Raw genomic sequence first — 57671 nt, forward strand, 5'->3', positions numbered from 1 at the left:
ATTAAACTTCGTAATGAATTACGTATGTTCACTCAGAGACTTGGTATTCATTTTTCGTCCGAGGACGTTAAGAATCCATGTCACTTTGAGTGCCCACACAGATTGTCTGATAAATTGTTAAAGAGCAATGGCGACGCGCTTTAGCGCTCTGTCGCGAGGTCCCGTATATTACGTTTTCCTCATTCAGAGTCAAGCGTTTATTTTGCTTTTCTCCGTCGGCTTTCGCGGCTGATATTCAGCGTTTAAGCCTGCTGACCCGGCGGCGTGTTGGCCGTTGTTCCGTGTCAGTGGAGGCGCATTATAGGCGGTAATTCTGAGGTGACAAGTATAAATTCAAAAAAATGATGCGTTCGATTACTTTTCACACAAAACCACGCTCGGACTTTAATTCTTGCCTGGTTTTTAAACAAAAACGAGCCCATTGGGCCCGTTTTTGTCGTTTTGTGATTTACTGCACTGCCACAATCCGATCATCTTTCACCACCAGTTGCACTTCTTTACCGGGAATAAGTTCACCGGAAAGGATTTGCTGCGCCAGCGGGTTTTCGATCTGCTGCTGGATGGCTCTTTTTAACGGCCGCGCGCCATACACCGGATCGTAACCGTTCGCACTCAGCAGCTTCAGCGCCTCATCGGACATGCGCACTTCATAGCCGCGCTCTTCCAGACGCTTGTACAGACGCTGCAGCTGGATCTGAGCAATAGAGGCAATGTGTTTTTCACCCAGCGGGTGGAATACCACGACCTCATCTATACGGTTGATGAATTCCGGACGGAAGCTTTGGCTGACAACGCCCATAATCACATCTTTCATATGACTATAATCCAGCTCACCAAACCGTTCCTGAATCAGGTCGGAGCCAAGGTTAGAGGTCATAATGACGACCGTATTACGGAAATCGACCGTTCTCCCCTGCCCGTCCGTCAAACGCCCGTCATCCAGCACCTGCAGCAGAATGTTGAACACATCAGGATGCGCTTTTTCGACCTCATCCAGCAAAATCACCGAATAAGGACGACGGCGCACGGCTTCCGTCAGATAGCCGCCCTCTTCATAACCGACGTATCCTGGAGGCGCACCCACCAGCCGCGAGACGGAGTGTTTCTCCATAAACTCGGACATATCGATACGCACCATCGCGTCATCGCTATCGAACATAAAATTCGCCAGCGTTTTACACAGCTCGGTTTTACCGACACCGGTCGGCCCAAGGAACAGGAACGAGCCGATAGGACGGTTAGGGTCGGACAAGCCGGCACGGCTACGGCGAATCGCGTTCGATACCGCTTCAACCGCCTCGTTCTGACCAATCACCCGGCTATGCAGCTCCTGCTCCATACGCAGCAGTTTTTCACGCTCGCCTTCCATCATTCGCGCTACCGGAATACCGGTCCAGCGCGCCAGCACTTCCGCAATTTCCGCATCCGTCACTTTATTACGCAACAGACGCATCGTTTTACCTTCAGACTGCGTAGCCGCTGCCAGCTGTTTTTCCAGCTCCGGGATTTTGCCGTACTGCAGTTCAGACATCCGGGCCAGGTCGCCGACGCGTCGCGCCTGCTCGATGGCAATTTTTGCCTGTTCCAGCTCAGCTTTAATCGTCTGGGTTCCGGAGAGCGACGCTTTTTCCGCCTTCCACTCTTCTTCTAATACGGAATACTGACGCTCTTTATCCGCCAGCTCTTCATTCAGCATATCCAGACGCTTCAGGCTTGCCTCGTCGGCTTCTTTCTTCAGCGCCTGCTGCTCCAGCTTGAGCTGAATAATACGTCTGTCGAGTCGGTCGAGCTCTTCCGGCTTCGAGTCAATCTGCATACGAATACTTGAAGCGGCTTCATCAATCAGGTCAATCGCTTTGTCCGGCAGCTGTCGGTCGGCAATGTAGCGATGCGACAAGGTTGCGGCCGCGACGATAGCCGGATCGGTGATCTGCACATGGTGATGCAGCTCATAGCGCTCTTTTAAGCCGCGCAGAATCGCAATGGTGTCTTCCACCGAAGGTTCGGCCACGAAGACTTTCTGGAAGCGCCGCTCCAGGGCTGCATCTTTTTCAATATATTGCCGATACTCATCAAGAGTGGTCGCGCCGACGCAGTGCAGTTCACCGCGCGCCAGCGCGGGCTTCAGCATATTGCCTGCATCCATCGCGCCGTCCGCTTTCCCCGCCCCGACCATAGTGTGCAGCTCATCGATAAACAGAATGACGTTGCCTTCCTGCTTCGAGAGATCGTTCAGCACGCCTTTCAGACGCTCTTCAAACTCGCCGCGATACTTGGCTCCAGCCACCAGCGCGCCCATATCCAGCGCCAGTACCCGGCGGCCTTTTAGCCCTTCCGGCACTTCGCCATTGACGATGCGCTGCGCCAGACCTTCAACAATGGCCGTTTTACCGACGCCAGGCTCACCGATAAGCACCGGGTTATTTTTAGTTCGCCGCTGCAGTACCTGAATAGTACGGCGAATCTCTTCATCACGACCAATGACCGGATCCAGCTTGCCCTGTTCAGCACGCTCGGTCAGATCGACTGTAAATTTTTTCAATGCCTGACGTTGGTCTTCGGCACCCTGATCGTTCACGCTTTCACCTCCACGCATTTGTTCAATCGCCTGAGTCACATTGGCGGTTGTTGCACCGGCGGATTTCAAAAGATCGGTTAGCGTACCGCGTGATTCAAGCGCCGCCAGAACGAACAGTTCCGACGAAATAAAGTTGTCCTTCCGCTTTTGCGCCAGCTTGTCGCAAAGGTTCAGAATACGCACCAAATCCTGGGACGGCTGCACGTCGCCGCCGGTGCCTTCCACCTGTGGTAAACGGCTCAAGGCCTGAGTAATACTGGTGCTTAACTCGCCGGCGTTAATGCCCGCAGAAGTTAATAAAGGACGTACCGATCCCCCTTCCTGATTAAGCAAGGCGCTCATTAGATGAAGAGGTTCGATGAATTGGTTGTCGTGCCCTAACGCGAGCGACTGGGCATCGGCAAGAGCAAGCTGGAATTTATTGGTAAGACGGTCCAGACGCATAACTCCTCCCATAACAGGTCAAATTTGCTACTGGAGATTAAATGAGGTCATCCCTCAATTATTCAAGGTTAAAGACCTGAACTATGCGAAAAATAAGTCTGCCTTCCGGACCGTCTTGATACACCAGGTTATATCAGCCAGATAAAACTAGCCATACGACCCGTCGTCCTGTCGCGACGATAAGAGAAAAAATCATCCTTTTCGCTTAGCGTGCAGCGATCGCCGCCGAAGATTTGCTCCACGCCGACGTTAGCCAGGCGCTGGCGAGCCAGCTGATAGATATTGGCAAAGTATTTCTCACCAGCCGGACGAAAAGCGCTGTCGGCCTTCGCGTCTTTGCTCATAAAGGCTTCACGAACTTCCGCGCCGACTTCAAAAGCGTCGGGGCCGATAGCCGGACCGAGCCACGCCAGGATATTCTCCGGCTTATCAGCGAAGCAGGCGACCGTTTCCTCCAGCACGCCGTCGCATAATCCGCGCCAGCCAGCGTGAGCCGCCGCCACTTCGGTACCGGCACGGTTGCAAAAAAGCACCGGCAGGCAGTCAGCGGTCATCACGGCGCAAACGGTGCCCGGCGTATTACAGTATGACGCATCCGCGCGTTTTGACGCATACGGCCCGCCGTCGAGTTTCAGCACCGCAGTACCGTGAACCTGTTCGAGCCACACCGGATACGCGGGGAGCCCGCCTGCGGCAAACATCCGCCGGCGGTTTTCCTCAACGTCCGGCAGATTGTCTCCGCAATGGGCGCCCAGATTGAGCGAGCCATACGGAGGCAGGCTCACGCCGCCAACGCGCGTGGAGCTACAGGCCGCCACGCTTTCCGGCATTGGCCACTGCGGTACAATCAGTTTAGTCATAGCCAGTCAATACGATCCTTATGCTCTTCATAATCGGCGCGCATGGCATCGATCAGCTCAACCATATCCTGAGGGATCGGCGCATGCCATTCCATCTCAATACCGCTAACCGGGTGATACAGACGCAGCATGGTGGCGTGCAGAGCCTGACGATCGAACTGGCGCAGTGCGGTAATGAACTCCTCTGACGCCCCTTTCGGCGGACGTGGACGGCCGCCGTATACCTGATCGCCGACCAGCGGATGGGTGATATGCGCCATGTGTACGCGGATCTGGTGAGTACGACCGGTTTCCAGACGCAGGCGCAGGCGCGTATGAATACGGAAATGCTCCATAATGCGGTAATGCGTTACCGCCGGTTTACCCATCGGGTGCACCGCCATATGCGTACGCTTGGTCGGGTGACGACTAATCGGTTCTTCTACCGTACCGCCAGACGTCATGTGACCAATCGCTACCGCTTCGTATTCGCGGGTAATTTCGCGCAGCTGCAGTGATTCCACCAGACGCGTTTGCGCCGGGATAGTTTTCGCCACAACCATCAGGCCGGTGGTGTCCTTATCCAGTCTGTGGACAATGCCCGCACGCGGAACATCGGCAATCGCCGGATAGTAGTGCAGCAGCGCATTCAGCACAGTACCGTCAGGATTGCCCGCTCCTGGATGGACGACCAGGCCGCGCGGTTTATTGATCACGAGGATGTCGTCATCCTCGTAGACGATATTGAGCGGAATATCCTGCGGTTCGAAGCGCACATCTTCTTCGATTTCAACATCGATAGAGACGCTTTCTCCCCCTAAAACTTTTTCTTTCGGCTTGTCGCTGACAGTGCCGTTTACCAGCACTCGCTGGTCAAGGATCCATTCTTTTATGCGCGAACGCGAATAATCCGGGAACATTTCGGCCAAAGCCTGATCTAAGCGTTGCCCGAGTTGATTTTCGGACACCGTTGCGGTGAGTTGTACTCGTTGTGCCATATACAGCTTCTTCGTTTAACGTTGGGTTTTACGGCTTTGCCGTATAATATAGTGTGCTATTGTAGCTGGTCTTAATCGGGAGCAGGAACAGAGATTCTCCCGCATAAACATTTTGAGGAAGTCAAAACGTCATGACGCGCATGAAATACCTGGTGGCAGCTGCCACACTGAGCCTGGCTTTGGTGGGTTGCTCCGGCTCAAAGGAAGAGGTGCCTGATAATCCGCCGAATGAAATCTACGCGACTGCCCAGCAAAAACTGCAGGACGGTAACTGGAAACAGGCGATAACGCAACTGGAAGCGTTGGATAATCGCTATCCGTTCGGCCCTTATTCCCAACAGGTACAGCTGGACCTGATTTATGCGTACTACAAAAATGCCGATCTGCCGTTAGCTCAGGCGGCCATCGACCGCTTTGTTCGTCTGAACCCGACCCATCCTAACATTGATTACGTCATTTATATGCGTGGTCTGACAAATATGGCTCTGGATGATAGTGCGCTGCAAGGATTCTTCGGTGTCGATCGCTCCGATCGCGACCCCCAGCACGCACGCGATGCCTTCAATGACTTCTCGAAGCTGGTGCGCGGCTATCCGAACAGCCAGTATTCGACCGACGCCTACAAACGTATGGTGTTCCTGAAGGATCGTCTGGCGAAGTACGAACTGTCGGTGGTTGATTACTATACCGACCGCGGCGCGTGGGTTGCCGTCGTAAACCGCGTTGATGGCATGCTGCGCAGCTATCCTGATGCGCAGGCTACCCGCGATGCATTGCCGAAAATGGAAAACGCCTATCGCCAGATGCAAATGAATGCGCAGGCAGATAAGGTGGCCAAAATTATCGCGGCTAACAGTAAAAATACCTGATCGCTTTTGATGTAAGCAAAACGGCAGCTCCAGGGCTGCCGTTTTTTTATTCATCTGACTTATAAGCTGAAGCGTTTTAGCGTCAGGTCATCCCATCAAATATGACTCTCTTTCCGCGGTTCGACAAGTAAAATCTCCCCCGTTCCTGCCCTGCCTCACAAATTGCATTTGTTGACAAAAAGTGACATTAAAATGTGATTTAAATCACGCATTTTGACATTGGGCGAGGTATGCTGAGTTCACCAAGACGGGAAAGACAAGAGGTAAAATTTATGACAATGAACATTACCAGTAAACAAATGGAAATTACTCCGGCTATTCGCCAGCATGTCGCAGACCGTCTCGCCAAATTGGATAAATGGCAAACCCACTTAATCAACCCGCACATCATTCTCTCCAAGGAGCCGCAAGGTTTTGTCGCTGACGCAACCATCAATACGCCAAATGGTCATCTGGTTGCCAGCGCGAGAAGTGAAGATATGTACGCCGCGATCAACGAATTAATCAACAAGCTGGAACGGCAGCTGAACAAAGTGCAACACAAAGGGGAAGCCCGCCGCGCCGCAACATCGGTGAAAGAGGCAGGCTTTGTGGAAGAAGAAGAGTAATCCTGAACTTTACTGTCCTTAACTTAATATTGTGTAACGCCACGCGCCTTCGGGCGCGTTTTTTATTGACAGGATGAAAACAGTCCGGGTACTGTAATCCCAGCCGATTAAAGGAATTTATCTTGAAACTACTGCCGTTCTTCTTCGCATTCTTTTTTACCTTCCCCTAACCGGGAGGCAATTCGTCGTGTGATAAAGAATGCGAAGACGAACTACAAGGCCTCCCACCAGGGAGGCCTTTTTTATTTATGCCCGCTATTTTTCAGGTTGCACGCGCGCCGTCGGTAGCTCGAACGATTTAGGGTATCTACACCAATAACAAGAAAGGCAACACATATGACCGAGGAAAACCCATTACTGGCCCTGCGCGATAAGATAAGCGCCCTGGATGAAAAGCTGCTCGCGCTGCTGGCAGAACGCCGTGGGCTGGCTGTCGAAGTCGGGAAGGCAAAGCTGGCGTCGCATCGCCCGGTACGCGATATCGACCGTGAGCGTGACCTGCTGGACCGCCTGATGACGCTGGGTAAAGCCCACCATCTGGATGCGCACTACATCACCCGGCTGTTCCAGCTGATCATCGAGGATTCCGTTCTCACCCAGCAAACCCTGCTGCAGCAGCATCTGAATAAGATCAACCCACATTCAGCACGCGTGGCTTTTCTGGGGCCAAAAGGGTCATACTCTCACCTTGCCGCACGACAATACGCGGCCCGCCATTTTGAACAGTTCATCGAAAGCGGCTGCGCCAGGTTTGCCGATATCTTCAACCAGGTTGAGACCGGTCAGGCTGACTACGCGGTAGTGCCAATCGAAAATACCAGCTCTGGCGGGATCAACGACGTCTACGATCTGCTGCAGCACACCAGTCTGTCGATCGTTGGCGAACTAACGATCCCTATCGATCACTGCGTTCTGGTTGCCGCCTCTACCGATCCGCAGCAAATTACCACCGTCTACAGCCATCCGCAGCCGTTCCAGCAGTGTAGCCAGTATCTAAGCCGCTACCCGCACTGGAAAATCGAATATACCGAAAGTACCTCGGCGGCGATGGAGAAGGTCGCGCAGGCCAAATCGCCAACCATCGCGGCGCTGGGCAGCGAAGCCGGCGGTGCGCTGTACGGACTGCAGGTGCTTGAACACTGCGAGGCAAACCAAACGCAAAATATCACCCGCTTCCTGGTACTGGCGCGCAAAGCGGTGAATGTTTCCGATCAGGTTCCGGCAAAAACCACCCTGCTCATTGCGACCGGCCAGCAGGCGGGTGCGCTGGTCGAAGCGCTGCTGGTACTGCGCAACCACAACCTGATCATGACCAAGCTGGAGTCGCGCCCAATCTACGGCAATCCGTGGGAAGAGATGTTTTATCTGGATATCCAGGCGAACCTGGAATCAATCCCCATGCGCAAGGCGCTCAAGGAGCTGGCGGAGATCACCCGGTCAATGAAAGTTCTGGGCTGCTATCCTGGCGAAAACGTGGTTCCCGTTGAGCCAATCTAACGCTCGATAAAGGCCCGCTTCTTCATCCCTGCCACCGCAACCGGCAGGGTGAAGATAGCCCCGGAGAGCGGGTATTTCTCAACTTCATCCGCAGCCATATTTTCCCGGGTAGTGGTGATAAACAGCGTACGCATATCCGCACCGCCAAAACAGACCATCGTCGGGCAGCGTACCGGCAGACGATACTCGGCCAGCTGTTCACCGGTTGGCGAGAAGCGCGCTATACGCCAGCCGTCAAACATCGCGCTCCAGTAGCACCCTTCCACATCGATAGCCGCGCCGTCAGGAATGCCTTCCCCCGGCTGAAAGCGACGGAAAACCTCGCGCGTGCCCGGCTCGCCCTGATTATCCAGCGGCGTACGGTAGATAACGGCGTTCGGCGTATCCGAGGTATACATCCAGCGCCGATCCTCGCTAAAGGCCAGGCCGTTAGCGCCGTGGATATCGCACTGGATGACCCGCGGGGTAAGATCGCTATCGATACGCACCAGCAGCGCACCGTTATAATCTCCCGGCGCCCAGAAGGTTCCGGCGTAAAAGCGTCCGTCGCGATCCGTCCCGCCGTCATTAAAACGAGCCAACTGCGGGTTGCTTGGGTTATCGCAGATTTTACGCCGCAGCAGGCCGTGCGCATCGGTTAACCAGATAGCGCTACGCAGCGCCACGATAAAGCCGCCCTTCTCGCGCAGAGCAAAGCAGCCGACCTCTTCAGGAAATTGCAGGACCTGATGCTCCCCGCTGCGGACGTCGTAGCGGTGAATTTCGCACTCCATAATATCGGCCCAGTACAAGGCTTGCTCAGCGTCGTTCCAGGTCGGGCATTCCGGCAGGTGTCCGGCGTAATCAAACAGCGGTTGCGGTTCAGCCATCGTTTTCATCCCTATAAAAAAAGCCAGCGGGTTGCCCCTCTGGCTTTGATTATATACGGTTTTCAGCTACTGCCGATTATCATTCGCCTGGCGGAGCAGCGTGCGGCTTTCGCTCTGGAAGCGCTGGGCATAATCGCCAAACCAGTGCTCAACTTTGCGGAAGCTCTCGATAAACGCCTGTTTATCCCCCTGCTCCAGCAGGCCAATCGCCTCACCAAAACGCTGGTAGTAGCGCTTAATCAGCGCCAGGTTACTCTCCGACGACATAATAATGTCGGCGTAAAGCTGCGGATCCTGGGCAAACAGCCGACCCACCATCGCCAGCTCAAGCCGGTAGATCGGTGATGACAGCGCCAGCAGCTGCTCCAGGCGAACGTTCTCCTCCGCCAGGTGCAGGCCGTAGGCAAAGGTCGCAAAGTGGCGCAGAGCCTGAATAAACGCCATATTCTGATCGTGCTCGACGGCGCTGATACGGTGCAGACGAGCGCCCCAAACCTGAATTTGCTCAAGGAACCACTGATAGGCTTCCGGCTGACGGCCGTCGCAGTAGACTACCACCTGCTTAGCGAGGCTGCCGCTGTCCGGGCCGAACATCGGATGCAGGCCCAGCACCGGGCCATTATGCGCCGCCAGCATCGCCTGCAGCGGTTCCGCTTTAACTGACGCCAGGTCAACCAAAATGCAGTCTGCCGGCAGCGAAGGAAGCCGGGCAATCGTTTCAACCGTTGCGTGAATGGGTACGCTGACGATCACCATCCCGGCGTCGGCGACAATCTCCGTCGCCCGCGGCCAGTCTTCTTTCTCCAGAATACGTACCTGGTAGCCAGAAAGCGTCAGCATTTTCTCGAACAGGCGCCCCATCTGCCCGCCGCCGCCGACAATCACCACCGGGCGCAGGTTCGGGCAGAGCGTTTTAAAGCCTTTGTCGTTTTCGCTGGAATAGGACTCGCGCATCACTCGGCGCAGCACGTCTTCAATCAGATCCGGCGGCACGCCAAGCGCGGCCGCCTCTTCGCGACGGGAGGCCAGCATCGCCGCCTCCCGTTCCGGGACGTAAATAGGCAGGCCGTATTTGCTCTTGACCTCGCCAACTTCCGCCACCAGCTCCAGGCGCCTGGCCAGCAGGCCCAGCAGCGCCTTATCAACTTCATCAATTTGATCGCGCAACGCGGTCAGTTCAGCAACCATACAATCCTCTTACGCCAGACGAGCCGCCAGATGGCCGCGCAGATCCTTATCAAGTTCGCGGAGCAACGCATCGGTGGTTTCCCAACTGATGCAAGCATCGGTGACGGATACGCCGTATTTCATATCACAACGCGGCTGCTCAGAGGACTGGTTACCTTCGTGGATATTACTCTCAATCATCAGACCAATAATGGAACGGTTGCCATCCTTGATCTGCGCGACGACGGATTCTGCCACCGCTGGCTGACGGCGGTAGTCTTTATTGGAATTACCATGACTGCAATCTACCATCAGCGACGGTTTCAGTCCCGCCTGAGTCATCTCTTTTTCGCATTGCTCAACATCTTCCGGGCCGTAGTTTGGCGCTTTACCGCCGCGCAGAATGACGTGACCATCCGGGTTGCCCTGGGTTTGCAGCAGGCAGACCTGACCCGCCTGGTTAATCCCAACAAAGCGGTGCGGCATCGCTGCGGCACGCATGGCGTTAATCGCCGTCGCCAGGCTACCGTCGGTACCATTTTTAAAGCCGACCGGCATCGACAGGCCGGATGCCATTTCGCGGTGCGTCTGGGATTCGGTGGTACGTGCGCCGATCGCGGACCAGCTGAACAGATCGCCAAGGTACTGCGGGCTGTTTGGGTCCAGCGCTTCGGTCGCCAGCGGCAGCCCCATATTTACCAGCTCAACCAGCAGTCGACGCGCAATCTTCAGACCGCCTTCAACATCAAACGAGCCATCCATGTGCGGATCGTTAATCAGCCCTTTCCAACCGACGGTGGTACGGGGTTTTTCAAAATAGACGCGCATTACCAGGTAGAGGCTATCGCTGACCTCAGCGGCAAGTGCTTTAAAACGATGAGCGTACTCAATTGCCGCTTCCGGATCGTGAATTGAGCAAGGACCGCAGACGACCAGCAGACGCGGATCGCGGCCGGCAATGATCTCAGAAATTGTCTGGCGAGACTGCGCGATTTGCGCTTCCTGCTCGATATTCAGGGGAAACTCAGCTTTCAGCTGGTCCGGGGTCAGTAAAACCTGTTCATCGGTAATATGTACGTTATTCAGCGCGTCTTTTTGCATGATTGCGATCCTGTGTAGCTCGTTTGCGATAGTGTTTTCCTCACAGAGGAGGACGTAACGATACCACACAAAGTAAATATTTCAATCCATATTCCGTAAATTTTACGTTACACTAGCAAAATAAATGGCCTTTAACCCACCACTAATCGTAAAGTTAAATTAACACCACCCACATTAGCCGCCAAAAAATTATCCACCGGGCCGCCTTTTCTTTACGAAAAATCCTGGCCAAAATTAACGCATTGCACGGGCGACGGCTAATGACGGTTTTCACCAACAATGCTATCCTTCGGCCAGGCATCAGCGCACTGCAATTCACGTACTATGACGAACCAGACGGATCCGTTAATGAAACAGTTGCACCGTCTTTTTTTGATTTCTTTGTTATTCATCGTGAGCTATCCCGCTTTTGCCGCCGGGCAGTCGACAAATGTGCGAGCCATTGTTTCGGGGATCGTGACGTATACCCGCTGGCCAGAACTATCCGCCCCGCCCAGACTGTGTATTTTCTCTACGTCACGCTATACCCACAGCCTGACCCAGCAATCGCCTGAGGCTTTACCCTACCAGCCGGTGGTTGTTCACAGTACAGAAGAAGCGTTGAATACGGTTTGTGATGGTTTTTATTTTGGCAGCGAATCGCCGTTACAGCAGTCCGAATTCACCTCTAAATACCGGCCAAGGCCCCTATTACTTATTGCGGAACAGAATACCGATTGCGCTATTGGCAGTGCTTTTTGCCTGATCATCAATGACGACAGGGTCAAATTCTCCGTTAATCTTGATGTCCTGACGCACAGCGGTGTGCGGGTCAATCCAGATGTACTGATGCTTGCCCGGAAAAACGCACATGAATAAGGATTATCCTCAGGGCCCGCGCCCCACCTTCAAAAGAGCGTTACGCCGTATCAGCATGATAAGCGTAATCATATCGATGACTCTGGTCTGGCTGCTGCTCAGCACCGCCTCCGTATTCACGCTGAAACAATACGCGCAGAAGAATCTGGAGCTGACTGCCGCGACGATGAGCCGCAGTCTTGAAGCAGCGCTGGTGTTTGGCGATAGCGCGGCGGCAGAAGATACGCTGGCGACGCTGGGGAAGCAGGGACAGTTTTCCGAAGCGCTGGTGCTTGATAGCCAGAAAAAGCATTTTGCCCTCTGGCATAACCACGATCTGGTAAGCCAGGAAAAACTCAGCGGCCTTATCAGCAGGTGGCTTTTCCCACTGCCGACCACGCAGCCCATCTGGCATGAAGGGAAAATTATCGGCGAGCTTCGCCTGACGGCGCTGGACCGGTTGATAAGCCACTTCCTCGGCATTTCGATTATCGTCCTGACCAGCAGCATCCTGCTGGCGTCCTTTATCGCCCTGCTGCTGACCCACTCTCTGCACCGCGGCATCGTCACCGCGCTGCAGAGCATTACCGAAGTGGTGCACGATATCCGGGAAAACCGTCACTTCTCGCGTCGCGTTCCCGAAGAGCACATTGAAGAGTTTCATCTTTTCGCCCAGGACTTTAATAGCCTGCTCGGCGAGATGGAGGACTGGCAGCGGCAGCTACAGGCCAAAAACGCCCAGCTCCTGCGCAGCTCTCTGCACGATCCGCTGACCGGGCTTGCCAACCGCGCGGCGTTTCGCAACGTCATCAACAAACTCATGAACGACGACGTTACCCACCGTAGCTCCGCGCTCCTGTTCCTTGATGGCGACAACTTCAAGCTCATCAACGATAACTGGGGGCACGCGACGGGCGATAAGGTCTTAATCGAAGTAGCCAGCCGGCTGATGACGTTTGCCGGCACCGAGCATCAGGCGTGGCGACTAGGCGGCGACGAATTTGCGATTCTGCTGCGCAACGTTCACACAGAGGCCGAAGTCCAGGCGCAGTGCGCTTTACTCTCGGCACAGTTTCTCCAGCCGTTCAATCTGCACAACGGCCATACCGCTACCCTGTCGCTCAGTATTGGTTACGCGCTGGCGTGGGAGCATACTTCTGCCGAAAATCTGCAAGAGTTTGCCGATCAAAATATGTATCGGATGAAAAATCAACGTTTGCAGCAAGTACAAAAATAAAAGGAATCATCATGCTCAGGAAATATTTTGCTCCCGCCCTGCTGGCCGCGGTTTTTCTCACCGGCTGTCAGGCTCCGCAAGGAAAATTCTCTCAGCAGCAGGTTGCGGCGATGAAATCCTATGGCTTTACGGAAAGTAACGGCGACTGGTCCCTCGGCCTATCTGACTCCATCCTGTTTGATAAAAACGACTACCACCTGCGCGCTGATAGCCGGCAGCAAATTCACAGCATGGCTTCCCGCCTCGCCTCAACCGGGATTATGCACAGTCGTTTAGATGGTCATACGGATAACTATGGCGAAGATGGCTACAACGAGATGCTGTCGCTGAAACGAGCAAACAGCGTCGCGGACGCCTGGGCGGAAGGCGCCGGCATCCCGCGCGGCAATTTAACGACCCGCGGACTGGGCAAAAAATATCCTATTGTCAGTAACGATACGGCAAAAGGACGTGCCGAAAACCGCCGGGTTACGGTTGTTATCAGCACGCCTTAGTTCCCTTAGTCTACTGAACTGGCGAGCGTCACGGCCGTGGCCGCACGCCAGCGCAGATAGTCAACGGTAATACACAGCAGCAGGCTGGCGCCCATCAGCGGCAGCCCCAGCCCCAGCAGGACGGCAGCCACCAGCGTAAGCGTACGGGCCGGCCATGCCAGATTAAGCCATGCCTGCACCAGCGTACTTGCCGGGTTAAACGCCGCCTTCGGCGGACGGCGAATCCACCATAAGCGATACCCAACGACAATCATCACGCACAGCGCCGAGCCAAAGGCGATCAGCAGCAGCTGATTAGCCAGGCCAAAGAGGATCCCCATGTGGAAATCAACGCCCCAGCGGGTGAGTTTCGCCATCAGCGGGAAATCGGCAAAGCGCGTACGGTCAACAACCTGCATTCGTTCGCCATCAATCGCCACCGCGTCAACCTGGGTCGGCCAGCTTCGGTCTATTTCGTTCACCGTCCAGGCGAACTCCGCCCCCTTCGGTGGACGAATCTCAAGCTTGCTGGCATCGAGACCTGCGCTACGCGCGAGCGTCAGCACCCGGTCAAACTGCTCGCCCTTCAGAGGCGGCATAGTTTCGGGCATCGCCATATTCCCCATATGATGCTCAGCATGGGCATCATGAGCCATCGGCAGCGTGGCATGCAGGCGGGCGTTGACCTGCGGCGTCAGCCAGCCGAAAGCGGCGCGCATCTTATCGACATTATCCCCGGCCCACTGCGACCAGGTTAAGCCGGTCGCGGAGAACAGCAGCATTCCCGCCAGCAGCACCCAGCCGAGAGAAGCATGCAGCCGGCGCGTATTTTGCTGGCGGTTATTGATACGCCGCCGGGGCCGGGTCATTGCCCACAGCGCAATGCCCCCCAGCGCGGCAACCCACATCCAGGACGCCGCCAGCTCGCTATACAGCCGGCCGATATTACCTGCCAGCAGCGACCTGTGCGCGTAATCAATCCACTGGCGCAGGGGCAAAATACCGCTGGTGCCATAGACCGTCATATCGCCTTTAACCCGTAAGGTCACCGGATCGATAAACAGCGCCCGGGATTCAGATTCTCCCAGCTGCGGGTCGGCGAACATCACCCGCGTCGTCTCGCCGTCGGCAATGGCCGGTCGCACCGCCTGCAGGCGAAGACTCCCCTGAGTCAGCCCCTCCGCGACCGCTATTTGGGCGCTCAGCGGCTGCTTCTCGCCACCGGCTGTCGCGCTCAGCGCGTCGTGATACAGCCAGTTCTCCAGCTGCGGCGTGGCGACATACAGCGTACCGGTTAGCGCAGCCACGAAGATAAACGGCCCGATAAACAGACCAATATAAAAATGAAGACGTCGCAGCAGGTTCAGCCATGCCGCGCGCGAGGTGCAGGTTGTCATACTTTTCCTTTCCGAAAGCAAAAAGAGAACGTTGCGCGGTGCGCACATTATTTTTTATCAACAGGAAACAGCAGACTGGCGCGGCGGCGCGCGGGTATCGGGATAGAGCCAGGGGAAGTAGTGCCAATGCTTCTGCACCGGGCGAGCCGTAAAGATACGCAGCCGACGCAGGATGAACGTGATAAGCAGCGCCAGCGCCAGCAGCAGGCCCGGCACGTGGGCTAACAGCACGCAGTAGCCGCAGGCCTCGGCGTGGTCAGCCGGCATGGTATGCGAAGGCGCAGACGCCTGTGGAGCAGAATGGGACATCGTCATGGCGTGAGACGTTTCCGCCATCATCATCGCGTGGTGCATCCCGGGCATCGCGCCCATCGGATCTTTTTGCAATGAGATAGAGATCAGCGGCGCGACGACGATCAGCAGGATCGAAAACAGCGCCAGCCACGCGGCCCGCCGTTGATGTGCTGACTGTCGATAAATATTGCCGGCCACCGCCCCTCCATCGTGAGGGCGATATTGTAAATGATTTACATCAAGATAGTTAAAACAAAGATAAAAAAAGGGCCAGCCTATCAGGCCAGCCCTTTTTATCAGGATGTCGCGAAAGCGAATCTTAGTTAAGACGCTCTTTGATACGAGCAGACTTACCGGTACGCTCACGCAGATAGTACAGTTTAGCTTTACGTACAGCACCACGACGTTTAACAGCAATGCTGTCAACTACCGGAGAGTGAGTCTGGAAGACACGCTCAACGCCTTCGCCGTTGGAAATTTTGCGAACAGTGAATGCAGAGTGCAGACCGCGGTTACGAATAGCGATAACCACGCCCTCGAATGCCTGCAGACGTTTTTTGGAACCTTCAACAACCCATACTTTCACTTCCACGGTATCACCCGGACGGAAGGAAGGTACGTCCTGCTTCATCTGTTCTTGTTCAATTTGCTTAATAATGTTGCTCATAATTTAATCTCTTATCCTGGGTAAACTGATATCGGGGGCTTACGCCATCCCATCATGTTTATGCTGCTGTTTTGCGTGTTCAGTTTTGAACTGCGCCAGCAACTTTGCTTGCTCTTCAGTCAGAGCCAGGTTTTCCAAAAGTTCAGGTCTTCTAAGCCAGGTGCGGCCCAGCGACTGTTTCAAACGCCAGCGACGTATCTCAGCATGGTTTCCCGACAGCAATACCGGCGGTACTTCCATCTCTTCTAACACTTCAGGGCGGGTATAGTGCGGGCAGTCCAGCAAACCGTCGGCAAAGGAATCTTCCGTTGCCGAAGCTTCATGACCCAGAACCCCCGGAATGAACCGGGAAACGGAATCAATCAGCGTCATTGCTGGTAACTCACCACCGCTGAGAACGTAATCGCCGATTGACCATTCTTCATCAATTTCGGTCTGAATTACGCGCTCGTCTATCCCTTCGTAGCGACCGCACACCAAAATCAGCTTCTGATTTGTTGCCAGTTCGCTGACGCCCGCTTGATCAAGCTTGCGTCCCTGAGGCGACAGATATATCACCTTAGCGCCTTCACCTGCCGCGGCTTTTGCTGTATGGATGGCGTCCCGCAAGGGTTGCACCATCATTAACATCCCCGGTCCGCCGCCGTAAGGACGATCGTCCACGGTACGGTGCCGGTCATGCGCGAAGTCACGAGGACTCCAGCTCTGGATGCTCAGCAGGCCATTTTTTACTGCCCGGCCAGTTACCCCGTAATCGGTAATTGCGCGGAACATTTCAGGAAACAGGCTAATTATGCCAATCCACATAGCGCCGTCTTTTACCGTTTATCCGGAGAATTTAAAAACCAGGATCCCAATCTACTTCGATTGTACGAGTAGCGAGATCGACTTTCTTGATAACCTGCCCATCGAGGAACGGAACCAGCCGCTCCTTGATGCCAAACGCATCTTTCAGGTTTGCCTTGATGACGAGAACGTCATTTGACCCGGTTTCCATCATATCGATGACTTTACCCAGGCCATAGCCTTCAGTGGTGACTACCTGGCAGCCCATCAGGTCTTTCCAGTAATAGTCGCCCTCTCCCAGCTTCGGCAGCTGCGAAGAATCCACGATAATTTCGCAATTAGTCAGCAGATTCGCAGCATCGCGATCGTCAATACCCTTCAGCTTGATGACGATATCCTGATTATGGTGGCGCCAGCTTTCCAGCTCAACGGCCTGCCACTGACCCGCCTTCTGGATTAACCAGGGCTGATAGTCAAAAATGCTTTCGGCGTCTTCGGTGGAGGAAAACACTCTGAGCCAACCACGGATACCGTAGGAAGAACCCATTTTGCCCAATACGATCGGATCAACAGGTGCTTGTGCGGTGTGTTGCTTGCTCATCATGACCACCGTGACAGATTAAGCTGCTTTGTTCGCTGCTTTGATCAGCGTAGCTACGCGATCGGAAACGGTAGCGCCCTGGCCAACCCAGTGAGCGATACGATCCAGATCCAGACGAGTTTCTTCTTCTTTCGCGGAAGCGATCGGGTTGAAGAAACCAACGCGCTCGATGAAGCGACCGTTGCGTGCATTACGGCTGTCGGTGACAACAACCTGGTAGAACGGACGCTTTTTAGCGCCGTGACGAGCTAAACGAATAGTTACCATAACATCCTCTTGTGTGAATAGAACACCCGGGCCCCATCGAGGAACGGGGCCCGGGTGTCATATTAAAAGCCCGAAAATTTTACTCATTTTTGGGGAAATTGCAATCAGCAGTTGATAAGTCTGCTATAAAAGGCCGTCGGCGGTGCGGTCAGTTCGGTGCCGACGTGCGCGCAGCCACCGGAACGTACACGTAGTACGTGAGGATGGCGAGCACACCCCGGTGCCGAAATGGCAAACAAGCCAGGCCGATTAGCGACCAGGGAAGCCCGGCGGCATCATCCCTTTCATGCCGCGCATCATCTTCATCATGCCGCCTTTCGACTTCATCTTCTTCATCATGCGCTGCATATCGTCGAACTGCTTGAGAAGACGGTTAACGTCCTGCACCTGCAGCCCGCAGCCCGCGGCGATGCGGCGCTTGCGCGAACCTTTGATGATCTCAGGCTTGGCGCGCTCTTTCAGCGTCATCGAGTTGATGATGGCTTCCATCCGCACCAGCACTTTATCGTCCATCTGCGACTTAACGTTGTCCGGGATCTGCCCCATGCCCGGCAGCTTGCCCATCAGGCTAGCCATGCCGCCCATGTTCTTCATCTGGCGCAGCTGCTCGAGGAAGTCGGTGAGGTCAAAGCCGTCGCCCTTCTTCAGCTTGGAGGCCAGCTTTTCAGCCTGCGCGCGGTCAACCTTGCTCTCGATATCTTCGATCAGCGACAGCACGTCGCCCATGCCGAGGATACGGGAGGCAATACGATCCGGGTGGAACGGTTCAAGGGCTTCGGTTTTTTCGCCGACGCCGAGGAATTTAATCGGTTTACCGGTGATATGACGAATCGACAGCGCCGCGCCGCCGCGGGCGTCGCCGTCCACTTTGGTCAGCACAACGCCGGTCAGCGGCAGCGCTTCGTTAAACGCTTTCGCCGTGTTCGCCGCATCCTGGCCGGTCATCGCATCGACGACAAACAGGGTCTCTACCGGGTTAAGGGCAGCGTGAACCTGCTTGATTTCGTCCATCATCGCTTCGTCGACGTGCAGACGGCCGGCGGTATCCACCAGCAGCACGTCGTAAAACTTCAGCTTCGCTTCTTTCAGCGCGGCATTAACGATATCGATCGGTTTCTGGCCGACGTCGGACGGGAAGAAATCAACGCTCACCTGCTCGGCCAGCGTTTCCAGCTGTTTAATCGCCGCCGGGCGATAAACGTCCGCGGAGACAACCAGCACCTTCTTCTTGTGCTTCTCGCGCAGGAATTTACCCAGCTTCGCGACGCTGGTGGTTTTACCCGCACCCTGCAGGCCCGCCATCAGCACAACGGCCGGCGGCTGAGCGGCTAAATCCAGAGCCTGGTTCTCTTCGCCCATCGCCGCAACCAGCTCGTTGCGCACAATCTTGACGAATTCCTGGCCCGGGGTCAGGCTTTTGTTAACTTCATGACCCACCGCGCTCTCTTTTACGCGGCTGATGAAATCACGCACGACGGGCAGAGCAACGTCCGCCTCCAGCAGCGCCATGCGCACTTCGCGCAGGGTTTCTTTAATGTTGTCTTCGGTAAGGCGTCCGCGGCCGCTGATGTTGCGCAGCGAACGCGACAAACGATCGGTTAAATTATCAAACATTGTCTCTCGCCTGAGGTGGAAACTGTCGGTCGCCGCAGCGACACCACAAATACAAATTTGCGGCAGTATAACACGACATGTACCGGGATGTGATGCAACGGTTGGAGCAGACGTCGCGTAACGCTATACTGCTTCTCTTTCTTGTTTAGTCAACAGTCGACGCCCATATGCCTGTTTTTGCTCTACTCTCGCTTGTCGCCTATTCCGTCAGCCTGGCGCTGATCGTCCCCGGCCTGCTGCAAAAGAACAGCAGCTGGCGGCGGATGGCGATACTTTCCGCAACTATTGCGTTGATTTGTCATGCTTTTGCGCTGGAGTCACGCATTTTCCCCGGCGGCGGTAGCGGGCAAAATCTCAGCTTACTCAACGTCGGCTCGCTGGTCAGCCTGATGATCTGTACGGTGATGACCATCGTCGCCTCACGCAACCGAGGCTGGCTGCTGCTGCCCATCGTCTACGCTTTTGCGCTGATTAATCTGGCCTTCGCCACCTTCGTTCCAAACGAATACATCACGCACCTGGAAACAACCCCGGGCATGCTGGTGCACATTGGCCTGTCGCTCTTCTCTTACGCAACGCTGATCATTGCCGCCCTGTATGCCCTGCAGCTGGCCTGGATTGACTACCAGCTGAAAAACAAAAAGCTGGCTTTTAGTCACGAAATGCCGCCGCTGATGAGCATTGAGCGTAAAATGTTTCATATCACCCAGGTCGGCGTGGTGCTGCTGACGCTGACGCTGTGCACCGGGCTGTTCTACATGCACAACCTGTTTAGTACGGAAAATATTGATAAAGCCGTGCTGTCGATCGTGGCGTGGTTCGTTTATATCGTTCTGCTATGGGGACACTACCATGAAGGCTGGCGCGGTCGCCGGGTCGTCTGGTTTAACGTCACCGGCGCAGGGCTACTGACGCTGGCTTATTTTGGCAGCCGCGTCCTTCAGCAGTTTATTAGCTAAATCCAGACTACGAGCAACCACACCGGGCAGCATTACGACAGGTCATCTGAACGCCGGCAGCGCTGAGCAACCGCCGCGTACTCTGAGTACGCGAAGGTTCCGGGCTCTGCCGGATCGGGCCGGTAATCGCCCGGTGGGACAGGCTTTAAGGAGTCCCTCCTGGAACACATTTCTACCACCACGCTAATCGTGACCTTGATTATCATGGTGATCATTTCAGCCTATTTCTCCGGCTCTGAGACCGGCATGATGACGCTAAACCGCTACCGTCTGCGCCATATGGCGAAGCAGGGCAATCGTCAGGCCAGGCGCGTCGAAAAGCTGCTGCGCAAACCCGATCGCCTAATCAGCCTGGTGCTGATCGGCAACAACCTGGTCAATATCCTCGCCTCTGCTCTGGGGACTATCGTGGGTATGCGCCTGTACGGCGATGCCGGGGTGGCGATCGCCACCGGCGTTCTGACCTTCGTGGTGCTGGTATTTGCCGAGGTCCTACCCAAAACTATCGCCGCGCTGTATCCGGAGAAAGTCGCCTACCCGAGCAGCTTCTTACTGGCGCCGCTGCAGGTGCTGATGATGCCGCTGGTGTGGCTGCTGAACACCATCACCCGCCTTCTGATGCGAATGATGGGCATCAAAACCGATATCATTATCAGCGGAGCGCTGAGCAAAGATGAGCTGCGCACCATCGTAAATGAATCGCGCACGCAAATCTCCCGCCGCAATCAGGACATGCTGCTCTCGGTGCTGGACCTCGAGAAGGTCAGCGTGGACGATATTATGGTTCCACGTAATGAGATCATCGGTATCGATATTAACGATGACTGGAAATCCATCGTCCGCCAGCTCACCCACTCGCCGCACGGCCGCATTGTGCTCTACCGCGGTTCGCTGGATGACTCCATCAGCATGCTGCGCGTCAGGGAAGCCTATCGCCTGATGACCGAGAAAAAAGAGTTCACCAAAGAGGTGATGCTCCGCGCCGCGGACGAGATTTACTTCGTGCCGGAAGGCACGCCGCTGAGCACGCAGCTGGTGAAGTTCCAGCGCAATAAGAAGAAGGTGGGACTGGTGGTCGATGAGTATGGCGATATCCAGGGCCTGGTGACGGTTGAAGATATTCTGGAAGAGATTGTCGGCGACTTCACCACCTCGATGTCGCCCACCCTGGCGGAGGAAGTGACCCCGCTAAACGACGGCTCGGTGATTATTGACGGCAGCGCCAACGTTCGCGAAATCAATAAGGCGTTTAACTGGCATCTGCCGGAAGACGAAGCCCGAACGATTAACGGCATTATTCTCGAAGCGCTGGAAGAGATCCCGGCTCCCGGCACCCGCGTGCGCATCGAGCAGTACGACATCGATATTCTCGACGTTCAGGACAATATGATTAAGCAGGTGAAGGTGATGCCGGTGAAACCTATTCGTGAAAGCGCGGCGGAATAATCGCCCGCCCGATGGAGCGGTGAAACTCGGTTCGCCGTTTTTTGCTGCCGAACTGGCGGCAAAGCAGATAAGCAGAGAGTAAAAAAACGGCCACCCGCAGGCGGCCGTTTTCAAGCGAATTACTTCGCCTTCGCCACGGTCACCATCGCTGCGCGAATAGTACGACCGTTCAGGGTGTAGCCTTTTTGCATTACGCCCAGCACGTTGCCCGCCGCCACGTCTTCAGACTCAACCATCGCGATAGCCTGATGAACGTTAGGATCCAGCGGCACGTTGGTATCGGCAATCACTTCCACGCCGAATTTATGGACAACGTCCAGCATCGACTTCAGCGTCAGCTCAATACCTTCAACCATTGAAGCCATGTCCGGGTTGGCTTTATCGGCCACTTCCAGCGCGCGGTCCAGGCTATCGATCACCGGCAGCAGTTCGTTTACGAACTTCTCCAGAGCGAATTTATGCGCCTTTTCCACGTCGAGCTCGGTGCGACGACGCAGGTTTTCCATTTCCGCTTTTACGCGCAGGACACCTTCGCGTTCACGAGTCTGGGCTTCAACCAACTGCGCTTCCAGATTCGCAATTTTTTCATCGCGCGGATCCACCTGGTCAGCAGAAACCTCAGGCTCAACCGCCTCAACGTTCTCGTGCTGTTCCGTGATAATTTCTTCCGGGGCTTGCCCGTCAGGCGTTTTCTGTTCTTTACTACTCATGAATTTCTCCGCGTTTTTTTCGCATTCATCTCGCTAACTTCGCTTATTATGGGGATCAGTTTCCGGGTTTCAAGGGAAGCAGTCAGATTGTCATCATTCATTTAACGCAAGGACATCCAGAACATGAAGAACCATTTCAAGTGTATAGGCATTGTGGGGCACCCTCGTCACCCGACCGCGCTGACCACACATGAAATGCTCTGGCGCTGGCTGTGCAGTAAAGGCTACGAAGTTCTGGTCGAACAACAGATCGCCCATGAGCTACAGCTTAGCAACGTCAAAACGGGAACGCTGGCGGAAATTGGCCAACAGGCGGATCTGGCGGTCGTCGTTGGCGGTGATGGCAACATGCTCGGCGCCGCGCGCACCCTGGCGCGGTATGATATTCAGGTCATCGGCATCAACCGCGGCAATCTCGGTTTTCTGACCGACCTCGACCCGGATAACGCGCTGCAGCAGCTTGCCGACGTGCTTGAAGGCCACTATATCGCCGAAAAACGCTTTCTTCTGGAAGCCCAGGTATGCCAGCAGGATTGTCAGAAACGCATTAGCACGGCAATTAACGAAGTGGTTCTGCATCCGGGCAAGGTCGCGCACATGATCGAGTTCGAGGTCTATATCGACGAGGTTTTTGCCTTCTCCCAGCGCTCCGACGGCCTGATTATCTCCACCCCGACGGGCTCAACAGCCTACTCGCTGTCCGCCGGAGGCCCCATTCTGACGCCTTCGCTCGATGCCATCACCCTGGTGCCGATGTTCCCGCATACGCTCTCGGCCCGCCCGCTGGTCATTAACGGCGACAGCACCATTCGCCTGCGCTTTTCCCAGCGCTGCAGCGACCTTGAGATCAGCTGCGACAGCCAGATAGCCCTGCCGATTCAGGACGGTGAAGATGTCTTAATCCATCGCTGCGACTACCACCTGAATCTTATTCACCCGAAAGATTACAGCTATTTCAATACATTGAGCACCAAGCTCGGATGGTCGAAAAAATTATTCTGATTTTATAAGCTGCCTCTTTACTGGATAAAAAACCAGTCTATACTGTACGAAAACACAGTAATGGTTTTTCATACAGGAAGGCAGCTATGTTGGCGCAACTCACCATCAGTAATTTTGCTATCGTTCGTGAACTGGAGATCGATTTTCACAGCGGCATGACCGCCATCACCGGGGAAACCGGTGCGGGGAAATCGATAGCCATCGATGCGCTTGGGCTGTGCCTTGGCGGCAGAGCGGAAGCTGATATGGTGCGAAGAGGCGCCAGCCGCGCAGACCTGTGCGCGCGCTTCGCGTTAAAAGATACGCCCGCGGCGCAGCGCTGGCTGGAAGAGAACCAGCTGGAAAGCGGACGTGAGTGTTTACTTCGCCGCGTCATCAGCACCGACGGCCGTTCGCGCGGCTTCATTAACGGTACCGCCGTTCCCCTCTCCCAGCTTCGCGAGCTCGGTCAGTTGCTTATCCAGATCCACGGCCAGCACGCGCACCAGCTGCTAACCAAGCCAGAACATCAAAAAACGCTGCTCGATGGTTATACCAGTGAGTATGCGCTTACTCAGCTCATGGCCGGGCATTATCGCCAGTGGCACCAGAGCTGCCGCGAGCTGGCGCAGCATCAGCAGCAGAGCCAGGAACGCGCCGCTCGCGCCGACCTGCTGCAGTATCAGCTAAAAGAGCTAAACGAGTTCTGCCCGCAGCAGGGTGAATTCGAACAAATCGACGAAGAGTACAGGCGTCTTGCCAACAGCGGCCAGCTGCTGAGCACCTGTCAGCATGCGCTGACGGTGATGGCGGACGGCGAAGAGGCGAACCTGCAAAGCCAGCTCTACGCCGCTAAGCAGCTGGTGGGCGAGCTGGTCGGCATGGACAGCAAGCTATCCAGCGTGCTGGATATGCTGGAAGAAGCGTCAATTCAGCTAAGCGAGGCAACCGACGAGCTGCGCCATTATAACGACCGTCTGGATCTCGACCCAAACCGCCTGTTCGAACTGGAGCAGCGTATCTCGCGGCAGATTTCCCTTGCCCGCAAGCATCAAATTACGCCGGAAGAGCTGCCTGCGTTCTATCAGGCGCTGTTAGAAGAACAGCGCCTGCTGGACGACAGCGCAGGCTCGCTGGAGTCGCTCAGCCAGACGGTGGTTGAACATCACCAGCTGGCGCTGGAAACGGCCCGGCAGCTGCACGCCGCGCGGCAGCGCAGCGCCGATGAGCTGACCCGGCTGATCACTGAGAGTATGCACTCACTTTCCATGCCTCACGGGGTGTTTGCCATCGACATCGTCTTTGATGAGCGTCATCTGACTGCCGAAGGCGCGGATCGCATCGAGTTTCGCGTGACCACCAACCCCGGCCAGCCGCTGCAACCTATTGCTAAAGTGGCCTCCGGCGGCGAGCTATCCCGTATTGCGCTGGCGATTCAGGTCATTACCGCACGGAAGATGGAAACGCCGGCCCTGATTTTCGATGAAGTCGATGTCGGCATCAGCGGCCCGACGGCCGCCGTGGTCGGCAAGCTGCTACGCCAGCTGGGGGAATCGACCCAGGTAATGTGCGTCACCCACCTGCCGCAGGTAGCTGGCTGCGGTCATCACCACTTCATCGTCTGCAAAGAGACCGATGGTGAGATGACCGAAACCCACATGCATCCGCTGGATAAACGCGCGCGTCTGCAGGAGCTGGCCCGCCTGCTGGGCGGTAGCGAAGTCACGCGCAACACGCTGGCGAACGCGAAAGAGTTGCTCGCGGCGTAAACTTTTTGATTTCCGCAGAGTCATAGTGAACAGCAAATTGCCGTAAGACCTGCAGTCGAAGGTTTCCAACTGGGCAAAGGTCTATTATTATCGGCATATTACAGATGAGCCACGTACTGCTCGGGCCCGAAAAGGAATCAAATCACTATGCGCTGTAAAACGCTGACTGCTGCCGCAGCGGTTCTTCTTATGTTGACCGCAGGCTGTTCCACTCTGGAACGAGTGGTTTACCGTCCTGACATCAACCAGGGTAACTATCTGGCACCTAACGATGTAGCAAAAATTCGTGTCGGCATGACGCAACAGCAGGTTGCTTATGCTCTGGGTACTCCAATGATGTCGGATCCGTTTGGCACTAACACCTGGTTCTACGTTTTCCGTCAGCAGCCTGGGCATGAAAACATTACCCAGCAGACCCTCACTCTGACCTTTAACAACAGCGGTGTGTTAACCAACATTGATAACAAACCGGCGCTGACCAAAGAGTAATGCACAGGCGGCGGTAGCCATACCGCTCCGGAAACGCAAAAAGCGCTCAATGAGCGCTTTTTTTATGCCAGCCGGCCCTACTTCTCGTCGTTCTTTTTCTCTGCCCTCTGGCGCCGTAGCTCTTTCGGGTCTGCAATGAGCGGCCGGTAAATCTCCACCCGGTCGCCATCATGGACTTCATCGTGCAGTTTGGCCGGGCGGCTATAAATTCCCACCTTGTTTTTCGCCAGATTTATATCGTCGCGTAGCGCCAGAAGCCCGCTGGCAATAATCGCCTGTTCGACCGTCGCCCCCTCCTCCAGCCTTACGCTTTGCAAATACTGCTTTTCAGGCAAAGCATAGGCGACTTCAACGACGATTTTAGCCGACACGATAAACCTCTTTCGCCCGGGTGGTAAACGCCTGCACCATATTGAGCGCCAGCTCTTTAAAAATGCGGCCAAACGCCATTTCAATCAGCTTGTTGGTGAATTCAAAATCGAGGTGGAATTCGATTTTGCACGCATCCGGACTCAGCGGAATAAACCGCCAGCCGCCAATAAGCGATTTAAACGGACCATCGACCAGACTCATCAGGATGCTCTGGTTGCTGGTTAACGTATTCCGCGTTGTGAAAGTCTTGCTGATGCCTGCCTTGGACACATCAACCGCCGCCATCATCTGCGTCGGTCCGGACTCCAGCACGCGGCTACCGGTGCAGCCTGGCAAAAAATCAGGGTAGGACTTCACATCGTTTACGAGTTGATACATCTGCTCCACGCTGAACGGCACCAGCGCGGTACGGCTAATCTGAGGCATAGCAAGTTCCACATTTAAACACGGCGCAAATAATATCATTTATCTGCTGCTAAAAAAAACGCTGTGCCACAACTCGTGCTAAGATAACGCGTTACACCTCGCAGGATGGATTGAGGTAACTATGTATAAGATAAGCGATGACTTCAGGACACTATGACTAAGAAAAAAGCACACAAACCTGGATCAGCCACCATTGCGCTGAATAAACGCGCCCGTCATGAATACTTTATCGAAGATGAATACGAGGCGGGTCTCGCCCTGCAAGGGTGGGAAGTCAAATCTCTGCGCGCAGGTAAAGCCAACATCGGCGATAGCTACGTGATCCTGAAAGACGGCGAAGCCTATCTGTTTGGTGCCAACTTTACGCCAATGGCCGTGGCTTCAACCCACTACGTCTGCGACCCGACTCGCACCCGCAAGCTGCTGCTGAATCAGCGCGAGCTCGATGCGCTGTACGGCCGTATTAACCGGGAAGGTTATACCGTCGTTGCCCTGTCGCTGTACTGGAAAAACGCCTGGTGCAAAGTGAAAATTGGCGTGGCGAAAGGTAAGAAACAGCACGACAAGCGTACCGATCTGAAAGACCGCGAATGGGCGGTGGATAAAGCGCGCATTATGAAACACGCCGGACGTTAACCTCCTTCTCCAAGGGCCAGCTAAGCTGGCCCTTGTGCTATATCGTTGTTGATGCTGATTTTTTACCCAATCAGGCGCTATAAACCACCGAACGAGGGCTGGTAAGCCTGTTCATAAATCTGTTATACTTGTTCTAACACATTGGGGCTGATTCTGGATTCGACGGGATTCGCGAAACCCAAGGTGCATGCCGAGGGGCGGTTGGCCTCGTAAAAAGCCGCAAAAAAATAGTCGCAAACGACGAAAACTACGCTTTAGCAGCTTAATAACCTGCTCTGAGCCCTCTCTCCCTAGCTTCCGCTCTTAAGACGGGGATCAAAGAGAGGTCAAACCCAAAAGAGATCGCGTGAATACCCTGCCTGGGGTTGAAGCGTTAAAACTAATCAGGCTAGTCTGGTAGTGGCGTGTCTGTCCGCAGGTGCCAGGCGAATGTAAAGACTGACTAAGCATGTAGTGCCGAGGATGTAGGAATTTCGGACGCGGGTTCAACTCCCGCCAGCTCCACCAAAATTCTCCATCGGTGATTACCAGAGTCATCCGATGAAGTCCTAAGAGCCCGCACGGCGCAAGCCCTGTGGGCTTTTTTGTGCCCTCAATTTGTCTTGCGAAGTCCGAAGAGAACTAATTAAATCCGAACCTTTTAGGCCCATTGATAGGCCCAACGAAAAGCTCAATTGTTTTCGTTGGGCCTAAATGCATGGAGACTCCCCATGGCAAGAAAAACCAAGCCGTTAACCGATACGGAAATCAAAGCCGCCAAACCTAAAGATGCCGATTACCAGCTGTATGATGGTGACGGAGTGACAGCCTCAGAGATGCAAATAGCCAGGCAGTAATTTGCCAAGAAATCTGCCATTAGACCTTGAACGCCGCTTCTGGCGTTCAAGGTCTAATGTCTTGCGAACCATGAGTTAGATGCTACGCCCTTCAATGACAGAGCATTTTTCTCTTACCCTAACAATTAACACATCCATGCAGACAGGCCGCACTTCTTACCGGAATTGCGGCCTGTCTGTATTTATGCCGTAAACCACAAAGGAGTATTCATAATGAAATTAGCCAGCCCCTGCGGGCGGATTAACCAAATTCGCCGCGACCGTCCACTGACAAACAAAGAGCTGATGACCCATGTACCCAGTGTATTAAACTAGTCAAATATGGTTCAAAAATTACCTGTAGATATTTGTATGGGTAATCATAAAAACTCATCGGCACTCAGCACGTCTGGCAAAAAAAGAGGAGGCATCGGCCTCCTCCTGATCAAGCCAGCGCGAACCGCAGGCCTGTATCTGTATGATATTATTTAGTAACTATGTATTGAGCGACTGTGTTTTTCGCCCCGTTTTCCAGTAACGATAAATAGGCCTGGGTGATTTTCCCGACAAACTCTGCTACATGCGGCAATTCTTTGCCAAAAATAGCCTCAATGCCAAGGAGTGCTTTCACGCGAGCTTCGCCTTGCTCACTGCGGGATACCGCCTCTCTAAGCACAGGAAGCAGTGGGTCGCTAACGTCAATACTGTTTCCTCGTTCATCTACGCCGCCGACATAGCGCATCCAGCCCGCAATGCCCATCGCCAGCAGATCGAAACGACTGTGGTGCGCCAGGTGCCAGCGAACGGAATCCAGCATACGCTGCGGAAGTTTCTGGCTACCATCCATCGCGATCTGCCAGGTACGGTGACGCAGCCCCGTGTTGCTGTAGCGCTCAATCAGCAGATCAGCATAGCGTGTCAAATCGACGCCTTTGACGTTCAGCGTTGGAGCCTGCTCGTTCAACATCAGCGCGTGTGCGGCAAGGCGGAAGTTCTCATCATCCATACATTCATTGATGTGCTGATAGCCCGCCAGATAGCCCAGGTATGCCAGGAAAGAGTGGCTACCGTTCAGCATGCGCAGCTTCATCTCTTCAAATGGAAGCACGTTGGAAACCAGTTCGGCGCCTGCTTTTTCCCACTCCGGGTGGCCTGCCACAAAGTTATCTTCAATTACCCACTGGCGGAAAGGTTCACAGGCTACGCCTGCCGGATCGCGCACTCCGGTGATCTGTTCAATCTTGTCCAGCGTATCCGGGGTAATGGCTGGTACGATACGATCTACCATCGTGGAAGGGAATGTCACGTTTTGTTCAATCCAGGCCGCCAGCTCCGCATCAAGCGCGCGGGCATAAGTACCAATAACGTTACGTGTGACGTGCCCGTTTTCCGGCATATTGTCGCAGGACATGACGGTAAAGGGTGGCAGACCGGCCGCTTTACGGCGCGCCAGGGCTTCCACAATGACACCCGGTGCGGATTTTGGCTGATGCGGGTTTTGCAGATCGGCGCTAATAAACGGGTGATCCAGCATTAACTGGCCCGTAGCGGGCGAATGACAATAGCCTTTTTCGGTGATCGTCATTGAGACAATGGCTACCTGCGGCTCGCACATGGCTGCCAGCACCGTCTCCAGCCCGTCCACCTGCGCATGAAGCGCACGTTTAACCACGCCAACCACGCGGGCAGTCCAGGCGTCTGCCGACATTTCTGCAACCGTGAAGAGATGATGCTGGTTATTCAGATCGGCAATCTGCTGCTCGCCACCAATCAGATTAACTTCGGTGTAGCCCCAGTCACTGCCATGTTCCGCAGCCAGAATATCGGCGTAAACCGCCTGATGTGCGCGATGAAAAGCGCCAAATCCCAGATGAACGATACGCGAAACCAGTTTGTCGCGATCCCAGGCTGGAACGGTGGCGTTTGCCGTTAAAAGCGTATTTTGCATGTTCTACTCGCTAAATAAAAAGAGGGTCGGCAACAGACGGATTACGATCTGCTGCCGATGAGGGTTATTCGTTTAACACGGAGCCTGGGTTATTCGACTTTACGTGCTGAGCCGGTGCCGGATTCCACAGTTCGTCATAGGAATAACCGGTAAGATCTTCCACAACATGGCGGGCCTCTGGCGTCACATTTTGCTTGTGGCCATTAGCTTTGAGGCGCTCAATTTCATCGACAAAAATCTTGTGCGTGCGCTTGTTCAGATGGAAGGTCAGCGCCTGCCACAGGGCGATCATCAGCAGCGCGGCAGTGCCCACGAATAGCAGCATGGCGATGGTGTCGATGGCTTCCTGCGGCTGAACCTGGCTCCCTTTCACGAAACCGCCACTTTGCAGAAGCAGACCCACCGCAAAGGTAGCAATCGCGACCGTTGTCTTACGGGAGAAGGTCATTACCGCAGCAAACAGCCCTTCGCGACGCTGACGCGTAATCATTTCGTCGATATCCGGGATAAACGGGAATACGTTCCACGGGGTAAACTCCAGGACGCAGCGACCTACCTGATAGATCCCGGCGAGGATCACCAGCAGCATCACCTTATTGTCTGTCGGGAACTGATAGACCAGGAAGAACCCGCCGAGACACAGCATCATCAGAGTGTAAGCGAAGACATAAAGACGGGACGGGCCGTATTTAATGATCGCCATCCCTGCCGCCAGTGTGACCGGCAGCCCGACAATACTCATCGACAGCAGCGTACCCGCCAGTGAGGAGGAAACATTCAGGCAGTAGACGCAGAAAAATACGAAAACGGTGTTGTAAACGTCCTTGGCGGTAAAGGAGAAAAGATAGATTGCCAGGTGTTTACGGAACGCGCGAACCTTCAGTGTTGAGGCATACTCCTTAAACAGATTGCCAAAGGCGGCCAGTTTCTCAGCGGTAGTTTTTGCCTGTGGCTCTTTCTCAATCTCCGCCAGCATTTCCGGCGTTAGCTCACGTTCCCAGGTCACTTTCCAGGAGATAAATACGCAGACGGTGAACATCACGGCAAACACCACACCGTTGATCAGATAAGCATCGGCATTGTTTTCGCCCAGCCAGCCAATCAACAGGCCCGGAATAAAGGTCGCAAGGAACGTCCCGGACGCCGACAGGAACATGCGGCAGGTGGACAGTTTAGTTCGCTCGTTGAAGTCTTTGGTCATCTCGGAAGGCAGCGTTTCCCACGGGATCAGTACCATTGCGGCGATAACCTCAAAGGCCAGATAAACCGCAAGATAGAACCAAAAATTCATCCCGTTCAGCCACAGCATGATGTAAACCAGCATCAGCGGTGCACCGATCAACAGGAAGAAGCGGCGACGACCAAATTTCTTACCCAGTTTATTTTTATAGAAATGATCCGTAAAGCTGCCCATAAACAGGCTGACGATAGCATCGACAATACGGGCGATAGCGACGATTGAAGCGGCTTCAATCGGTGACAGACCCACAAATGTGGTGTAGTAAAAAAGCAGCCATGCACCGATAACGGTAAAGGCTCCGCCACCCATAATATCTGTCAGACCATAGCCGATACTGACAGGAATGGTGACTTTTCTCTTTTTAAGCGACATGGTTTATCCCTGTATCAGGCCTGAGCAAAACGGAAATAACGACGTGCGTTGTCTACACAGATGCCACGGATCATCGTGGCAAGGATCTCTTCGTCATTCGGGACTTCGCCTTTTTCTACCCAACCGCCAAGCAGATCGCAGAGGATCCGGCGGAAGTAATCGTGACGGGTATAGGATACGAAGCTGCGGGAATCGGTGAGCATGCCAATAAAGTTGGCCAGTAAACCCTGATCGGCCAGCGCGTTAAGCTGGTTGACCATGCCGCGACGGGTATCGTTAAACCACCAGCCGGAACCAAATTGCAGCGGGGATTTCACGCCCTCTTCACCACTCTGGAAATTGGCGATGGTAGACGCAACCACATCGTTGTAGCCGGCGTTGAGGTTGTAGAGGATGGTTTTTGGCAGGCCGTCGTTTTCAGCCATGGCGTTGAGCAGGGCATTTAGACTTTCCGCGAGATGCGTCTGATCGCCAATCGAATCAAAGCCGCAGTTGATACCTACTTTGTGGAACATAGGTTTGTTGTTGTTACGGATCGCGCCAAAGTGGATTTGCATCGCCCAGTTTCGCTGCTTATACATTCTGGCGAGTGCGACAAAAATAAGGCTATCCCATGCCTGGAGTTCATCTTCCGTCAGTACCTCACCGCCCAGTCGGCGCTGGAATAGTACATCCTGCGCGGTTGCATCAATGTGGCAATAACGTACCGCCAGCGGCCCGTGATCGGAAATACGGCAGCCTGCGCTGTGGAAGAAATCGATGCGTGATTCCAGAGCTGCCAGGAACTGTTCCAGCGACACGATCGGCGTTTCGGTTTTTTGAGCCAGTCGTGAGACAAAGGTCAGGAAGCGCTCCGGATCTGTATCGAACAGTTCATCCGGGCGGAAGGTTGGCAAAACGAGGGTGGAAAAGTCATGGTTTGCTGCCAGTTGCAGATGGAAGTGCAGATCGTCGAGCGGGCCATCGGTGGTACACAGCGCTTCAACATTTGAACGACGGATTAATGCTTGAGGTAAAAAATCACTCCCGTGTAATTGTTCATTACAACGCTGCATAATTTCACGCCAGTTTTTGCTATTTAGCGTGTCGTCGATATCAAAGTAATGTTTAAGCTCGAGGTGGGTCCAGTGGTAGAGCGGGTTGCCAAAACTGGCTTCAACGGTTTGCGCCCAGGCTTCGAATTTTTCTTCTGCACAGGCATCACCGGTAATTTTCCGTTCAGGAATACCATTCGCACGCATCGCACGCCATTTGTAATGATCGCCTTCCAGCCATAGCTGGCTGATATCAGCAAATGGTTTATTTTCCCAGATAGCCTTTGCATCAAGGTGGCAATGATAATCAATAATGGGTAACGTTTTAGCCAGTTCAGAATAGAGTTTTTCACCCGTTATGCTATTGATCATAAAACTATTATTTATTAGCGGCATACATTCTCCACGAAAGCATTTGTCGTAGGCTAAACACCGTCTTGTTGGCAAGAACAGGTCTCTAACGCAGGGTTGATGGCATAAACATTAAACCTCTCCCGGCTCAGCAGTCTACTACCATACAAGTATAAATAAACAAATTGTGACTTGATTCATATTATTTAGATCTTATTTCCATTCGTTAAAACCATCATGAAATATATTTATTCCGATCATTTCAGCGTGAATTTCATGCCATATTGTTACATAAGGATCTCCTTATTTACTTAATTCACAAAAAAACAACACATAACGGAATCTCTATTTCCGGTTTGAGTGTTCCAAGCAGAGCATTACAGAGTTACACGGACAGAGGGCTGCAACTTATTTTTGTAACGGAGGGTTGATCTCAGGAAAATTACTGAATATGCTTTTTGATACTAGTATGGTACTAATTCAAAAAGCGAAAATGCAACGGTAAAGGCGGATGTAAGAATGCAGATGACAATGCGATGGTTTGGGCCGCAGGAAGATAAAATCCCTCTGGAATATATTCGACAGGTGCCTGGAGTGGAAGGTGTGGTGGGTGCTCTGTATGACGTTGCACCTGGAGAAGTCTGGCCGGTTGATAAAATTAAGGCGCTGGTGGAGCAGGCGCATGCTGCGGGCCTGACGATGGAAGTCATTGAAAGCGTCAACATACATGATGACATCAAAATCGGTACGCCAGAGCGCGACCGCTATATTGAAAACTACAAACAAACCATCCGTAATCTGGCCGGTTTTGGCGTAAAAGTTATCTGCTATAACTTCATGCCCGTCTTTGACTGGATGAAAACCGACATGAACTATGTCCTTCCAGATGGTTCATTGACTATGGCTTTCGAAAAGCATGGTATTGATAAAACGCTGGAAGAGGTGGTGAAAGAAGTCCTGGATAATTCTAACGGTTTCGCCTTACCAGGATGGGAACCAGAGCGTCTGGCAAAAGTACAAGAATTATTTTCCCGTTACGGCGGCGTTGATGATGACAAGCTGCGTGAAAATCTGTTTTATTTCCTACGTGAAATTATTCCGGTTTGCGAAGAAGTGGGTGTGAAAATGGCAATCCACCCGGACGATCCACCGTACTCTATTTTTGGGCTGCCGCGCGTTGTGAAAAACCATGCCGATCTGGCAATGATTTGCGATGCGGTTGATTCACCCGCCAATGGTATTACTCTATGTACCGGATCGATTGCTGAAGATCCCGATAATAATGTGTATGAGATTCTGGCGGAATTTACCCGTCGTAAGCGTCTCCATTTTGCTCATGTCCGTAATATCAAACTGATTAAGGATAAAGATTTCTACGAATCTGCTCATCCTTCACAGTATGGTTCTCTGGATATGTATCGTGTGATGCAGGCTCTGCATGATAACGGCTTCGACGGCTATATTCGCCCGGATCATGGTCGCTTTATCTGGGGTGAAACCGGGCGTCCGGGCTATGGCCTTTACGACCGCGCATTAGGTGTTACTTATCTGATGGGGTTATGGGAAGCACTGGAAAAGAAAAAGCAATAATCCCCTGAACCGGGGAATAATGTTCCCCGGTAATCATATATTTAATTAACTCAATAATTATATAGCCAATTTCGACTCCACCAGCCCACCAATCGTCTCCATCGGTGATTACCAGAGTCATCCGATGAAAGAGGTCGCTCTCAGCGCCGTCGACGCCCCGGCGCAGAAAATGCATAAATTCAGCTTTTCTGAGGCGAACCGGTACTTACTGCGCGTAGGTGTTATTTCACCCTCTGAGCGATGGTTTTTGGCGACACCGGACGGCCATACTTTTTATAAAGATAGAAGCGTGGTTCCACGTAGATATCGCGGATGGCTACAGAGTTCTGTAACGACGCGCTGCCGCTAAGACGCTACCCCGCGGCATGAACGCGACTGAATCCGAATCGCTTAGACGCAGCCGCGGACCCAACGCCCCTCGCCAGGCCCCTTCAGCCATCCCACCCCACCCGCTAAAGGCCCACGGTGAAAATGGACTTTACGTGCCCTCCCCGACGGGGATTCCTTCTAAAAAGTCGCCTTATTTGTTATATTGTGCTTATTGATCACTCACCTCTGCGGTGCCAAAAAGAATAATATTCACCGCGACCCAGGAAGATGAAATGCTAGATTACCGCTTCCCGACAGCTTTGCAGATGGTTCTCAGCGTAGCGATGGCGGAGCAGTTGGGTGAACGTTCGACCAGCGCGATCCTCGCCTATGGCCTGGAAGCCAATCCGAGCTTTATCCGTAAACTGATGGTTCCCCTCACGCGCGACGGCATTATCGTCTCGACGCTGGGGCGCAACGGATCCATCCACCTTGGCCGCCCGGCTGATAAAATTACCCTGCGCGATATCTACGTCTCCGTGATTGAAGACAAAAAGCTGTGGGCTTCGCGCCCTGACGTCCCGGCCCGCTGCGTGGTCAGCGCCAACGCCTGCTGGTACTTCAAGTCCATCGCCGACGAAGCCGAACAGGCATCGCTGAACGTGCTGGCTCGCCATACCGTGGCGAGCGCGCTGGAAAAGGTCAAAAAAGGCGATATCAGCGGCTGCCTGCCGCTGCCCGAAGCTGACGCTCTCGCCAAAAAAGCGCACTAAATCCGGCGCTCCGGCTCCCTTAAATAGTAAAAAACCGCCTTCAGTGAAGGCGGTTTTTTTATGCTATGAAGGTTGGGTCAGGAGGGCTGAACCTCCGCTACCGGCTTGCCGCGCGTCACGAACTTGCGCAGCGTAACGTAAAACACCGGCGTCAGGAACAGGCCGAACAGCGTCACCCCTAGCATCCCGGAGAACACCGTGATCCCGGTAACGCCGCGAACCTCCGCCCCCGCTCCGTGGCCCAGAATCAGCGGGATAGTCCCGGCGATAAAGGCAATCGAGGTCATCACAATCGGGCGCAGACGCAGGCGACAGGCCTCCAGCGCGGCCTCGATAATCCCTTTCCCCTGCATCTCCAGCTCGCGGGCGAACTCGACGATCAGGATGGCGTTCTTACAGGCCAGCCCCATCAGCACCACCAGCCCTACCTGCACGAACACGTTATTATCGCCGCCGGTTAACCAGACCCCGAACAGAGCGGATAGCAGGGTCATCGGCACGATCAGGATCACCGCCAGCGGCAGCGTCCAGCTTTCATACAGCGCCGCCAGCACCAGGAACGCCAGCAGCACCGCGACCGGGAAGACGATCATGGCCGTGTTACCCTGAGTGGCCTGCTGGTAGCTGAGGTCCGTCCATTCAATATTCATCCCGTTCGGCAGCACCTGCTTAGACATCCCGGCCAGCGTCGTCATCGCCTGAGCGGACGACAGCACGCGGGGATCGGCATCACCGATAAGATCCGCCGCCGGATAGCCGTTGTAGCGGATCACCGGATCGGGCCCGTAGGTGGTGGTGATATTCACCATGCTGCCGATCGGCACCATCTCGCCCTGGCTGTTGCGGGTGCGTAGATTACCGATATCCTCCACGCTGTCGCGGAACGGCCCGTCGGCCTGGGCCATCACGCGCCAGGTGCGGCCAAACTGGTTAAAATCGTTCACGTAGGACGATCCCAGATAGGTCTGCAGCGTCCCGAACAGATCGGTCAGCGACACGCCCTGAGCCTTGGCCTTATCGCGATCTACCTGCACATCCAGCTGCGGAACGTTGGCCTGATAGGTGGAGATCGGGAAGTGCATTCCCGGCGTCTGCATAATCGCCCCCGACATGGTATTAACCGCAGTTTGCAGCGCGCCGTAGCCCAGCCCGGCCCGGTCCTGGATATAAAGCGAGTAGCCGGAACCCTGGCCCAGTCCCAGAATCGGCGGCGGCAGGATCGAGAAGCCGAACCCCTGCTGCAGCTGCGCAATTTTAGCGTTAATCTCGGCGTTAATTTCCGCCGCGGTATGCGTACGCTGATCGAACGGCTTCAGGCCGAAGAAGACCGTACCGGTGTTCGGCGTATTGGTAAACTGCAACGCGTTGAGTCCCGGGAACGCCACCGCATAATCCACGCCTTCGGTGTTCATGCCGATTTCGCTCATTTTGCGGATCATCGCGTCGGTTCGCGCCAGCGAAGCGCCTTCCGGCATCTTCACGCCGCCAATCAGATACAGCTTATCCTGGGTCGGAATAAATCCACCGGGCACGGCTTTAAACATCACCCCGGCGGCGCAAAGCAGCAGCACATAAACCAGGAACACCGCCCCGCGTCGGCCCAGGGTTTTCGCTACCAGTCCCTGATAGCCGTGGGAGCTGCGGTTGAAGAAGCGGTTAAACGGTCGGAACAGCCAGCCGAACAGTCTGTCGATAAGCCGGGTCGGCATATCTTTCGGCGCGCCGTGCGGCTTCAGCAGCAGCGCCGCCAGCGCCGGGGAGAGCGTCAGCGAGTTAATCGCCGAGATCACCGTCGAAATAGCGATAGTTACCGCAAACTGCTTGTAGAACTGCCCGGTGACGCCGGAGAGGAAGGCCATCGGTACGAATACCGCGCACAGCACCAGGGCGATAGCAATAATCGGCCCGGAAACCTCGCGCATCGCCTGGTGCGCCGCCTGCAGCGGTGCCAGCCCCTCTTCAATATTACGCTCGACGTTCTCCACCACCACGATGGCGTCATCCACCACGATCCCGATGGCGAGCACCAGCCCGAACAGGCTCAGGGTATTCAGCGAGAAACCAAGCAGGTAGAGGATGCTGAACGTCCCCACCACCGACACCGGCACGGCAATCAGCGGGATGATCGACGCGCGCCAGGTTTGCAGGAACAGAATCACCACCAGCACGACCAGCACCACCGCTTCCAGCAGGGTTTGCACCACCGCGCGGATGGAGTCGCGCACGAAGACCGTTGGGTCGTACGGCGCCGCCCACTTCATATCCTCCGGGAAGCGCGTCGACAGCTCGCTCATCTTCGCGCGTACGGCGTTAGAGAGGTCGATGGCGTTCGCCCCCGGCGACTGGAAGATACCAATCCCGACCGCGTCTTTATTATTCAGCTGCGAGCGCAGGGCGTAGCTGCCGGAGCCCATCTCAACGCGCGCCACGTCGTGCAGGCGCACCACCGATCCGTCCTGGGCCGTTTTGAGGATGATATTGCCGAACTCCTCCTCGGTATGCAGGCGCCCCTGGGCGTTAATCGAGATCAGGAAATCGCTCTCTTTCGGCAGCGGCTCGGCGCCGAGCTGGCCGGCGGAAACCTGTACGTTTTGCTCCTGCATCGCCGCGACGACGTCAGAAGCGGTCAGGCCGCGCGCCGCCACCTTATTGGGGTCCAGCCAGACGCGCATGGCGTATTCGCCGGAGCCAAAAATCTGAATCTGCCCGACGCCCGGCAGGCGCGCCAGCTCATCCTTCACCTTCAGCGTGGCGTAGTTGCGCATATACAGCGAATCGTACTTGCCATTCGGCGAGAACAGATGCACCACCAGGGTGAGCGTGGGAGACTGCTTCTGGGTGGTGATCCCGAGGCGGCGCACGTCCTCAGGCAGGCGGGCTTCGGCCTGCGATACCCGGTTTTGCACCTGAACCTGCGCCTGGTCGGGATCGGTGCCCGGGCGGAAGGTCACGGTGGTGACCAGCACGCCGTCGGAACCGGCGACGGATTTCATATACATCATGTTTTCAACGCCGTTGATCGCTTCCTCCAGCGGCGTGGCCACGGTTTCCGCGATAACCTTCGGGTTGGCGCCCGGATACTCCGCGCGCACCTGCACGCTCGGCGGCACGACGTCAGGATATTCGCTGACCGGCAGCAGCGGAATCGCGATCAATCCGGTGACGAAAATCAAAATCGACAGCACCGCGGCAAAAATCGGCCTGTCGATAAAAAAGCGGGAAAAGTCCATACGACGGATTCTCTGGTAAGGGATCAGTTAAGGGCGGTGCTGGCGGTCATGGCGACGGTTTTCGCGTTAACCGGCATGCCCGGCATAAACACTTTTTGTAAGCCGTCTACGATGACTTTATCGCCGGGGTTGAGCCCCTGCTGCACGATGCGCAGGCCCGCCGCCAGGCGGCCAGGCGTGATATCCCGACGCTGCGCTTTACCATCTTTATCAACGATATAAACGTATTTTCGATCCTGATCGGTTAATACCGCCTTGTCGTCAATCAGCATGGCGTTGAACTCGGCGCTGCCCGGCAGGCGCACGCGGGCGAACAGTCCCGGCGTAAACAGGCGCTGGGCGTTATCCAGCACCGCGCGCATGCGGATCGTGCCGGTACTCGGGGTGAGCTGATTGTCGAGGAAATCCACTTTGCCCTGATGGGGATAGCCCTCCTCTCCGACCAGGCCAATTTCCACCGGCAGGGCCAGATGACTGCTGGACGCCCCCTGCCCGCTGCGGGCAAGGTTTTGGTAGTGGAGATAGGTTGATTCATCCACGTCAAAGTAGACGTAAACCGTCTTCTGCGACACCAGAGTAGTGAGCACGCTGGCGCTGTCGCCTGCGGTGACGAGGTTGCCGCTGGTGATCAGCGCGCGGCTGGCGCGGCCGTCGATAGGCGCGGTCACTTTGGTAAAATCAAGATTCAGCTGCGCCGCGTCAACCGCCGCCTGCGCCGCCCGCATATCGGCCTGCGCCTGAACGGCGGCCGAACGCCGCTGCTCCCACTCTTCGCGGGAGACCACGTTGGTGTTCACCAGCTTGTCGGTACGGCCGGCCTCGCTGCGGGCCAGGCTGGCCTGGGTTTTGCTGCGCGAAAGCTCCGCCTGCGCCTGTTCGAGCGCGGCGCGGTAGGTTCTGTCGTCGATGGTGAACAGCACCTCGCCTTTTTTCACTTCCTGGCCATCGGTGTAGTTCACTTTATCGATATAGCCGGAGACGCGCGGACGCAGCTGGACGCTCTCTACCGCTTCGATTCGGCCGTTAAAGCTATCCCACTGGCTGACGGGTTTGACCACCACGTCGGCTGCGCTGACGGCAGGCGCCTGGGGGGCGGCATTTTGCGCGATGCCGTTGTCGCATCCGGCAAGCAGCGCCGCGAGCAGCGCCGTCCCCAACAAACGCCGATGAAAGTTAACCCAAGGTTTTTGCAGGCTCATTATTTTTATTCCGCTGGTTGTTGTTGCCGCCGAACAAGACGCTGCGGGGGACGCTGCGCCACTTCCTTTGTCCGGGCTGGCTGAAGGCCATTTGTGTCGCTCATCGCCACAAAATATGTATCAATTACGAGTACACTATCGCGGGGATTGTAGGGAGGCGCTAAATTAAGTGCAAGAATAATTGTTGCACTTTATGTGCTATTCGCGGAGGTGAAGTATGACCATTTGTTAAGGCTCGTTGTTTTTTCTGACTTTACCGCCCCCATAGCGCCCCGGCGGCGCATCTTTCGGCGCCAGCCCGCCTTAAATGCGCCATCGGGAACGACCGGCGTCATTAGGTGAATCCCTAAGAGCCCGCACCGCGTATGCCCTGCAGCTGTTTTGTACCTGCATTCCTGCGGGACAATTTCCCTGATTCCAGTTAACCTTGTTACCCATTCCAGAAAACATCGCACTTACTGAGCTATGTCATGATTTTGACCCGGATGGAACACGATGACTGTCCCGTATTATCAGTACGAAAAGCGTCTGAAATAAGGTATAAAGCCGCATGAAAATCCCAAACAGAATCCAACCTCTGGTCGATGACGGCCTGATAGACGAAGTGCTTCAACGGCTGAAAAGCGGTAAAGAAGCCGACGTTTACACTGTTTTATGCGGTGATAAGATCCAATGCGCCAAAGTGTACAAAGAGGCGGCACAGCGCAGCTTTAAGCAGGCCGTGCAGTATCAGGAAGGTCGTAAAGTCCGCAATTCGCGTAATAACCGCGCGATGCAAAAAGGCTCAAAGTTCGGACGCAAGCAGCAGGAAGAGACCTGGCAAATGGCGGAGGTCGATGCGCTGTTCCGCCTGGCTAACGCCGGGGTTCGCGTACCTCAACCCTATATCTGCATTGACGGCGTGTTATTGATGGAGCTTGTCACTGACGCCGAGGGCGCGGTCGCCCCGCGCCTTAGCGATGTGGCCTTGACGGAAGAGGAAGCCGTCGCTGATTTCGCTACCATGATCCGCAATATCGTGCGCATGCTCTGCGCCGGTCTGGTACACGGTGATTTATCGGAGTTCAACGTCCTGCTTGATGCGCAGGGGCCGGTGATTATTGACCTGCCGCAGGCGGTAGATGCCGCGGCAAACAACCATGCAAAATCCATGTTCGAGCGTGACGTGAATAACATCACCTCCTACTACGGCCAGTTCGCTCCGCAGCTATTAAAGACGCGCTACGCGAAAGAGATATGGATGCTGTATGAAGACGGAAAATTAACCCCGGAAACGCCGCTAACCGGCCTCTTTGTCGAAGAGGTCCATGACGTCGATATGGACTCGCTGATGGATGAGATCATCGCCGCGGAAGATGAATTTTACGAACGCCAGCGCGCCGCCAAAGAACGCGACGATGAGTAGATTTACGCCTTTGAGCGGCCGTACGGTAGCGTAGGCTGAGGGGCAGAAAGCGCTTAACCGCGAGAAACCCCGCTCATCCCGCAGCCAGAAGAGCCCGCAGAAGGGCCTGCAGCCCGAACAACCCCGGGCTGCGGCAATCTCCCCGGAGCAAGATCCGCCGACAGCAACCCTCAGCTTCATCCCCAGGCCCGAAGAGATCCCTTCCCCCCGCTCAATGCATACTTTTGAACATCAAGTTAACGCTTGAATGCTCATTATCACGCCGCATCACGGCCCCACCTCTCCCGCCCGCCAAACGGTAAAGAAAAATTATCTTAAATAAAATCAACAGCGATATGCGCAGAGTCGCCGTTTAGAGCAAAGTGCGATCGGCGTCAAGGTTATGACATTACGAACGTTCTATGTTTGTTCATATGTTCAGATATCATTAAAATGTTCACGGCCAATGAAGCGCTTCCTGCACCTGGCGTAACCACGTAGCCCATACCTTAACCCCGCTCTTTGAGGAGGCAGTGATATGACAGTAACGACCGAATTGTATCCTTCAGCACACATCGCCGAGCTTTTTTTCCCGCTAGCCGGCGATGAAAACGCCGTTCTACAGGTCATCCACGAAATCGCCGGCATCGGCTATTACCGGGGATTTGAAACCGGCATTATTCATCGGCCGGAAATCGCGGCGAATATCCGCAACCTCGCTGAACAGCAGCGCCTGAATGTCACCCAGTGGCTGACCTTCGAATTGCTTAAAGACCATCTCAACCTCAGCAGCCTCGACCCCGAGCTGCGGGAGAAATCCATCCGTCGCGCCTGCGAGCTGGTCCACCTGGCGGCCGAATGCGGCACCAGTAAACTGTCGCTGGTGAGCGGCGGCGATCCCGGCGACGCGCGCCGTGAAGAGGCAAAAAAGGGGTTTGGCGAAGCGCTGGTACGTATTGGCGAAGTCGTTGGCCAGTATGAGAATATGCTTTTACAGGTCGAGCCTCTCGACCGCTTCGCGCATAAATGTCAGCTGATTGGCCCGACGGACGAGACCGTGGAGTGGATGAAAGCGCTGCGGCCGGACTGCCCTAAACTCTATCTCGCCTGGGATAGCGCTCACGTCTCGCTGAATCAGGAAGATCTCGCGGAATCGCTGACGCTCGCCGCGCCGCTGATTTCGCAGCTGCATCTGGCTAACGCCATCCTTGACCCGCAGGCTCAGGGTTACGGTGATTATCATATGAAATTTGGCGAACCAGGGTTCCTCACCACGGAGTCAGCGGCGCATATTATCCGAACCGCAATGAGCCTTGAGCTGCCGAAAGAGCTCGGCCCAATCTCCCTTGCCGTCGAAATGCGCACCACCGAGCAGGACGATCTGTGGGATAACGAACGCCAGTGCCGTGAATTTCTGCAGAGTGCCTGGCGCGAAGCGCAAAGCTAATCGCGAGGCCCGAATAGCACAGGACTAATGCCCGCGGGTTAAACAACCGGCGGGCATTTTTTTGTCTCATCCGCAATAAAGACCGGCGCTGCCGCAATGACCCACGAGCGGTGATAAACAGGCGTAAGGCGGGGCCTTCACGCCCGCTGAAATCGGCGTACCGAAGGGGCTGACCGCCAGAGAGATGGCGGCGAGAGGCGAATAGAGACAGGAGCAAGCCCCGGAGATGGGCCGACCGCAGGCTGAAGGCAGGAAGAGGTTCCCTGCGGGAGAGCGAGGATTGTTAAGGGGGAGACGGTTATCTCCCCCTTAACCCGGTCATCTGGCGCCGATGCCGTACGTTCGGCATAACGCCAGCAGGCAATACGCTGACATTACGCCGCTGGTACCGGCGTCAGCAGCGGCTTACCGGCATAAAACGCCGCGATATTATCGATAACCAGCTTCGCCATTGCCGCACGGGTTGCGCGGGTGGCGCTGCCAATATGCGGCGTCACCACCACGTCATCGCGGTTCAACAGCGCCTGCGGAACGTGGGGCTCGTTAGCAAAAACGTCCAGACCCGCACCGCCAATTGTGCCGAGGGTGAGAGCTTCCGCCAGCGCCTCCTCATCCACGACGCTGCCGCGAGCAATATTAATCAAAATCCCCTGCGGCCCAAGGGCGGCGAGCACGTCGTGATTAATCAGCTTCTGGCTCTCCTTCCCCGCGCTGGCGCATACCATCAGCACATCGCTATTTTTCGCCAGCTCCAGCAAATCGGGATAGTACGTCACCTCGCTGCTTTCCACGGGATTGCGATCGAAGCAGGCAATGCGCATCGCAAAGCCCTGCGCCCTTTTAGCGACGGCCCGGCCAATGCGGCCAAAGCCAACAATGCCCAGACGCCCGCCGCTGACTTTGGTTGACTGCGGGTAGGTGCCGGATTGCCAGCCGCCGCGCTCAATAAACTTCTGCGCGCCGTTAATGCGCCTTGATACGTTCAGCATCAGAGCGATCCCAAGGTCGGCAACGTCATCGGTTAAAATATCCGGCGTATTGGTCACCTGGACACCTCTTGCGGCGGCGGCGCGAATATCCACGCCGTCATAACCCACACCAAATACGGCGATTAATTTTAATTGCGGCAATTGATTAATCAATGCGGCTTCAACCTTCGACTCCCCACTGGCTAATATTACCTGGACTTGCCCGGCGATGGCATGCAATTGTTCAGCAGACAATTTACTGTATTCATACAACGTGTGGGCGAGCGCTAACTCATCCGCTAACACCTGCGGTACTTTATCCACTCGTAATATAACTGACATATCAGCATCCTGTATTTAATAGTGATTCAGCCACAGTACTAAGCGGCTATTTATTTCTGGTATGACAGCTGGCCGTTTTTCAGCGGTAATTTATTGAAGTTAATGCACAGCGTCCCGACGGTGTAGAACCCGGCGCAGACGGCGAAATAGACCAGCACGCTTTCAAAGCTACCGGTGGCTTGTAAAATAACGCCCACCAGAATCGGTACCAGTATCCCCGCGCAGCTGTTAGCCATATTCATCAGCCCGCCAACCAGACCCACGCGGTCTTTCGGCGCCAGAATGGCCGGGAAGCTCCAGTACAGGCTGCCAAACATCATAAAGAAGGCGGCGACGGAGAGCAGGCCAACCGCCAGGTCCGGATCGGTAACCGTCGACAGCGCGTACAGCACACTCAGCCCGACGATGCCGGAGATAGACAGCAGGCTTTTCAGCGATACGTTATGGCTGACGCCTCTCTTCACCAGGAAGTCGACGAAGAAGCCGCTAAACAGGCATCCCAGCGTACCCATAATAAAGATGATAAACGTCGAGTTGCCAATAGAGGCCAGCTGCAGACCCTGCGCCTGCGCCAGATAACTCGGCCCCCAGGTCAGCAGCCCCCAGTACACCATGCCCCAGGAGGCGCGGCCAATCATGATCGCCGCCATAGTAAACCAGCTGATCCCCAGGCCCTTGGTCGGCGCGGCGTCATCGGCGTCGGTCGCGCCGTTGACGTTGCCGGCGGCAATATACGCCACCTCCTGCGGATCCACTTTCGGGTGTTCAGACGGGCGGTCGCGCAGAATTCGCCATGCCACAAAGCCCAGCAGCATGGTGAAGAGGCCGACCACCACGAAGGTGACGCGCCATGAGTCCAGCAGCACGATTAAATGGGCCACGATAATCCCGCCAATCGCCACGCCCAGCGGGCTGCCGGAGTCCATGATAACCGCCCCGCGGCCCCTTTCAGATTGCGTCAGCCAGGTTGAGCTCAGCTTCGCGCCGCTGGGTGAAACCGGCGCTTCCATGACCCCTAAACCGATACGGGAAAGGATCAGGCTAATTCCGCCGCTCGCCAGGCCGATAATGGCCTGGAAGAACCCCCAGCCAAACAGCGCGCCGGTGATCACTTTACGCGGGCCGTAGCGGTCGAGCAGCCAGCCTCCCGGCACCTGCAGCAGAGCATAGGACCAGAAGAAGCTGCTAAGAATCAAACCCTGAGTGGTCGGTGAAAGATCGAACTCTTCTTTTATATACGGCATCCCGATCGATAAGGTAATACGATCCATCAGGTTAACGGCTAATAAGAAGAACATCGTGGCAAAGATAACCCAGCGGTAGTTAGTGGGTTTCTTTGTATTTGGTAATGGAGTGAGTGTAGAGTCAGACATAATTAACCTTCGATGTTAAAAGTCGTTAAAAAAATAAAACGAAATTAATCTATGAGCGTTAAGTACCCGGTGAACATTAGTTACTCTTTTTTCTTAATATGAACAAAAGAGCGATTGATGAACTTATGTTACAGACATAACAACATATACGTCAGAAACCGTGTGCGACCTTAATCACAGAACATGGAAATATGCTTATAATCATTTTTATAATCCCCACAAAAAAATATCGAAAATGATATTTAGTTCATTCTTAACGATAAATAAGAACAAACCTTGAAGTTAAAAATAAAATAAATTGCGCCAGCAGCTCATACTCTTTATCTTGAATTTCAGCGGCGACGCATTTTTATTTATCAAGCGTCGACAGGGTAACCCAACCATTTTTCCAGCATCTGCCGGGACTGGATCAGCACCTCCAGGCTATACGCCGGATCGACGGGTGAAGCTCCGCGCACCGGATAGCTATCGCGCTGGCGATGCATGCGTAAAGGAATTTCCAGGCTACAGGGAATAGCGCGCGCCTCCAGCTCTTTTAGCATTGGCACATAGTTCAGCTGGCCATAGCCCATCGGCGTGAAGTGCACTTCCCCGTCGCGGACCTGCAGATCCTTCAGATGGCAATGCTGAGCCCCCGGCAGCATGGCGATCGCCGCCTCAACCGGATCGACGTCCGGGCACAGCGAAACAATATTGCCGGCATCAACGTTGAAGGCCACCGCCGGACTATCGATAGCGTCCAGCAGCGCAAAGCCGTCGTCGGCCAGGCGGAAGACGTCATAATTCGGATCGCCGCCGTTTTCCAGACAGATCGTGCAGCCGTGTTCATCGGCAACCGCCGCCAGCTCGCGCAGATTATCGATAATACGCGCGCGATCGGCGCTTCTGCCGACGCAGACGTTGATCCATTTTGCGCCAATCATACTGGCAAAGCGGATGCGCTGGCTGAACTGCTCCACGGCATCCACGGCGCCCATATTCATCGTCGCCCCCAGCGAATGCGTGCCCAGCTGGTGTTTTTCCAGCAGCTCACGAATATGCTGCGCGTTTTCTGCACCAAAGAGCTCGGGCGGCATATCGCCCACGTAGCCCTGGTTATAGGCCAGCTCAACGTAATGAAACCCGGCTTTTTTTATTGTGCTAAAGGCGACGTCGGTATCAAGACCGTCGAACATCGCGGTATTTACGCCAATCACAAGTTTACTCATGGCCGATCCCTTCCTTTATGTAACAGAGCTGCCAGCGCTATTCTTGTCAGAATAGCCGATAAGCCAGCTCGCGTTTATCAGACCCTAACCTACGCCAGCAGCGCTTTCGCTTTAGCGACAACGTTCTCAACGGTGAAGCCGAACTCTTCGAACAGCAGCTCGGCCGGCGCAGACTCGCCGAAGCTCGTCATGCCGACGATAGCGCCGTTCAGGCCCACGTATTTGAACCAGTAGTCGGCGATACCCGCTTCCACCGCCACGCGAGCCGAAACCGCTTTCGGCAGCACCGATTCACGGTACGCCGCATCCTGCTTGTCGAACGCGTCGGTGGACGGCATGGAGACCACCCGCGCCTTCACCCCTTCCGCAGACAGCTGGTCCCACGCGGCAACCGCCAGCTCAACTTCTGAACCGGTGGCGATGAAGATCAGCTCCGGCTGGCCGGCACAATCTTTCAGCACGTAGCCGCCGCGGGCGACGTTCGCCAGCTGCTCTGCCGTACGCTCCTGCTGCGCCAGGTTCTGACGCGACAGGATCAGCGCCGTCGGGCCGTCGTGACGCTCAACCCCGTATTTCCACGCAATCGCCGATTCCACCTGGTCACACGGACGCCATGTGCTCATGTTCGGCGTCACGCGCAGCGAAGCCACCTGCTCGACCGGCTGGTGCGTCGGGCCGTCTTCGCCCAGACCGATGGAGTCGTGGGTGTAGACCATCACCTGACGCTGTTTCATCAGCGCCGCCATACGCACCGCGTTACGCGCATATTCCACGAACATCAGGAAGGTGGAGGTGTACGGCAGGAAACCGCCGTGCAGGGAGATACCGTTGGCAATCGCGGTCATCCCGAACTCACGCACGCCGTAGTGGATGTAGTTACCCGCGGTGTCTTCGTTGATGGCTTTCGAGCCGGACCAGATAGTCAGGTTCGACGGCGCCAGGTCAGCTGAGCCGCCGAGGAATTCAGGCAGCAGCGGGCCGAAGGCTTCAATCGCATTCTGCGACGCTTTACGGCTGGCGATTTTCGCCGGGTTAGCCTGCAGCTTCGCGATGAACTCGTTCGCTTTCGCGCCGAAGTCTGCCGGCATCTCGCCTTTCATACGACGGGTGAATTCAGCCGCTTCCTGCGGGAAGGCGCTGGCGTAGGCCGCGAACTTCTCGTTCCAGGACGCTTCTTTTGCCTGACCGGCTTCTTTTGCATCCCACTGCGCGTAGATGTCAGACGGGATTTCAAACGCCGGGTGATGCCAGCCCAGCGCCTCGCGGGTCAGTGCGATTTCCGCGTCGCCCAGCGGCGCGCCGTGGGAGTCGTGGGTACCGGCTTTGTTCGGCGAACCGAAGCCGATGATGGTTTTGCACATCAGCAGGGACGGTTTGTCGGTCACCGCGCGCGCTTCTTCCACCGCGCGTTTGATGGCGTCGGCGTCATGGCCGTCAACGCCGCGCACCACGTGCCAGCCGTAGGCTTCGAAACGTTTAGCGGTATCGTCGGTGAACCAGCCTTCAACGTGACCGTCGATGGAGATGCCGTTGTCGTCATAGAACGCCACCAGCTTGCCCAGCTTCAGGGTACCGGCCAGGGAGCACACTTCGTGAGAAATGCCTTCCATCATGCAGCCGTCGCCCATGAAGGCGTAGGTGAAGTGGTCAACGATATCGTGGCCCGGACGGTTGAACTGCGCCGCCAGGGTTTTTTCGGCAATCGCCATCCCGACCGCGTTGGCAATCCCCTGGCCCAGCGGGCCGGTGGTGGTTTCAACGCCGGCGGTGTAGCCGACTTCCGGGTGGCCCGGGGTTCTGGAGTGCAGCTGACGGAAGTTTTTCAGTTCTTCAATCGGCAGATCATAACCGGTGAGATGCAGCAGGCTGTAAATCAGCATTGAGCCGTGGCCGTTGGAGAGCACGAAACGGTCGCGATCGGCCCAGGCCGGGTTGTTCGGGTTATGATTCAGGAAATCACGCCACAGGACTTCGGCAATGTCAGCCATACCCATCGGGGCACCCGGGTGGCCGGATTTGGCTTTCTGTACCGCGTCCATGCTCAGCGCACGAATAGCGTTAGCAAGCTCTTTACGCGATGGCATTGTCAGCCTCCTGTTTTTCCAGCAGCTCGCTGAGCATCACCTCCAGCTTTTGCTGGTCCTGAGCAAACAGGCGAATGCCTTCCGCCAGCTTATCGACCGCCATCGGGTCCTGATTGTGTAGCCAGTAAAACTCGGACTCAGTCAGCGGCGATGGCGGCACCTCGCCGGCCTGCGGAGGAACCAGCGCGACGGTAAGATCGCCCTCCATTCGGCTGAGATCCTCCAGCAGCGCGGGGGCAATCGTCAGGCGATCGCAGCCGGCCAGCGCAATCACCTGCGCCGTTTTACGGAAGCTTGCGCCCATGATCACCGTCGGGTAGCGGTGCTTCTTATAGTAATCGTAAATATTGCGCACCGAGACGACGCCCGGATCGTTCTCCGCCGCGTCGTCTTCCAGCAGATTACGTTCGCGATACCAGTCGTAAATTCGCCCGACAAACGGCGAAATCAGCCATACTCCCGCTTCGGCGCAGGCGCGCGCCTGGGCAAATGAAAAGAGCAGCGTCAGGTTGCAGTGAATGCCTTCGCGCTCCAGCTCTTCCGCCGCCTTAATCCCCTGCCACGTCGAGGCCAGCTTGATCAGCACGCGGGAGCGGTCGATTCCGGCCTGCTCATACAAACGAATCAGCTTGCGCGCTTTCGCCACGCACAGCCCGCGATCGTAAGAGAGGCGGGCATCAACCTCCGTCGACACTTTTCCCGGTACCTGGCTCAGCAGCTCGAGGCCAATATTCACCGCCAGCTTATCGCCGGCGTTAATCAGCCGCGTTTGCGCCGTGCCGCCCTGTTCGCAGGCCCAGGCGATGGCCTGCTCGATCAGCGGGCGGTAAAGCGGCTGCGCGGCGGCTTTCAGTATCAGCGACGGATTGGTCGTTGCATCCTGCGGATGGTATTCACGGATAGCGGTGATATCACCGCTGTCCGCAACGACGGTGGTCACTTCTTTCAGTTTTTCCAGAATGGTCATCGTGATGACTCCTTTATTCATCTGCGCGGGTCGCACCGTCCGGGTGAACCAGCGTTTCGTAATAATCGATACGCTGCACCTTCGGCCCGGAGCGCCCGGCTTCAAACTCGGCAGCAAGCCAGGTATCGACCAGCATCAGCGCCAGCTCGCTGCCCACCACCCGCGCCCCGAGGGTCATAATTTGCGCATTGTTACTTTTGCGGGCGCGATCGGCGGAGTAAACGTCATGACACTGCGCGGCGCGAATGCCGGGCACCTTATTCGCTACAATCGCCATCCCGATGCCGGTACCGCAAAACAGGAGCCCGCGCTCAAAGGTGCCTTCGCGGATAGCCGAAGCCAGGTTAAAGGCGATATCCGGATACATCTGCTCATTTCCCGCCACGTCGTGGCTAAAATCAACGACCTCGATGTCCCGCTGCTGAAGATGTTCCTTTACCAGATTTTTAAGTCCGGTCGCAGCATCATCCGCACCGATTGCGACTTTCAACATTTCTCTTACCTCATAAATGACAGCGTTAGTATCAAACTTATGTTCAGAAGCCGCTCGTGTGATGGATTCAGGCTGGAATTCCCGGCCGCTTAACTGAACTAAAGTTCACTAGTTGTTCGTATGTAATAATGTTTAGCAAGAAAATGACGGCTTAAAAAGGGGGTATTGCACAAAAAATAGCTTTATTAAGCAAATCAAGACCGCGATCACATATCCACCTACTGAACATTTGATTGAATCATGTGATCTGATAGCGTTCATTTGTGATGGTACAAATGGCCAGAAACTGGCGGCTGGGAAACTAAATACAAATCATCTGGAGAAGACAAAATGAGCTGGATTTTTAACCGACCGTCAGACTTCGCAAAAGAAATGGTGGCGGGCTTCGTCAGCGCGCACGCGTCAATGGTGCGCCAGGTCCCCGGCGGGGTCGTGCGTAATACGCAAAGTCGGCCGGGCGGCGTGGCTATCGTCGTTGGCGGCGGATCCGGACACTACCCCGCCTTTGCCGGGCTGGTAGGCCAGGGCCTGGCTCACGGCGCGGCAATGGGCAATCTTTTCGCCTCCCCTTCCGCGCAGCAAATCTGCTCCGTCGCGCGGGCGGCCAATAACGGCGGCGGCGTGCTGCTGATGTTCGGCAACTACGCCGGCGACGTGCTTCATTTCGGTCTCGCCTGCGAACGGCTGCGCGCCGAGGGGATCCCCTGTGAAACCATGGCCATCACCGACGATATCTCCAGCGCGCCGCTGGCTGAAAAAGAGAAGCGCCGCGGCGTAGCCGGCGATCTGGTGGTGTTTAAAGCCGCCGCCGCCGCCGCAGAGCGCGGCGACTCGCTGGCCGAAGTGCTGGCTATTTCCCGCCGCGCCAACGAGCAAACGCGCTCGCTAGGCCTGGCCTTTAGCGGCTGTACCTTCCCCGGCGCGGAGCATCCGCTCTTTACCATTCCGGAAGGGAAAATGGGCTTTGGCATGGGGATCCACGGCGAACCGGGCATTAGCGAACTGGATACCGTTTCGTCGAACGAGCTGGCGAAAATGCTTACCGGCACTCTGCTGGAAGAGCGTCCGCAGGCTATCGCGCAAACCAAAGGCGCGCGTTTGGGCGTTATCATTAACGGTCTTGGCTCGGTGAAGTATGAAGAGCTGTTCGTGTTCTGGCATGACGTGCAGCCGCTGCTGCAGGATGCAGGCGTAGAAGTGACCGATATCCAGATCGGCGAGTTTGTCACCAGCTTTGATATGGCCGGAATGTCGATGACTTTCGTCTGGTTTGATGAAGAGCTGGAAGCCCTGTGGCTTGCCCCTGCCACCACTCCCGCCTTTAGCCGCGGCTCCGTCCTGCCGCACAGACCTCTCGATCCGCAGCAGCTGGTGCAGAGCGGCGAGGTCAATATCCCCCAGGGCAGCGCGGAATCGAAAGAAGTGGCCGTCAAGGTGATGCGGATAATTGACGCCGTCGCGCAAACGGTGATTGATAACGCCGAAGAGTTTGGCCGTATCGATGCGATCGCCGGCGATGGCGACCACGGCATCGGTATGGAACGCGGCGTCGTTGCCGCCCGCAGCGCGGCGAAAAAGGTGCTGGAACGGGGTGCCGGAGCCGGTGCCCTGCTACAATTCGCCGCTGACGCCTGGGCAGATGAGGCCGGCGGCACCTCTGGCGCCATCTGGGGCGTGATTCTCAATACGCTGGGTATCACCATCGGCAATCATGAAAAACCTGACGCCGCGCGGGTGGCGCTGGCCATCTCCCAGGCCAACGCCGGGGTGATGCATTTTGGCAAAGCCAAACCCGGCGATAAAACCCTGGTCGACGTGCTGCTGCCGTTTAGCCAGGCGCTGAGCGCGGCAACGGAAGAAGGACTCTCTCGCGCGCAGGCCTGGGACAAAGCCGAGCGCGTCGCCCGCCAGAGCGCGCAGGATACCGCCCAGCTGTTGCCGAAAATCGGCCGCGCCCGCCCGCTTGCGGAGCGCAGCCTCGGCACGCCGGACGCCGGCGCGGTATCGCTGGCGATGATCATCGCCGCGGTGGGCGCCTGCATGAGCGATAATACTGAAACTGAAGAACCCCGGGAGAACGTATGCCCCTAAGCCCCATCGTCGGCACCAGCCATAAAACCTATTTTGGCTATGGCCAAACCCAGGAATGGTGCCAGCAGGTTGCCGAGCTGCTGCGCCGGCAGCCGGCAGAGCAGACGGCGCGGCTGCAGCTGTTCACCTTTCCGGCGATGCCGGCGGTCGCGGCGGCGCTGCGCTGCTTTGAGGGAACGGCGATGGCCACGGGAGCGCAGAATATCTGCGCCGCCCCGCCCGGCGCCTGGACCGGCGAAAGCAGCGCCGCCATGCTGCAGGAGATGGGCTGCCGCTACGTCGAGCTCGGCCATGCCGAACGGCGCCGCCACTTCGGCGAAACCACCGGCATCATCAACCAGAAGATCGATATGGCCTATGCAAGTCATCTCACCCCGGTCATTTGTATTGGCGAAGACCAGCAAATGAGCGCCGAAGATGCCGCCGCTTACGCTATCGGCCAGGTGCAGGAGCTGCTGGCGCACCGCGGAGACGGCGCGCTGTCGCCGACGATTTTCGCCTGGGAGCCGCAGTGGGCCATTGGTGCGCCAAAGCCTGCCAGCGACGACTATATCCGCCACGTCTGCCGCGAGCTGCGTGCGCATTTGCGGCAACATTACGGCCCACAGTTTCAGGTTATCTACGGCGGAAGCGCGGGCCCCGGCCTGCTCAGCCGCCTGTGGCCCGACGTTGACGGAATTTTCCTCGGCCGTTTTGCCCACCAGCCTGAAGCCTTTGCGTCAATTCTTGCCGAAGCACAGAAGATAGCGGCCGACCGCCCGGAGAGCTAGCCGCCCTTTCTGAAGCGCGACGGGACTCACGGAGGACCGTCGCGCTTACCCTGCTTGAGCTAAAAACGTTTCTGATATACTTTCAGCAAATGTTCACCCCCTAAACATTAATCTATCGCGTGGAGAAAGCAGCCGAATGGAAAAATCGAGCGCGTCCCAGGAATATGAGCTACTGACCGAGATTGCCGTAGCCTATTACTGTGATGAGATAACGCAGGAAGAGATTGCCAACAAATTTGGCTTCTCGCGTATTAAGGTCGGACGTCTGCTAAAACGAGCAAAAGAAGAAGGGATCGTCGAGATCAACGTCCGCTACCACCCGATCTTCAGTACCCAGCTTGAAAAGCAGCTCAAAGATCGTTTCCCCATCAGCCGCGCGCTTATCGCCCTCGACCATAACGATGAAGAGGAGCAGCGTCGCCAGGTTGCCACCCTGGTCTCCAGCCACCTCAACAATATGCTGAAAGATAACGTGGTGGTGGCGGTGGGTCAGGGTCGCAACGTGGCGGCGGTCGCGGAATTCTCCGGCACCATCCAGGCGCGCGACTGTCGCTTTATTTGCGGCATCGGCGGCACCCATCGGCCGGGCGATATCATCAACGCCGATCATATCAGCCGCCTGCTGGCGAAGAAATTTGGCGGCAGCAGCGAGTCGCTGTACGCACCGGCCTACGTCGAAAATATGCAGCTAAAAGAGCTGCTGCTGCAGAACGGCACCATTAAAGAGACGCTCGACCGCGCGCGCAAGGCCGATATTGCCCTGGTTGGCATCGGCGATATGAACGAAGAGAGCTACATGGTGAAGCTGGGCTGGTTCACGCCGCAGGAGATCAACGACGCCAGCATTAACCAGGGCGTTATCGGCGACGTAGCCGGTTACGACTTCTTCAACTCCCGCGGCGAGCACGTTAACACGGTGATGGACAACCGCGTGATTGGCCTGAGCGTTGAAGAGCTCAAGCAGATCCCCTGCGTGATTGCGATTGCGTCTGAAAATACCAAAGCGATGGCGATTATGGGCGCGCTGCGCACCGGGGCAATCGATATCATCGCCACCAGCGCCCGCAACATTCGCACGATTTTAAGCATGAGCCAGTAATCCGTCGGGCTGCCCGCTAGCCCGACATATTACGCTTCCGGGTCATCAGAACAGGCGGAAGCGGTATTCAACGATCGCTTCTGAAGCCAGCGTGTGGGTTCGGGTGTAGCGGCCGTCGGTCAGCACCGGCGTTTTTCCGCTGCTTTTGTATGACCAGCCCGGACCAAACATCACCCATACCGTCAGGTTCTTAAACAGCGGGTCGGAAGGAACCCAGCGGCTGAAGGCGTTAATTTCACCGCTGCGCACGTGATTGCCCCGGTAGTTAAACCGGGCAATGTTGCCGGCCAGGCCGATCGCCAGCTGCGGAGTAAGCTGGTAGTCTGAGATATTCGCCAGCACCAGCTCTCCGTCGCGCATGTAGTCGTCGCCCGCGTAGGCCATTGAGATAAACGTGCCGCGGGAGTTTTTGCTCATATGCCGCGGGTAAAAACCCACCTCGTTCGCTTTTTTAGCGTCGGTATAGCCGATGCCCCATTTGCTGCTCCAGCGCTCCGCTTTCCACGTGGCGTCAAGGGCAAAATGGCGGGCGTTATTATCGAAGTCACGCCTGTTCGCGGGCATCGCGCGATATTCATCAAGAGCATGGGTCGCGTATATCTGCGTACCGATATTCAGAGGCGCTATCGGCCTGAGATTGGCAAACAGCAGGTGGCGGCGCAGATAGTTATCGCTTTCGCCATAGCCATACTGCAGATCCAGATAGCGGCTTTTCCACAGCAGCTCGCCGCTGGCCAGGTGGTTAATCTCGCGCCCGGCGTTGGTCTGGAAATGCTTCTTGTCAGGCGAGTTGCGGTCCATCGAGTTTTCCACGTACGCGCCGCGCAGCGTCAGGCCGTCATAGCTCAGAGAGCCGCTCCAGCCGGAGTAGGTGGTCGGCGACAGCCGCGTCGAGGTCGAGATGACGCCATAGTTTTTCAGCACCTGCCAGCCCCAGCGGGCGTTAAGCCGCATATCTGCGATGCTATACTTCAGCTTCAGGTTGCGCTGGCCAAATTTGGAGAAGCCTTCGGCATTACCTTTATTATTACCGGTACCGTTATTGTAAAGCACGCCGCGCGAGTTAAAGTAATCGCTGGCTCCCAGCTTGACGGCGCTATAATAGACAACATCGGCCCCAAGCGTATCGTAAAAATAACCCGACTGATAATCGACGGCGACTCCCTGCCCCCACGCATTATGTACGTGCTTAGGATTTGAGTTCTCTTCCTTAAGATATTTCCAGTAGTTTTTTAACGATAACGTCATTTGTGAATCACGAAAAAACGGTTCGTTAATAAGGTCGTTTATTGCCTTGAAATGCTGCGTCTCTTCATTATTATCGACGCCCCAGGCGGTAGCTGAAGCGCTAAGCGCGATAAGCGCTGCGGTAACGCGAGTCAGATTCATATGATATCCCAGAGTAGGGCCGCACCCCGTCCTTACCGATTCAGGGTAATAATAAGTGGGCGGCCAAAAAAGCGTGCCGTAAGCGTTATTTTATTTTTCGTCGAGCGCCTTTTTTCCGGCCTCAACGTATTTTAACGAACCGATGTCAGCTACCCGATAGCGGCCGTTCTGATAGGTAATTTTGACTACCGCCGCGTTGGCTAAAGGCTTATTTTTTGCCGGATCGTCAGTCAGGTCGGAGATCATTATCTGCATCGCCGTTCCGGATGAAATCGCCAGAATATTTTTATCACCGCTGGCTTTCGCCTTCGCAAGAATGGTCGCCAGCGCCGCCTGGACGCGACTCTTCACCTGGTCGTAGTTCTCCGCCATCCCCTTTGGATCGGCGCTGGCGAGAGCGTTCTGGCTATCGCGCACCGACAGCGTACCGGCCTTCATCTCCCGGTACAGCGCCGCAGCGTCGGCCAGCCCCAGCTGACGGGCTCCCGCCGCGGCCATATCCCGATTCAGGCCGCCCTCGAACCCGCCGAAGAACGCTTCGCGAAGCCCCACCAGCTCGGTCGGTCGATAGTTGGCGATCCCCGCCTGCGTCAAAATAACCGCCATCGTTTCGCGCTGCCGCCCGGCATCGCTGGTGTAGAAACTGTCGAATTGAATCCCCCTGAGCCCTTCGCCTAAATAACGCGCCACCCGCAATCCGTCCTCGGTTAGCGGGGAGTCGGCCCATCCCTGAACGCGGTCAAAGGTATTAAGCAGAGTTTTCCCATGACGGGCAAAATAGATATTTACCGTATCATCCTCAGCGACCGGTGTTTTATTTTCCGCAGCCGAGGTGACGCTACTGGCAACCACTATTAAAGCTAACAGCCATCTTTTCATGTTATATCCCTTCGTTATCCATACCTGTAATGAAAACAAAAAAACCTACGCTCAATAGCGAAAGTGATGATCACCGCTTCCGCTATCTGACGTAGGTTTTGCCTGTATACACAGTAACAATCCAATTATGGCGACAATATCATCAATGCGGAGTAACGCCACTCTCTTTTATGGGGCAAATTAATAAATGTGATCGCACGCATATCCAGCAGGCTTAACGCAATATATTTAATCCAATATTCATACATCGACTAATAAGCCCCATACAGAAACATAACCTGCGCAGAAAACCCCCTGCGGCGAACATCGTTAATAACAGATTTATTTATTGAAGCCGCTCACAAAAAATAGTCTTTCCCTGGACGATGGCCGCAGCCTGGCGTATTTTCGTGGCTATCCGGGATTGTTACTGAACGCAGGCAAAACCTAAGATACTTGTCGCAGCAGCGCTGCGGGCAGGAGTCTTAGGTTTTTTTTTTGCGCCCGATTCAGGCCCTTCCATCAAATGCAAGGATACAAAGTGAAAACAATAATCCTCACCGCCGCTCTGCTCTCCACCGTCGCCTTCGCCGCCGAAGCGGCCCGGCCCGCGCTGAAAATACTGATCGTCAACGACGACGGCTGCGAATCGCCGGGCAGCACCTCGCTGCAGGACAAACTGGCAGCCAAAGGCTACGACGTCTGGATGGTCGCCCCCGCCACCAACCAAAGCGGCATAGGTTCCGCCATCACCTTTAAAACCGGCAAGATCTTCGACGTACAAAAGGTCGCCGACAGGCGCTACTGCTTCCCCGGCACCCCGGCGGACGCCGTTGACTTTGGGCTTCGCGGCCTGCTGAAGGACGCTCCGCCGGACCTGGTTATCTCCGGAGTTAACGACGGCCCCAACACCGGCATGGCGCAGGTGAATTCCGGTACCGTCAGCGCCGCCGCCCGCGCCGTGCGCTACGGCATCCCGGCGATCGCCGCCAGCATCGGCTACATCTTTAGCGCAGAGGAGATGAAAAACGGCTGGCCGGCCACGCATAAATACTGGCCGGAGTCGGTCGATTACGTCGTCGGCGTGGTCGATACCCTCAGCGCCAAACGTACCCCGGACGCTCCCGTCTTACCCAAAGGGTCCGGGCTGAGTATTAACTATCCGCCGCTGGCAAAAGCCGATATCAAAGGCGTGCGCTACATCGATAACGAAGCGTTCCCGACGCCGCAGATCGGCTATGAGCTAACGGCCGACGGCAAGGCGAAACAGACCCTAAACCCGGCGGCGCTCGCTCCAACCCTGGACGACACCGACTCCGGCTGGCTCAACAAGGGCTATATCACCTATACCCTTTTTGACGGCTCGTGGAACGCCCCGCAGTTTACCGCCCGCTACCAGGCGCTGT

The 57671-nt window shown here is 55.5% G+C and carries 50 protein-coding genes, 1 other RNA gene, 2 pseudogenes and 1 other annotated feature (1 of these 54 running past the window's edge); of the genes and pseudogenes, 24 read left to right on the plus strand and 29 right to left on the minus strand.

Features of this window, described 5'->3' with window-relative positions; all coding sequences use genetic code 11:
* Positions 1 to 448 precede the first annotated feature (448 nt).
* The 3 genes from clpB to rluD form a co-directional block, all read right to left on the minus strand.
* The gene (gene clpB / locus NWP14_RS19980; RefSeq protein ID WP_095105646.1) at positions 449 to 3022 is read right to left on the minus strand and encodes an ATP-dependent chaperone ClpB; all 2574 of its coding nucleotides are present in this window, start codon (positions 3020 to 3022) and stop codon (positions 449 to 451) included.
* Between the two features lie 128 nt (positions 3023 to 3150).
* On the minus strand, positions 3151 to 3882 hold the full coding sequence (gene yfiH, locus NWP14_RS19985) for a purine nucleoside phosphorylase YfiH (protein WP_375215859.1): 732 nt from the start codon (positions 3880 to 3882) through the stop codon (positions 3151 to 3153).
* A complete protein-coding gene (gene rluD / locus NWP14_RS19990; protein ID WP_095105650.1) occupies positions 3879 to 4859 on the minus strand; it encodes a 23S rRNA pseudouridine(1911/1915/1917) synthase RluD in 981 nt (326 codons plus the stop codon). The genes yfiH and rluD overlap by 4 nt, the downstream gene beginning before the upstream one ends.
* Before the next feature lie 131 nt (positions 4860 to 4990).
* Between rluD and bamD the strand changes: the two genes are divergently transcribed.
* The 4 genes from bamD (at position 4991) to pheA (ending at position 7833) form a co-directional block, all read left to right on the plus strand.
* A complete protein-coding gene (gene bamD / locus NWP14_RS19995; protein ID WP_095105652.1) occupies positions 4991 to 5728 on the plus strand; it encodes an outer membrane protein assembly factor BamD in 738 nt (245 codons plus the stop codon).
* Positions 5729 to 6000: 272 nt separating this feature from the next.
* Positions 6001 to 6336 (plus strand): ribosome-associated translation inhibitor RaiA, encoded by a 336-nt coding sequence (gene raiA / locus NWP14_RS20000; protein WP_045855684.1) that lies wholly within the window; start codon positions 6001 to 6003, stop codon positions 6334 to 6336.
* A 121-nt stretch (positions 6337 to 6457) separates the two neighbouring features.
* Positions 6458 to 6582: a sequence feature (Phe leader region), on the plus strand.
* Positions 6459 to 6506 (plus strand): pheA operon leader peptide PheL, encoded by a 48-nt coding sequence (gene pheL / locus NWP14_RS20005; protein ID WP_121497579.1) that lies wholly within the window; start codon positions 6459 to 6461, stop codon positions 6504 to 6506. Its footprint overlaps the feature before it by 48 nt.
* 90 nt (positions 6583 to 6672) lie before the next feature.
* Complete coding sequence (gene pheA, locus NWP14_RS20010; protein WP_095105654.1) at positions 6673 to 7833, plus strand: bifunctional chorismate mutase/prephenate dehydratase; 1161 nt, start codon at positions 6673 to 6675, stop codon at positions 7831 to 7833.
* On the opposite strand, the gene NWP14_RS20015 is transcribed toward pheA, so the two are convergent.
* The 3 genes from NWP14_RS20015 to aroF form a co-directional block, all read right to left on the minus strand.
* Positions 7830 to 8702 carry an SMP-30/gluconolactonase/LRE family protein gene (locus tag NWP14_RS20015; protein WP_095105686.1) on the minus strand — a complete coding sequence of 291 codons (873 nt, stop codon included), beginning with the start codon at positions 8700 to 8702 and terminating at the stop codon, positions 7830 to 7832. The genes pheA and NWP14_RS20015 overlap by 4 nt on opposite strands.
* A gap of 66 nt (positions 8703 to 8768) precedes the next feature.
* Entirely contained in the window at positions 8769 to 9890 is a 1122-nt protein-coding gene (tyrA, locus tag NWP14_RS20020; RefSeq protein WP_375215860.1) for a bifunctional chorismate mutase/prephenate dehydrogenase, read from the minus strand.
* 9 nt (positions 9891 to 9899) lie between these two features.
* On the minus strand, positions 9900 to 10970 hold the full coding sequence (gene aroF, locus NWP14_RS20025) for a 3-deoxy-7-phosphoheptulonate synthase AroF (RefSeq protein ID WP_095105658.1): 1071 nt from the start codon (positions 10968 to 10970) through the stop codon (positions 9900 to 9902).
* A gap of 348 nt (positions 10971 to 11318) precedes the next feature.
* On the opposite strand from aroF, the gene NWP14_RS20030 reads away from it, so the two are divergent.
* The 3 genes from NWP14_RS20030 to NWP14_RS20040 are packed head-to-tail and all read left to right on the plus strand — an operon-like array spanning position 11319 to position 13538.
* Positions 11319 to 11828 (plus strand): YfiR family protein, encoded by a 510-nt coding sequence (locus NWP14_RS20030; protein WP_095105687.1) that lies wholly within the window; start codon positions 11319 to 11321, stop codon positions 11826 to 11828.
* A complete protein-coding gene (dgcN, locus tag NWP14_RS20035; RefSeq protein WP_095105660.1) occupies positions 11821 to 13044 on the plus strand; it encodes a diguanylate cyclase DgcN in 1224 nt (407 codons plus the stop codon). The genes NWP14_RS20030 and dgcN overlap by 8 nt, the downstream gene beginning before the upstream one ends.
* Before the next feature lie 11 nt (positions 13045 to 13055).
* Positions 13056 to 13538, plus strand: a complete 483-nt coding sequence (locus NWP14_RS20040; RefSeq protein ID WP_095105662.1) for an OmpA family protein — start codon at positions 13056 to 13058, stop codon at positions 13536 to 13538.
* A 5-nt stretch (positions 13539 to 13543) separates the two neighbouring features.
* Here NWP14_RS20040 and NWP14_RS20045 read toward each other — a convergent pair whose 3' ends face one another.
* The 7 genes from NWP14_RS20045 to ffh form a co-directional block, all read right to left on the minus strand.
* Positions 13544 to 14914, minus strand: coding sequence for a PepSY domain-containing protein (locus NWP14_RS20045; RefSeq protein WP_095105664.1), 1371 nt, complete (start codon positions 14912 to 14914; stop codon positions 13544 to 13546).
* A gap of 57 nt (positions 14915 to 14971) precedes the next feature.
* Entirely contained in the window at positions 14972 to 15406 is a 435-nt protein-coding gene (locus NWP14_RS20050; RefSeq protein ID WP_375215861.1) for a DUF2946 domain-containing protein, read from the minus strand.
* Between the two features lie 121 nt (positions 15407 to 15527).
* On the minus strand, positions 15528 to 15875 hold the full coding sequence (rplS, locus tag NWP14_RS20055; protein ID WP_006178051.1) for a 50S ribosomal protein L19: 348 nt from the start codon (positions 15873 to 15875) through the stop codon (positions 15528 to 15530).
* 39 nt (positions 15876 to 15914) lie between these two features.
* Complete coding sequence (gene trmD, locus NWP14_RS20060) at positions 15915 to 16682, minus strand: tRNA (guanosine(37)-N1)-methyltransferase TrmD (RefSeq protein ID WP_095105668.1); 768 nt, start codon at positions 16680 to 16682, stop codon at positions 15915 to 15917.
* A 31-nt stretch (positions 16683 to 16713) separates the two neighbouring features.
* Complete coding sequence (gene rimM / locus NWP14_RS20065) at positions 16714 to 17262, minus strand: ribosome maturation factor RimM (protein WP_095105670.1); 549 nt, start codon at positions 17260 to 17262, stop codon at positions 16714 to 16716.
* A gap of 18 nt (positions 17263 to 17280) precedes the next feature.
* Positions 17281 to 17529, minus strand: a complete 249-nt coding sequence (gene rpsP, locus NWP14_RS20070; RefSeq protein WP_041146791.1) for a 30S ribosomal protein S16 — start codon at positions 17527 to 17529, stop codon at positions 17281 to 17283.
* A gap of 249 nt (positions 17530 to 17778) precedes the next feature.
* Complete coding sequence (gene ffh / locus NWP14_RS20075) at positions 17779 to 19143, minus strand: signal recognition particle protein (RefSeq protein WP_095105673.1); 1365 nt, start codon at positions 19141 to 19143, stop codon at positions 17779 to 17781.
* Between the two features lie 167 nt (positions 19144 to 19310).
* Between ffh and NWP14_RS20080 the strand changes: the two genes are divergently transcribed.
* Both NWP14_RS20080 and NWP14_RS20085 read left to right on the plus strand, forming a co-directional pair.
* On the plus strand, positions 19311 to 20102 hold the full coding sequence (locus tag NWP14_RS20080; RefSeq protein WP_095105675.1) for an inner membrane protein YpjD: 792 nt from the start codon (positions 19311 to 19313) through the stop codon (positions 20100 to 20102).
* Between the two features lie 159 nt (positions 20103 to 20261).
* Positions 20262 to 21548, plus strand: a complete 1287-nt coding sequence (locus NWP14_RS20085; protein WP_095105677.1) for an HlyC/CorC family transporter — start codon at positions 20262 to 20264, stop codon at positions 21546 to 21548.
* Positions 21549 to 21667: 119 nt separating this feature from the next.
* Here the strand turns inward: NWP14_RS20085 and grpE are convergent, their stop codons facing one another.
* Positions 21668 to 22258 carry a nucleotide exchange factor GrpE gene (grpE, locus tag NWP14_RS20090; RefSeq protein ID WP_095105679.1) on the minus strand — a complete coding sequence of 197 codons (591 nt, stop codon included), beginning with the start codon at positions 22256 to 22258 and terminating at the stop codon, positions 21668 to 21670.
* Positions 22259 to 22381: 123 nt separating this feature from the next.
* Between grpE and nadK the strand changes: the two genes are divergently transcribed.
* From nadK to bamE, 3 genes are all read left to right on the plus strand, one after another.
* The gene (nadK, locus tag NWP14_RS20095; protein WP_041146796.1) at positions 22382 to 23260 is read left to right on the plus strand and encodes an NAD(+) kinase; all 879 of its coding nucleotides are present in this window, start codon (positions 22382 to 22384) and stop codon (positions 23258 to 23260) included.
* An 86-nt stretch (positions 23261 to 23346) separates the two neighbouring features.
* A complete protein-coding gene (gene recN, locus NWP14_RS20100) occupies positions 23347 to 25008 on the plus strand; it encodes a DNA repair protein RecN (protein ID WP_375215862.1) in 1662 nt (553 codons plus the stop codon).
* A gap of 147 nt (positions 25009 to 25155) precedes the next feature.
* Positions 25156 to 25497 carry an outer membrane protein assembly factor BamE gene (gene bamE, locus NWP14_RS20105; protein ID WP_095105682.1) on the plus strand — a complete coding sequence of 114 codons (342 nt, stop codon included), beginning with the start codon at positions 25156 to 25158 and terminating at the stop codon, positions 25495 to 25497.
* A 77-nt stretch (positions 25498 to 25574) separates the two neighbouring features.
* Here the strand turns inward: bamE and NWP14_RS20110 are convergent, their stop codons facing one another.
* Both NWP14_RS20110 and NWP14_RS20115 read right to left on the minus strand, forming a co-directional pair.
* Complete coding sequence (locus NWP14_RS20110) at positions 25575 to 25868, minus strand: RnfH family protein (RefSeq protein WP_095105683.1); 294 nt, start codon at positions 25866 to 25868, stop codon at positions 25575 to 25577.
* A complete protein-coding gene (locus NWP14_RS20115) occupies positions 25858 to 26295 on the minus strand; it encodes a type II toxin-antitoxin system RatA family toxin (RefSeq protein ID WP_198389073.1) in 438 nt (145 codons plus the stop codon). The genes NWP14_RS20110 and NWP14_RS20115 overlap by 11 nt, the downstream gene beginning before the upstream one ends.
* A 153-nt stretch (positions 26296 to 26448) precedes the next feature.
* Between NWP14_RS20115 and smpB the strand changes: the two genes are divergently transcribed.
* The 4 genes and pseudogenes from smpB to NWP14_RS20135 all read left to right on the plus strand — a co-directional run.
* Positions 26449 to 26931: an SsrA-binding protein SmpB gene (gene smpB, locus NWP14_RS20120; RefSeq protein WP_045855711.1), complete on the plus strand. Its 483-nt coding sequence runs from the start codon at positions 26449 to 26451 to the stop codon at positions 26929 to 26931.
* 143 nt (positions 26932 to 27074) lie between these two features.
* Positions 27075 to 27438, plus strand: a transfer-messenger RNA (tmRNA) gene (gene ssrA / locus NWP14_RS20125).
* 203 nt (positions 27439 to 27641) lie between these two features.
* Positions 27642 to 27737 (plus strand): annotated as a pseudogene (locus NWP14_RS20130) (hypothetical protein); the annotation flags it as partial.
* A 243-nt stretch (positions 27738 to 27980) separates the two neighbouring features.
* Positions 27981 to 28073, plus strand: a pseudogene (locus tag NWP14_RS20135) (DUF945 domain-containing protein); the annotation flags it as partial.
* A gap of 157 nt (positions 28074 to 28230) precedes the next feature.
* On the opposite strand, the gene NWP14_RS20140 reads toward NWP14_RS20135, so the two are convergent.
* The 3 genes from NWP14_RS20140 to uxaC form a co-directional block, all read right to left on the minus strand.
* Positions 28231 to 29694: a mannitol dehydrogenase family protein gene (locus tag NWP14_RS20140; RefSeq protein WP_375215863.1), complete on the minus strand. Its 1464-nt coding sequence runs from the start codon at positions 29692 to 29694 to the stop codon at positions 28231 to 28233.
* A 64-nt stretch (positions 29695 to 29758) separates the two neighbouring features.
* A complete protein-coding gene (locus NWP14_RS20145; RefSeq protein ID WP_095098179.1) occupies positions 29759 to 31306 on the minus strand; it encodes an MFS transporter in 1548 nt (515 codons plus the stop codon).
* 14 nt (positions 31307 to 31320) lie between these two features.
* Positions 31321 to 32736 (minus strand): glucuronate isomerase, encoded by a 1416-nt coding sequence (uxaC, locus tag NWP14_RS20150; protein ID WP_095098182.1) that lies wholly within the window; start codon positions 32734 to 32736, stop codon positions 31321 to 31323.
* Positions 32737 to 33210: 474 nt separating this feature from the next.
* On the opposite strand from uxaC, the gene uxuA reads away from it, so the two are divergent.
* Both uxuA and NWP14_RS20160 read left to right on the plus strand, forming a co-directional pair.
* Positions 33211 to 34281 (plus strand): mannonate dehydratase, encoded by a 1071-nt coding sequence (gene uxuA / locus NWP14_RS20155; RefSeq protein ID WP_123708487.1) that lies wholly within the window; start codon positions 33211 to 33213, stop codon positions 34279 to 34281.
* A 602-nt stretch (positions 34282 to 34883) separates the two neighbouring features.
* Positions 34884 to 35363: an Rrf2 family transcriptional regulator gene (locus NWP14_RS20160; RefSeq protein ID WP_331833892.1), complete on the plus strand. Its 480-nt coding sequence runs from the start codon at positions 34884 to 34886 to the stop codon at positions 35361 to 35363.
* A 77-nt stretch (positions 35364 to 35440) separates the two neighbouring features.
* Here the strand turns inward: NWP14_RS20160 and oqxB are convergent, their stop codons facing one another.
* Positions 35441 to 38593 (minus strand): multidrug efflux RND transporter permease subunit OqxB, encoded by a 3153-nt coding sequence (oqxB, locus tag NWP14_RS20165; protein WP_375215864.1) that lies wholly within the window; start codon positions 38591 to 38593, stop codon positions 35441 to 35443.
* A 23-nt stretch (positions 38594 to 38616) separates the two neighbouring features.
* Positions 38617 to 39792, minus strand: coding sequence for an efflux RND transporter periplasmic adaptor subunit (locus NWP14_RS20170; RefSeq protein WP_095098194.1), 1176 nt, complete (start codon positions 39790 to 39792; stop codon positions 38617 to 38619).
* Between the two features lie 550 nt (positions 39793 to 40342).
* Between NWP14_RS20170 and NWP14_RS20175 the strand changes: the two genes are divergently transcribed.
* A complete protein-coding gene (locus tag NWP14_RS20175) occupies positions 40343 to 41197 on the plus strand; it encodes a PA4780 family RIO1-like protein kinase (protein ID WP_331833899.1) in 855 nt (284 codons plus the stop codon).
* 517 nt (positions 41198 to 41714) lie between these two features.
* Complete coding sequence (locus NWP14_RS20180) at positions 41715 to 42623, plus strand: sugar phosphate isomerase/epimerase family protein (RefSeq protein WP_375215865.1); 909 nt, start codon at positions 41715 to 41717, stop codon at positions 42621 to 42623.
* A gap of 374 nt (positions 42624 to 42997) precedes the next feature.
* Here the strand turns inward: NWP14_RS20180 and NWP14_RS20185 are convergent, their stop codons facing one another.
* The 6 genes from NWP14_RS20185 to NWP14_RS20210 all read right to left on the minus strand — a co-directional run bounded on the left by NWP14_RS20185 (position 42998) and on the right by NWP14_RS20210 (position 50058).
* Positions 42998 to 43933, minus strand: coding sequence for a 2-hydroxyacid dehydrogenase (locus NWP14_RS20185; protein ID WP_375215866.1), 936 nt, complete (start codon positions 43931 to 43933; stop codon positions 42998 to 43000).
* 50 nt (positions 43934 to 43983) lie between these two features.
* A complete protein-coding gene (locus NWP14_RS20190; RefSeq protein WP_095098205.1) occupies positions 43984 to 45306 on the minus strand; it encodes an MFS transporter in 1323 nt (440 codons plus the stop codon).
* Between the two features lie 356 nt (positions 45307 to 45662).
* Positions 45663 to 46514 (minus strand): sugar phosphate isomerase/epimerase, encoded by an 852-nt coding sequence (locus NWP14_RS20195; protein ID WP_095098208.1) that lies wholly within the window; start codon positions 46512 to 46514, stop codon positions 45663 to 45665.
* Positions 46515 to 46603: 89 nt separating this feature from the next.
* Positions 46604 to 48598, minus strand: a complete 1995-nt coding sequence (gene tkt / locus NWP14_RS20200) for a transketolase (RefSeq protein WP_375215867.1) — start codon at positions 48596 to 48598, stop codon at positions 46604 to 46606.
* Positions 48585 to 49565, minus strand: coding sequence for a transaldolase (gene tal, locus NWP14_RS20205; protein ID WP_375215868.1), 981 nt, complete (start codon positions 49563 to 49565; stop codon positions 48585 to 48587). Before tal ends, tkt begins: the two co-directional genes overlap by 14 nt.
* Positions 49566 to 49578: 13 nt before the next feature.
* Positions 49579 to 50058, minus strand: coding sequence for an RpiB/LacA/LacB family sugar-phosphate isomerase (locus NWP14_RS20210; protein ID WP_095098217.1), 480 nt, complete (start codon positions 50056 to 50058; stop codon positions 49579 to 49581).
* A 330-nt stretch (positions 50059 to 50388) separates the two neighbouring features.
* Here NWP14_RS20210 and NWP14_RS20215 point away from each other — a divergent pair, with 330 nt between their 5' ends.
* From NWP14_RS20215 to NWP14_RS20225, 3 genes are all read left to right on the plus strand, one after another.
* Complete coding sequence (locus NWP14_RS20215) at positions 50389 to 52149, plus strand: dihydroxyacetone kinase family protein (protein ID WP_375215869.1); 1761 nt, start codon at positions 50389 to 50391, stop codon at positions 52147 to 52149.
* The gene (locus NWP14_RS20220; protein ID WP_375215870.1) at positions 52140 to 52919 is read left to right on the plus strand and encodes a triose-phosphate isomerase family protein; all 780 of its coding nucleotides are present in this window, start codon (positions 52140 to 52142) and stop codon (positions 52917 to 52919) included. The genes NWP14_RS20215 and NWP14_RS20220 overlap by 10 nt, the downstream gene beginning before the upstream one ends.
* A 136-nt stretch (positions 52920 to 53055) precedes the next feature.
* A complete protein-coding gene (locus NWP14_RS20225) occupies positions 53056 to 54018 on the plus strand; it encodes a sugar-binding transcriptional regulator (RefSeq protein WP_095098226.1) in 963 nt (320 codons plus the stop codon).
* A 45-nt stretch (positions 54019 to 54063) separates the two neighbouring features.
* Here the strand turns inward: NWP14_RS20225 and NWP14_RS20230 are convergent, their stop codons facing one another.
* Together NWP14_RS20230 and NWP14_RS20235 are read right to left on the minus strand one after the other, a co-directional pair.
* Entirely contained in the window at positions 54064 to 55407 is a 1344-nt protein-coding gene (locus tag NWP14_RS20230) for an OprD family outer membrane porin (protein WP_095098229.1), read from the minus strand.
* 90 nt (positions 55408 to 55497) lie between these two features.
* Complete coding sequence (locus NWP14_RS20235; RefSeq protein ID WP_095098232.1) at positions 55498 to 56286, minus strand: histidine phosphatase family protein; 789 nt, start codon at positions 56284 to 56286, stop codon at positions 55498 to 55500.
* Positions 56287 to 56806: 520 nt separating this feature from the next.
* On the opposite strand from NWP14_RS20235, the gene surE reads away from it, so the two are divergent.
* A protein-coding gene (surE, locus tag NWP14_RS20240) for a 5'/3'-nucleotidase SurE (RefSeq protein WP_331833902.1) crosses the window boundary here: on the plus strand, positions 56807 to 57671 show its 5' portion. It continues 11 nt past the right edge of the window; only the first 865 of its 876 coding nucleotides appear in the window; it begins with the start codon at positions 56807 to 56809; the stop codon falls past the right edge of the window.

It is taken from the genome of Klebsiella sp. C349492 (assembly GCF_042055345.1).
In the GTDB taxonomy this organism is placed as follows: Bacteria; Pseudomonadota; Gammaproteobacteria; order Enterobacterales; family Enterobacteriaceae; genus Klebsiella; species Klebsiella scottii.

What these genes read in the sequence shown, in the direction of transcription:
- rplS (WP_006178051.1), bottom strand. Translation starts at nt 15,875, where the DNA reads ATGAGCAACATTATTAAGCAAATTGAACAAGAACAGATGAAGCAGGAC.
- uxuA (WP_123708487.1), top strand. Translation starts at nt 33,211, where the DNA reads ATGCAGATGACAATGCGATGGTTTGGGCCGCAGGAAGATAAAATCCCT.
- NWP14_RS20215 (WP_375215869.1), top strand. Translation starts at nt 50,389, where the DNA reads ATGAGCTGGATTTTTAACCGACCGTCAGACTTCGCAAAAGAAATGGTG.
- NWP14_RS20185 (WP_375215866.1), bottom strand. Translation starts at nt 43,933, where the DNA reads ATGTCAGTTATATTACGAGTGGATAAAGTACCGCAGGTGTTAGCGGAT.
- oqxB (WP_375215864.1), bottom strand. Translation starts at nt 38,593, where the DNA reads ATGGACTTTTCCCGCTTTTTTATCGACAGGCCGATTTTTGCCGCGGTG.
- tkt (WP_375215867.1), bottom strand. Translation starts at nt 48,598, where the DNA reads ATGCCATCGCGTAAAGAGCTTGCTAACGCTATTCGTGCGCTGAGCATG.
- rpsP (WP_041146791.1), bottom strand. Translation starts at nt 17,529, where the DNA reads ATGGTAACTATTCGTTTAGCTCGTCACGGCGCTAAAAAGCGTCCGTTC.
- trmD (WP_095105668.1), bottom strand. Translation starts at nt 16,682, where the DNA reads ATGTGGATTGGCATAATTAGCCTGTTTCCTGAAATGTTCCGCGCAATT.
- NWP14_RS20080 (WP_095105675.1), top strand. Translation starts at nt 19,311, where the DNA reads ATGCCTGTTTTTGCTCTACTCTCGCTTGTCGCCTATTCCGTCAGCCTG.
- aroF (WP_095105658.1), bottom strand. Translation starts at nt 10,970, where the DNA reads ATGCAAAAAGACGCGCTGAATAACGTACATATTACCGATGAACAGGTT.
- NWP14_RS20015 (WP_095105686.1), bottom strand. Translation starts at nt 8,702, where the DNA reads ATGGCTGAACCGCAACCGCTGTTTGATTACGCCGGACACCTGCCGGAA.
- NWP14_RS20045 (WP_095105664.1), bottom strand. Translation starts at nt 14,914, where the DNA reads ATGACAACCTGCACCTCGCGCGCGGCATGGCTGAACCTGCTGCGACGT.
- NWP14_RS20210 (WP_095098217.1), bottom strand. Translation starts at nt 50,058, where the DNA reads ATGTTGAAAGTCGCAATCGGTGCGGATGATGCTGCGACCGGACTTAAA.
- yfiH (WP_375215859.1), bottom strand. Translation starts at nt 3,882, where the DNA reads ATGACTAAACTGATTGTACCGCAGTGGCCAATGCCGGAAAGCGTGGCG.
- rimM (WP_095105670.1), bottom strand. Translation starts at nt 17,262, where the DNA reads ATGAGCAAGCAACACACCGCACAAGCACCTGTTGATCCGATCGTATTG.
- clpB (WP_095105646.1), bottom strand. Translation starts at nt 3,022, where the DNA reads ATGCGTCTGGACCGTCTTACCAATAAATTCCAGCTTGCTCTTGCCGAT.
- pheA (WP_095105654.1), top strand. Translation starts at nt 6,673, where the DNA reads ATGACCGAGGAAAACCCATTACTGGCCCTGCGCGATAAGATAAGCGCC.
- NWP14_RS20220 (WP_375215870.1), top strand. Translation starts at nt 52,140, where the DNA reads ATGCCCCTAAGCCCCATCGTCGGCACCAGCCATAAAACCTATTTTGGC.
- rluD (WP_095105650.1), bottom strand. Translation starts at nt 4,859, where the DNA reads ATGGCACAACGAGTACAACTCACCGCAACGGTGTCCGAAAATCAACTC.
- nadK (WP_041146796.1), top strand. Translation starts at nt 22,382, where the DNA reads ATGAAGAACCATTTCAAGTGTATAGGCATTGTGGGGCACCCTCGTCAC.
- NWP14_RS20190 (WP_095098205.1), bottom strand. Translation starts at nt 45,306, where the DNA reads ATGTCTGACTCTACACTCACTCCATTACCAAATACAAAGAAACCCACT.
- NWP14_RS20115 (WP_198389073.1), bottom strand. Translation starts at nt 26,295, where the DNA reads ATGCCTCAGATTAGCCGTACCGCGCTGGTGCCGTTCAGCGTGGAGCAG.
- uxaC (WP_095098182.1), bottom strand. Translation starts at nt 32,736, where the DNA reads ATGCCGCTAATAAATAATAGTTTTATGATCAATAGCATAACGGGTGAA.
- NWP14_RS20160 (WP_331833892.1), top strand. Translation starts at nt 34,884, where the DNA reads ATGCTAGATTACCGCTTCCCGACAGCTTTGCAGATGGTTCTCAGCGTA.
- NWP14_RS20030 (WP_095105687.1), top strand. Translation starts at nt 11,319, where the DNA reads ATGAAACAGTTGCACCGTCTTTTTTTGATTTCTTTGTTATTCATCGTG.
- NWP14_RS20140 (WP_375215863.1), bottom strand. Translation starts at nt 29,694, where the DNA reads ATGCAAAATACGCTTTTAACGGCAAACGCCACCGTTCCAGCCTGGGAT.
- recN (WP_375215862.1), top strand. Translation starts at nt 23,347, where the DNA reads ATGTTGGCGCAACTCACCATCAGTAATTTTGCTATCGTTCGTGAACTG.
- NWP14_RS20180 (WP_375215865.1), top strand. Translation starts at nt 41,715, where the DNA reads ATGACAGTAACGACCGAATTGTATCCTTCAGCACACATCGCCGAGCTT.
- NWP14_RS20175 (WP_331833899.1), top strand. Translation starts at nt 40,343, where the DNA reads ATGAAAATCCCAAACAGAATCCAACCTCTGGTCGATGACGGCCTGATA.
- ffh (WP_095105673.1), bottom strand. Translation starts at nt 19,143, where the DNA reads ATGTTTGATAATTTAACCGATCGTTTGTCGCGTTCGCTGCGCAACATC.
- NWP14_RS20145 (WP_095098179.1), bottom strand. Translation starts at nt 31,306, where the DNA reads ATGTCGCTTAAAAAGAGAAAAGTCACCATTCCTGTCAGTATCGGCTAT.
- NWP14_RS20230 (WP_095098229.1), bottom strand. Translation starts at nt 55,407, where the DNA reads ATGAATCTGACTCGCGTTACCGCAGCGCTTATCGCGCTTAGCGCTTCA.
- NWP14_RS20040 (WP_095105662.1), top strand. Translation starts at nt 13,056, where the DNA reads ATGCTCAGGAAATATTTTGCTCCCGCCCTGCTGGCCGCGGTTTTTCTC.
- tyrA (WP_375215860.1), bottom strand. Translation starts at nt 9,890, where the DNA reads ATGGTTGCTGAACTGACCGCGTTGCGCGATCAAATTGATGAAGTTGAT.
- grpE (WP_095105679.1), bottom strand. Translation starts at nt 22,258, where the DNA reads ATGAGTAGTAAAGAACAGAAAACGCCTGACGGGCAAGCCCCGGAAGAA.
- NWP14_RS20195 (WP_095098208.1), bottom strand. Translation starts at nt 46,514, where the DNA reads ATGAGTAAACTTGTGATTGGCGTAAATACCGCGATGTTCGACGGTCTT.
- raiA (WP_045855684.1), top strand. Translation starts at nt 6,001, where the DNA reads ATGACAATGAACATTACCAGTAAACAAATGGAAATTACTCCGGCTATT.
- dgcN (WP_095105660.1), top strand. Translation starts at nt 11,821, where the DNA reads ATGAATAAGGATTATCCTCAGGGCCCGCGCCCCACCTTCAAAAGAGCG.
- bamE (WP_095105682.1), top strand. Translation starts at nt 25,156, where the DNA reads ATGCGCTGTAAAACGCTGACTGCTGCCGCAGCGGTTCTTCTTATGTTG.
- smpB (WP_045855711.1), top strand. Translation starts at nt 26,449, where the DNA reads ATGACTAAGAAAAAAGCACACAAACCTGGATCAGCCACCATTGCGCTG.
- NWP14_RS20235 (WP_095098232.1), bottom strand. Translation starts at nt 56,286, where the DNA reads ATGAAAAGATGGCTGTTAGCTTTAATAGTGGTTGCCAGTAGCGTCACC.
- NWP14_RS20170 (WP_095098194.1), bottom strand. Translation starts at nt 39,792, where the DNA reads ATGAGCCTGCAAAAACCTTGGGTTAACTTTCATCGGCGTTTGTTGGGG.
- bamD (WP_095105652.1), top strand. Translation starts at nt 4,991, where the DNA reads ATGACGCGCATGAAATACCTGGTGGCAGCTGCCACACTGAGCCTGGCT.
- NWP14_RS20225 (WP_095098226.1), top strand. Translation starts at nt 53,056, where the DNA reads ATGGAAAAATCGAGCGCGTCCCAGGAATATGAGCTACTGACCGAGATT.
- tal (WP_375215868.1), bottom strand. Translation starts at nt 49,565, where the DNA reads ATGACCATTCTGGAAAAACTGAAAGAAGTGACCACCGTCGTTGCGGAC.